We start from the raw sequence: 57,172 nt of genomic DNA on the forward strand, positions 1-57,172 counted from the left end.
GCTGCTGCCTGCGCCGCAGCGAGCCGGGCGAGCGGATCGCCCTCGTCTCCTACGCCCCGCTGCGGCGCTGGGCCGCGGAAACGGGCGCCGAGCCCGGGCCGTACGACGAGCAGGGCCCGGTGTTCATCCACGCGGAGGAGTGCGCGGGGCCCGCGGCCGGCTCCGGGTACCCCTTCGCGGACGCCCACCGCGTGCTGCGCCGCTACTCGGCCGAGGGTCACATCCTGGGCGGCGAGCTGGTCGACGCCCTCGACGACGAGACCGTCCGTAGGGCCTTCGCCGACCCGTCCGTGGTCCTCGTCCACGTCAGGGCGGTGGAGTACGGGTGCTTCTTCTATGAGGTACGCAGGGCGTAGCACCCTGGGGGATGGGACGGGTAGGGGCGGCGGGGGCGTAGAACTCCCGCCGTACCGCCCCACCCCCCGGCGTCAGCTGTTCAGCTCGGCCGCCACCAGCTCCGCGATCTGTACCGCGTTCAGCGCGGCGCCCTTGCGGAGGTTGTCGTTGGAGATGAACAGCGCGAGCCCGTGCTCGACCGTCTCGTCGGCGCGGATACGGCCGACGTAGGACGGGTCCTGCCCGGCCGCCTGGAGGGGCGTCGGGATGTCGGTCAGGGCGACACCCGGGGCGCCGCCGAGCAGCTCCGTGGCGCGCTCGACCGAGATGGGCCGGGCGAAACGGGCGTTGACCTGGAGGGAGTGCCCCGAGAAGACCGGGACACGGACGCAGGTGCCGGAGACCTTCAGCTCGGGGATCTCCAGGATCTTGCGGGACTCGCTGCGGAGCTTCTGCTCCTCGTCGGTCTCGTGCAGGCCGTCGTCGACGATCGAACCGGCGAGGGGGAGCACGTTGAAGGCGATGGGCCGCTGGTAGACCTGCGGCTCGGGGAAGTCGACCGCCGAACCGTCGTGGGTGAGCTTGTCGGCGTCGGCCACGACCTTCAGCGCCTGCCCGTGCAGCTCGGCCACACCGGAGAGCCCGGAACCCGACACCGCCTGGTACGTGGCGACGACCAGCGCTTCGAGGCCCGCCTCCGCGTGCAGCGGCTTCAGCACCGGCATCGCGGCCATCGTCGTGCAGTTCGGGTTGGCGATGATCCCCTTGGGCCGGTCGACGATCGCGTGCGGGTTCACTTCCGAGACGACCAGCGGGACCTGCGGGTCCTTGCGCCACGCGGAGGAGTTGTCGATGACGACCGCACCCTGCGAGGCGACCTTCTCGGCCAGCGCCTTCGAGGTCGCGCCGCCCGCCGAGAACAGCACGATGTCCAGCCCGGAGTAGTCCGCGGTCGCCGCGTCCTCCACCGTCACGCCGTCCAGGACCGTCCCCGCCGAACGGGCCGAGGCGAACAGACGCAGCTCGGTGACCGGAAAGTTCCGCTCCACGAGGATCCTGCGCATGACCGTGCCGACCTGACCGGTGGCTCCGACGATTCCGACCTTCACGGCGACTCCCTTTGCGTGCGTTCTACGTGGTCCAGCGCTTCCATGATGCGTCTCACCCGTGCCCGCCTGTCCAATCCTTTCGCCGCCCGGCCCGAGGAGTGGGACGCGACACCGGACCGCCCCCGGTTCGATCCTGCGGCGACGGCTCCGCGCGCTGCGAGAAATCCGCCCCGCACCGGCCCCGGACCGCAAGCCGTCCCGCCCGCCGGTGTGATCCACGCCTCCGCCCGCCGCCGCGGAAAACTCCTCCTCGCCCGGCCGAACGTTTCCGCCCGCTCCCGCGTCGTAGAGGAAACGCGGTGAGGGGGTGGCTTGTGCTGCGCAGAAAGGCCCGCCGGGTCCAGGAGGACGATCCTCTGGACGCGGCCCAGGAACGCCGGGTACGGGCGGTGCTCGCGCTCGGCGGGGTGCCGCAGGCGGATCTGCCGGACGGCGTCCAGCAGGTACGGCTGCGGTTGCTGGAGCGGGCGGCGAAGGGCGACGAGGCGCCGCGCGACGTCTCGGCGTGGGCGGCGGTCGTCGCCTCCAACCTCGCCATGGACTGGCACCGCGCCAAACGCCGCCAGGAGCGGGTGGGGGAGCGGCTGGCGTCCCTGCGCCAGCTGGAGCACCCCTCCGGCGAGGACACGAGTGTCCTGTCCATGGCGGTGGCACAGGGCCTGGACGAACTGCCCGACCAGCACCGCCAGGTCCTCGTCCTGCGCTTCTTCGCCGACCTGCCCGTGCGCGGGATCGCCGAGGAACTCGGCATCCCGGAAGGCACGGTCAAGAGCCGGCTGCACACCGCGGTCCGCGCCCTGCGCGACCGCCTGCACGAGGACGAGGTGGTGTGACATGACCGCCGAACGACATGAGAACGAGTACGACGGCGACGCGTACGACGGCATGGACGCACTGATGGCCGCGATCACGGACGAGCCCCTGCCGGAAGCGGCCCGCGCGGACGCCGGGTTCATGGCCGAGCACGCGCTCGCGACGGCCGAAGTGGCGCTGCTGAGAGAGCAGTTGGGGCTCATCGGGGAGGCGTTGTCGGCGCCCCCGGCACCCTCGGTACCGGAACCGGTGATCAGCGCCCGCCCGGTCCGCCGCCGCCGTCCCGCCCTGCGCGTCCTCGCCTACGGCACCCTCGCTACGGCGGCCGTCGCCACGACGATCACCGGGCTCGCCTGGCTGGTCGCGCACAACGGGGTCTCGGGCGACGCGGCGAGCAGCAGCGCGGACCGGGGGGCGAAGACCGGCTCCGGCCCGGCGCAGGACAAGGCACCGGAGGCCTCGGGCGCGCTGTCCGACCCGGAGCTGTACGTGGCCTGCTCCCGTCTCCTCGTCGAGGGGACGGTGACCGAGGTGCGGCCGAGCTCCGACCCCCGGAAACGGATCACGCTCGCCGTCACCCGCTCCTACCGGCCCGCCCACGGCCCGTCCGACGTCACGGTCGTCCTGGCCGCGGGGGCGCAACCGGCGCCGCGCCAGGGGCAGCACGTGCTGGTCGGGGTCCCGAAGGGCTCGGACACGGCGACGCTCTGGGCCGTCGGCGACGACGCGGTCGCCGCGGACGGTGCCACGATCGTCGAGGCGCTGGCCGGACCCGGCACCACCACCTGCCCGACCGGCTGACAACGAGAAGGGCGGGCGCCCACATGGACGCCCGCCCCTCACGCCGTACCGATGGCTACGACGTGACCTTCTCGATCTTCACGCTGCCCAGGCCCGCGACCGTGCCGCGCGCGTTGACCAGCTGGACCTGGCCGAAGAACTCGCGTCCCTCGGGAGCCGGGGCCAGGGCGGTGACACTGCCCGAGACGGTCGCCGAGGCGCCCGTGGCGAGCTTCACCGGCGTCGAACCGTCGACGGTGACCGTGCCGAGCGCCGGGGAGAAGAAGACGTCCCGGTAGTCGTACGCGGTCGAGCCGGACGGCACCGAGTAGCCCGCGACCTCGACCGTGTACGTGCCGGCGGCCGGGTTGGCGATGGAGACGGCCTCCTCCGAGTCACCGTCGGCGGAGGTGCCGACGACCGTCCCGGCGGCGTTCTTCACCGTCAGGTCCAGGTCCGCCGCCGGGTCCGACACGTTGCCGATCGCGACGTCCAGGGACGTGGCACCGGCGGGCACGTCGACCGTGGTGGTCTGGGTGACGCCCTCGGTGATGGTGGGCCGCGCGGTCAGCGAGGAGCCGAGCGGGCCGCCCTTCAACGTGCCGGTGAGAGCCGCGTAGTTGTTCGTCACCTTCCAGGAGGCGGTGGCCGGGACGCCGACCTTCGCCTCGGGCACGGTCACGGTCTCCGGGTCGAAGGCCGCGCCGAGGACGGTGGCGTTCAGCTTGTACGGGTTGTCGAGCAGCGGCGAGGTACGGCGCGCTTCGACCTCGATCTCCCAGACCCCGGCCTGCGGGTCGGCGTACGACCGCACGTCGGGCTTGCAGCCGTTGCCGTCCAGGTAGTTGTTGTAGCAGTACGGGGTGCCGGTGTCCTCGACCGGGACGCCGTACGGGTGGATCGAGATGAACCGCGTCTGGCTCTTGTCCTTCAGCCCGCTGATCGCGACCTCAAGGGCCTTGGCGCCCGCGGGGACGGTCACGAAGTACGACTGGGTGCTGTTGCGCTGCACCGAACTCGCGGTGGAGTAGGTGTAGTTGACGGGCGAGGCGACCACGACCGTCGTGAGGATCTGCTTGTCGAGGCCCTCGGTCCTCGGGTCGTCGACCTCCAGGATCGCGCTCTTGATGCCCGAACTCCTGGGCGCCGCCTGCACCTTGACCGTGACCGGCCGGTTCAGCGGGAGCTTGACCTCGTCCGGGCCGACGATCCGGAAGGTGTCACCGGCGTTGTTCCCGAAGTGCAGCTCGTGCCGAACCGCCTTGTCCGCACCGGTGGTTCGCGTGATGGTGATGTCGTACGTCTTCTTCGCGCCGGCCTTGAGGCCGCCCTCGCGGTCGTACAGTCCCGTGCCGAAGCCCGGGGTCTTCAGCGCGTAGTCGATCGCGGTGTCGACGGGAGCCTTCACCGTGTACTCGTGGGAGGTCGCGCCGTCCTTGATGGACTTCCACGCGTCCACGATGTCGATGAGGCCCGCGCCCTCCTCGTAGGCCTGAACACCCTTGATGTGATCGGCGGTTGAGGTGAGCGCCGTGCGCAGGGTCGCCGGGGTGAGGGCGATGTGCTTCTGCTTCGCGGCGCTCAGCAGCAGGGCGGAAGCGCCCGCTGCCTGCGGGGAGGCCATCGAGGTGCCCTGGAGCATCGAGTAGCCGGCCGGCAGCGTGTAACCCGCCTCGGGGACCGGGGCACCCGGCAGCCAGGTCTGGGTCGAGTTGATCGCGGCGCCGGGCGCGACGAGCGTCGGCGTGAAGCCGCCGTCCTCACGCGGACCGCGCGAGGAGAACGGCAGCAACTGGTACTTCTTCTCCACCTGGGAGCCGTAGTTGGCCGCCCAGGTCTGCTTCGAGATCGCGGCGCCGACCGAGATCACCTTGTCGGCCAGGCCGGGGTCGCCGATCGTGTTGGCGCCCGGACCGGAGTTGCCGGCCGAGATCACGAGCTGCACGCCGTAGGTGTCGATGAGCCGCGTGTACAGCTCGGCGCGCGCGTTGTTGCCGTCGTTCAGCGCGGGCAGGCCGCCGATCGACATGTTGACGATGTCGACACCGCGGTTGGCGACGAGGTCGATCATGCCCTCGGTGAGCGCCACGTTGGTGCAGCCGCCGGTCCAGGTGCAGGCGCGCGAGGAGACGAGCTTCGCGCCCGGCGCCTCGCCGTTCATCCTGCCGCCGAACAGGCCGTTCGCCGCGGTGATACCGGCGACGTGCGTGCCGTGCTCGGACTCGATGACACCGATGTTGACGAAGTCGGCCGTCTTGCCGACCCAGGACCCGCCGTACGGGTCCATCGGGACGTCCTTGCTGATCTGCACGACGAACGGCTGCCGCTCGACGACGTCCGTCGCCGGGTTGTCGGTCCCGAAGTAGCCGATCTGGTAACCGTCCTTGTACGGCTTCATCGGGGTGTCGTCGCTGAAGTTCTGGTTGTTGTTCAGGTCGACCGTCACCGTGCCGGCCGCCGGGTCGTACAGGACACCCCAGGCGTCGGTGGTGTCACCGTCACGGTTCGCGTCACCCGCCGCGTCACCGCCGGTGGTGTACGACTCCTTGAACGTGCTGATCTCGTACGACCCCGTCGGCGCCGTCCAACTCGTGCCGCCGTAGGTGAAGTTGGGGCCGGAGACGGCCGTCACCATCGGGCGCCAGGTCTGGTCGCCGTCGACGATCGGGTCGGTCGAGGTGACCCAGTCGACGATCTTGCGCTCGCCGGTGGTGGTCTTCTGCAGCGCCGGGTGGCCGAGGTCGACGCCGGAGTCGAGGATGCCGATGGTGATGCCGCGGCCGTCCGCCTTCGGGTTCTTCTTCACGAAGTCGACGGCGCCCGTCTCGAAGGACGGGTTGTACGGGTTCACGGCGGGGGTGTTCTTGTTCGGCGCCGAGTAAGTGGTCGTCGCCGTGGCCTTGTTGGCGCTCTTGGCGCCCTTCGCGGTGTCCGCGCTCGGCGTCGGGTCGTCGAGCGCGATCTCCTGGCGGAGGTCGATGGCGTGCACCGAGGACAGCTTCGCGGCGGCGGCGATCGCCGAGTCCGCCCTGCCCGTCGGGACGGTGGCGCGGACGTAGCCGAGCTTGTCGTAGGTGCGGCCCACGGAGCCGCCCTTGACCGCGTCCAGCTGCTGGGCGACCTGCTCGGTCGCGCCCGGCGCGGTGGCGATCATCATCGTGACGTTCTTGTCGCCGTCGGCCTTGGCCGTGGCGAGCAGGTCGGCGTCGTCCGAACCGAGTTTGGCGGCGGCGGACTTGACCGTGCTGTCCGCGGGTGTGGTGGCGGACGGCGAGTCGGCGGAGAAGGCCATGGGTATCGGCCCGGCCGCGGAGAGCGCGGCGACGAGACCGGCGGCCACGGATATTCGGGCCACGCGTCTCTGGTGGGAGAGGGTCATCGGCATCCCTTGTAGGTGAAGAATCCAGTGCCGGACGAGGGCACAGCTTTACCCAAGGGACGGTTGTTTGGGAAGTGTTGACCGAAACGCTATGAACGTATGGGGAAAACCCCCTATTCGCTCCGGGGGCTCGAACGTGCGTAGTGGCGGGACGCCTTCGCGCGGTTGCCGCAGGCCGCCATCGAGCACCAGCGGCGGGTGCCGTTCCGCGACGTGTCGAAGAAGCGCAGGACGCACGCCTCGTGGGCGCAGCGGCGGATGCGGTCCGGGGCGGTGGAGAGCAGCTCCAGATAACTGCGGGCGGCCAGCCAGCCGGGCCCCCACCTGGGGTCCTCGAACTCGGGCACCTCGCCGGGCCCGTCGGCGGTGAGGGTGGCCCGGATGCGTCCCATGCCGAGCACGGCGTCGAGGTCGTCCGTGCGGCCGTCGTCCAGGGCCTGCCTCAGCGCGGTGCGCGTGATGTTGACGTGCGTCAGGGTGACCGTGTCGGCCGCGAACCGTTCGTCGAGCCCGTTCGACCCGAGCCACACGGCGAGCCCGCCCGGGACCGTGAGCAGATCCTGTAGGACTCCGTCCCGCATCCACCACGTGTTGAGCAGGTCGAGCGCGAGCGGCTCGCCGATGAGCGGCCGGGGGTCCTCGGCGAGGGGCGTCGGCTTCGACTTGGGCTTCGGCATATCGGGTGCCTCTCTTCCGATCTAACCGGTCAAGAGTACGTGACCGGTTGACGCTCTCAACTCTAACCGTTAACGTCACTTACAACGGTTAGATTTTGGGAGGGCTTCGCATGACCCTGCACCTCGGCCACATCGGCCTGAACGTCACCGACCTCGACCGCTCGCTCGCCTTCTACCGAGACGTCCTCGGCTTCGCGGTCCTCGCCGAGGGCAAGGAGGACGACCGCCGGTACGCGTTCCTGGGCGACGGCGAAGGCGACGGCCGCCCCGTCCTCACCCTCTGGCAGCAGGCGCGGGGGCCGTACGGCGGCGACCGCGCCGGCCTGCACCACCTGGCGTTCGCGGCCGACTCGATCGAGCGCGTCCGGCGGTACGAGGAGGCGCTCAAGGCCTACGGTGCCGAGTTCGCGTACGAGGGCGTGGTCGCCCACGGCGAGGGCGCGGCCTCCGGCGGCATCTTCTTCCACGACCCGGACGGCACCCGCCTGGAGATCTCGGTGCCGACCGGCGCCGAAGACGCCCCGGCCCCGAGCGCAGACGCCCCGACCTGCGGTTTCTTCTAGCCATGGAGGCCATGGAGACCTATCACACGGGCTCCCGCACCGTGCAGGACCGGGTGGGGGTGCGCGAGTTCGCCGACCACGTCGGCCAGATCATCGGCCAGGGCATCAAACCGGTGGCCGCCGCCTTCCTCGAAATCCAGCCCCTCCTGATCCTGGGCGCGGCGGACCCGGCGACGGGCAAGGTATGGGCCTCCCCGCTCACCGGCACCCCCGGCTTCGTACGGGCGACGGGCCCCCACCAGATCTCGATCACCGGCGCCACCCGCCCCACGGACCCCCTCACCCCGGCCCTGGCCGGCGCGCACGACCTCCCGGTCGGCACGATCGCCCTGGACCCCCGCACCCGCCGCCGTATGCGCGTGGACGGCCGACTCCGGCGCACGGCAACGGGGTTGGCGATCGAGGCGGAGCGAGTGTTCGCCAACTGCCCCAAATACATCCAGCGGAGAGAGTCCTACGAGACGATCGCCGACCGCGAACCCGCCCCGCCCCTGCGCGGCACCGAACTGACCACCACCCAGGCCGAGTTCATCACGGCGGCCGACACCTTCTTCCTCGCCACCGTCCACGAACACGGCGCCGACGCCAGCCACCGGGGCGGCAACCCCGGCTTCGTGCAACCGACTTCACCCCGCGAACTGACCTGGCCGGACTACGCGGGCAACGCCATGTTCCTGAGCCTCGGCAACCTCCTCACCGACCCGCGCGCGGGCCTCCTCTTCCTGGACTGGAACACGGGCACCACCCTCCAACTCACCGGTGAGGCAAGGCCTGAGTTCGACGCGGACGGCGAGCGCAGGGTGCGTTTCGCCGTCACCGAGGTCGTCGAGACCGCCGCCGCACTCCCTCTGCGCTGGTCCGCCCCCGAGTACTCCCCTGCCAATCCAACCCCGGCGCGTCAAGCCCCCTAGGGGCGCGGGAACCGCGCGACCAGCCCCAACGGCGCCGCGGCCAGACAACACCACATGTGCGGCACTTCCCACAGGACCGGCTACCACGTCGAGGTCACCGGACTGCTCGGCGTGGACACCACCCACCACGTCCTCCCGTGGAGCCACCGCCGCAAGGTGGACCACCACGGCGTCCGGCTCGTCCACGAGGCCAGGATCGTCGGCGGCGAGCTGCGCAACGAGATCGGCGGGTCCACCGACATGGCGGCCCGGCATCCGCTGGACGACGTCCCCGGCCTGCCCCGGGTCCGGTTGATCGACGTGGCGCTGCGGCTGGGGCGGGAGCGGCCGGCAGCCGGACGGGTGGAACGGGTCCCGGAATAGCTTCAGTACCCCGGCAGATGAACACGGAGTAGCCGCTTCCCGGCGGCTCGACGAGCGTTCGCGAACGCACAGGGGGCGCCAAGATCCACGTACGGTGATCGGCGCTACGCGTTGCCGTCTCGTTTACGCGCAGGTCATCCCCGATGCCAAGCATCCAGTACGAGCGGGAAGTTCGCGACCGCGATCGAAAACCGATCGCCGCGACCGCCCGCGACCACTGCCGACGCAGTTCGTACTCGGGGAGATCGCGCCATGTCGCGCACACGCTCTGTCGCCAGCTCCGCGCTGGGGGTCAACCGCCGTACCGTCCTCGCCGCCACCGCGGCCGTGTCCGTCTCCGCAGGCGTCGGATACGCCCTACGGCCCACCGACAGCCAGGCCGCCACAGTCACCGCCGATGCGGCGAACGCCGCCGCCGAGGCACCCGTCGCGCACTCCCGCGTGGCACCCGCCGCACCCCTCGCCCCCTACACCAAGGGCACCACCCTCGCCACGGTCGCCGCCCCGCGCACCCACTCCGGCTACCGCCGGCTCGGCGACGGCGCCGGCTGGAAGCGCGTCGTGCGCGGCGACCTCGCCAACGCCAAGTCCGGGCGCGCGGGCCGCCGTACGGCACTCGCGTCGTTCGTACAGTTCACGGACCTGCACCTGATGGACACCCAGCACCCGCTGCGCCTGGAGTACCTGCGCTCGACCGACAAGCACGCCTGGCGCCCGCACGAGGCGCTGACCGTGCAGGGCGGGATCTCGCTGGTCGAGCGGGTCAACGCGCTGCGCGGCGCCCCGGTGACCGGCTCCCCGCTGCACTTCGTGATGACCACCGGCGACAACACGGACAACAACGCGAAGTCCGAGCTGGAATGGTTCATGAAGATCATGAGCGGCGGCCGGTTCACCCCCAACACCGGTGACCCGCGCCACTACGAGGGTGTCCAGAACAGCGGCCTCAAGCTGTACTGGCAGCCCGAGTCCACCGTGCGCGACGGCGACAAGCAGGTCGGCTTCCCGCACCTCAAGGGCTTCCTGGCCGCCGCGATCCGCGAGGTCCGCAGCCCCGGTCTCAACCTGCCCTGGTACTCGACGGTCGGCAACCACGACGCGCTCCCGCTCGGCTGCTTCGGCTCGCACGCGGACCCGTACCTCACCGAACTCGCCATCGGCGGCAAGAAGTTGATGACCGCGACGGCGGCCGAGGCGAAGAAGCTGCAGAACTCGATCCGGGACGCCAAGGACCCCAAGGGCACGGGTTACCGCGACTTCCTCAAGGCGCACGCCCGCTCCGCGCGCTCGATCACGCCGGACGAGAAGCGCGCCCCGTACACCTCCGCCGAGTACCTCAAGGCCCACCTGGACCCGGCCTACCAGGGCCTCGGCCCGGTCGGTCACGGCTACTCCTCGGCGAACGTCGACGCGGGCACCCAGTACTACGCGTTCCGCATCGCCGACGACGTGATCGGCATCAGCCTCGACACCACGGACGCGGGCGGCCACTACGAAGGGTCCATCGGGGCAACGCAGTTGAGGTGGCTGGACAAGACACTCCGCGACAACAAGGACTCGTACGCGGTGATCTTCAGCCACCACACCAGCCAGACGATGGACAACACCCGCCCCGACCCGGCGCACCCCACCGAGCGCCGCTACGAGGGCTCGGCCGTCATCGCCCTCCTCGGCAGCCACCCGAACGTGCTGGCCTGGGTCAACGGCCACATCCACCGCAACGTCATCACCCCGCACTCGGCGCCCGACGGCCGCAGCTTCTGGGAGATCTCCACCGCCTCGCACGTCGACTATCCCCAACTCGCCCGCGTCATCGAGCTGGTGGACAACAAGGACGGCACGCTCTCCCTCTTCACCACGCTCATCGAGTCCGCGGCCCCGCACCGCACCGACTTCTCCGACCTCACCCAGACCGGCCTCGCGGCTCTGTACCGCGAACTGTCGTACAACGCACCGGGTTCCAGCACGGTGCTGGGCGGCGACGCGAAGGACCGCAACACGGAGCTGCTCCTCAAGAAGGGCGGATCCTGAAGAAGGGCTGAAACTCGCTCAACTGGCGTAGACCCGGGCAACCTTCGCACCGGATGACCGTGTCCCTCCCCTCGACCGAGCCGAACCGGGCTCAACAGAGGGGGAAGACATGGCAGTTCGTGCGGTAGTGATGGGTGCGACGCTGGTGGCGTTGTCGGTGGCGCTGGCGGGTCCCGCGACGGCGGCGCCCGCCGGAGGGGACCACACGGCGACGCGGGAGGCTCTCCGGGCGGCCGTGGAGGACGGCGTCCCCGGCGTGACGGCCACTGTGCGGGACGGCGGCACCACCTGGTCGACGACGGCCGGCGTGGGCAACCTCCGTACCGGCAAGCCGCGTTCGGCCGACGACCGCTACCGGGTGGGCAGCATCACCAAGACGTTCGTGTCGACGGTGCTGCTCCAACTGGAGGCGGAGGGACGCCTGTCGCTGGACGACAAGGTGGCGACATGGCTGCCGGGCGTGGTCGAGGGCAACGGCAACGACGGCGGCAAGGTCACCGTCCGCCAGCTCATGAACCACACCAGCGGCATCTTCAACTACACGGCGGACGACGACTTCGGCAACGCGTACTTCACCAAGGACGGCTTCTTCCAGCACCGTTACGACACGAAGACCCCGGCCGACCTGGTGGCGATCGCGATGTCCCACCAGCCGGACTTCGCGCCGGGCACGTCGTGGAACTACTCCAACACGAACTACGTCCTGGCCGGGATGGTGATCCAGAAGGTCACGGGCCACTCGTACGAGACGGAGGTCCGCGACCGCATCATCAACCCCTTGAAACTGAGGGCGACTTCACTCCCCGGCACGCGGGTCACGCTCCCGCGGCCCAGCAGCCACGCCTACAGCAAGCTGGCGGACGCGACGACGGGCCCGACGTACGACGTCACACGGTTGAACCCGACCATCGCCTCCTCGGCGGGCTCGATGATCTCCGACTCGGCCGACCTGGACCGCTTCTACGGTGCCCTGCTGGGCGGAAAGCTCCTCCCGCCGAAGCAGCTGAAGGAGATGAAGACGACGGTGGCGACGGGCGACGACAGCGACGGCACGCGCTACGGCCTGGGCCTCACCGACATCACCCTGCCCTGCGGTGTCCATGTCTGGGGCCACGACGGCGGCATCCACGGTTCGTCGTCGGCGGCGGTGACGACGGTGGACGGCCGCCATTCCCTGGCGTTCAACTTCAACGGGGACTGGTCGGGGGACGCGGGGGCGGTGGTGGTGGGGGAGTTCTGCGGTAAGTGAGGTCTGATCGCAGTCGCGTGGGTCGGTCTCGCGGGCGGGTGCGGGAGGCGGTCGGCGCTCCGGAAGGGTGGGGCGCGGAAGTGTGACAGTTGGGGGGGGAAGTGTCATATTTCTGTGGGGTGGGTGTGGCTGGGGGTCAGTCGCGTGATCCCGGCGCACGGAGGTGGGAGAGGAAGGGGGCCCATGCCGTCACGGGGAGGAGCAGCGCCGGACCAGCGGGCTTCTTGGAGTCGCGGACCGCTATCCCGGTGGAGGTGAGGTGGGCGGCTTCGACGCAGTTCTGGCCCGGGTCGCTGTAGGAAGACTTGAACCAGGCGGACTCAGGAGCGATCTCGGGGTTCATGGTTCTACAGCTCTCGTTCCAGTCGGCGGAGGAACTCCGGGGTGTCCTCGGGTGGCAGTGCTGATGCTGTCATGGCGTCGAAGCGGCGTGTGAAGCGGTCGACTTCACGTGGCTTGTCCGAGGTGGAGACGGAACCCCAGGCGCTGTCGGTCTGTACGCGAGGCGGCAGGTTGTTGCCGAAGTCGAGGATCGCGAAGTCGTTCGTCGAGCGGTAACTCCGGCGGAACGGCAGGACCTGGATGGTGATGTGGTCCCAGCCCGACAACTCCTCGATCCGGTCGTACTGTTCGCGCATCACCTCGGCACCCCCGACCGGATACCGTAGCGCCGCTTCGCCGAGGATGACGTGCAGTTTGACGGGGATTTCGCGTGTGAGTACCTCCTGCCGCCGCATCCGGAGCGCCACGCTGTTGCGGATGAACTCCGAGGTGTATTCCTCAATCGGCTTGTGTAGCTCGTGAGTTGCCCGTGCGTAAGCCTCGGTCTGGAGCAGGCCGTAGACGACGGTCGGGTGGTAGGCCTTCATGGAGCGGGCTTCCGGCTCCAGTCCGACGAACCCGGGAAGACCCGCAGGCAACAACCCCCGGTACTGAGTCAGCCAATCCTGCTGATTTGAATCCCGGTTGAGGCCGATCAACGACTCGACGACCTCCTCGTCGCTCACCCCGTATTTGGTGAGCAGCTTGCGCAGGTCGCCTACGTTCCGGAAGTTGAGGGAGCCGGTCTCGATGCGTTGCAGGGACGCCTCCGAGATGCGTAGCCCCTGCACCGCCTGTTTGCGGGTGAGCCCCGTTCCGTGATCGCCCGCGTCGCAGTTCTCGCGTAACTGCCGTAGCTGAAGCCCCAGTTCGAGCCGCTGTGCCGTGCGCCCGCGCTTTGCCGCCATGTGTGTCGCCTTCGTGCCGTAGTACCTGTCACCTGTAGTTCTGCGCCGAGTGTGGCATCGCGTGCTGCCTTCACGCAGGCACTTGTGCAGATCCCGGCATAGTCCACTTTCAGCACCGCTGAATATTCAGTGCGTTTTCGATTGCGGCCGTGGGAGAGGGGCGAACACGCTGGGTTCACGTCCCCCTACGTGAAGGGCCCCACATGCACCCCACCCTCCTCACCCCCGACTGGTCGATGAGCTACCCCATGACCCCGCGGAGCGTCCGCCTCGCCCGCACCCACACCCGCCGCCGCCTCACCCTCTGGAACTGGCCCGGCGACATCGACGACGCCGTCCTCGTCACCTCCGAGCTCGTTGCCAACGCCGTACGACACGGCAAGGTCGTCGGACACGAGGTCTGGCTACGAGTCGCCGTAGACGAAGGGAACGCCGGTCTGACGATCGACGTGTCGGACCCGACCCCGGCGTTCCCCGTGGTCAGGCAGGCCCCCGGAGACGAGGACGGGCGCGGACTCCTCGTCGTCTCCGCCCTCTCCGAATCCCTCGATTGGTTTCTGCGGGGAGACATCGGCAAGACAGTTCGCGTCCAGCTCGCCGTAGGCCCCCGTACCAATTGACCCCCGGATAACCAACCGGACCCAGACACGAGACGCCCAGTTCATTCGGACGAAATGTCCGTGCCGCCTCATAACGGCTAACCCGCTGTTCACGGGGATGGCTCGATTCATATGCAAGGCGGGTGGTCGTGTGCGCGCTAGACACGAGCTGCACGTGCTGTCGGTCTACGAGGGGTTCTTCTCCGGAGGAGCCCGCATCGTCCACAGCGACGTCGTACTGGGGCTGGTGGAGGGCGGCCAGCACCATACGGTGCTCAGCATCCACGGAGAAGTACACCGAGAAGCAACCCGGCAGGCCATGGAGAACGACGCCTGCTACCAGCAACTGACCGCGGCCGGCGTCGGCGTCTCCACCCTCGGCCGCAGCTTCGGCGGCGACCGGGACCCGGACGGGACCGTCACCGGAGGATTCACCGGACCCGAGCTGGCCGACGCGGCCCGCGCCCTCGCGGACGCCGACGTCGTCCTGTCGCTCAAGGAACAGCCGCTCTCCCTGCTCAACCAGGCGGGTCTGCCCCGCCGCCCCGTCGTCGTGTGCCTGCACCGTTCGGACCCCGAACACCAGGGCGCCGCCCTCGACGAACTGAAGGCCGCCATCGCCGACGGCAAGGTCGTCGCCGCCGTCTGCTGCGCGGAGTCCACCCGCGACGCCTACCAGGCCGCCGGCATCCCGCCCGAGGTCCTCCACGTCATCCCCAACGGCGTCGACCTGTTCCGCTTCCGGCCCGACCCCGCCCGGCGGCTGGCCCTCCGGGCCTCCCTCGGGATTCCGGACGCCGCACCCGTCGTCGTGTTCGCCGCCCGCTACGCCACCATGAAGAACATCCCGCTCTTCCTCCGCGCCGCCCACGAGTGGCTACGGCGCGAACCCGCCGGCCACGTCCTCATGTGCGGCACGGGCATGACCGCCGACAACCAGCCCGCCCTCTCCGCAGACATCGACGACGCCTTCGGGGCGGACCGGGCGCGACTCGCCGACCGGCTCCATCTCCTCGGCGTACGGCGGGACATGGAGACCGTCTACGCCGGTTCGGACGTCGTCGCGCTGACGTCGTCCTTCGGCGAGGCCGCGCCCCTCTGCCTCATCGAGGGCATGATGTGCGGGGCCGTACCCGTCTCCACCGACGTCGGCGACAGCGCCTCCATCGTCGCCGGGCACGGCATCATGACACCCCCCGACCCGGACGCCATCGCGTCGGCCTGGACCGAGGCGGTCACCGGCCGCGCGGAGTTCGCCAGGGCCCACGCCCGCAGCCGCGAACGCTTCAGCCGTACGCGCATGATCGCCTCCTACGCCGCCCTCATCGACGGCCTCCACGCGGGCCACACGACGACGAGCACCGCCCCGCCACCGTTGCCCGAGCCCCTGTAAGCACGTGTGAGGAGGGGCCACCCAACCCGGTGGCCCCTCCTCTCCCCTCCTGATCCCGCCCCGGTCCGTCACTACCGGGGCAGCACCACGACATACGCGGCCGGATCGCGGTCCGCCGACGCCATGAGCGCCGTACGGACCACCGCCGCCTGTTGCTCCATCGCGTCCCGGAGCTTCTTCGGGGTGATGTGGACGACCGTGATGCCCAGCCGCTCCAGATGTTCGCGCTTGCGGGCGTACTCCGACCACAGGGCGTCCTCGTCCTGACGCGGGGCGCGGGTGTCGAGTTCTACGGCGACCGCCTGTTCCGGCCAGTACGCGTCCAGGCCGCCCAGGTGCGGGCCGCCGGGCAGCCGCAGGTCGACGTTCCAGACCGGGTCGGGGAGGCCGTGCTCGCTCACCATCCGGTAGAGGCGGTCCTCGGCGATTGCCCTGCCCTCCGCCAGGAGGGAGTCCACCGCGTCCACCACGTGCGGGCGGCTCAGCAGCTTGGCGTTGTTCAACTCCCTTACCACCGCGGCCGGTTCGCAGTGGCCGCCGCGTACCGCCTCGGTGAGCAGCCCGCGTACCGCGTTCGCGTCCGACAGTTCGGCCACCGCGTCCGCGAGGGCCCGCGGTACCGGGGCGACCGGGACGCCCTTCACCTGCTGCGGGGTGGGGAGCGCCGCCGTGCGGACGATCCGCGCGCAGCCGGTCGAGCGGAGTCGCCGCATCCGGGGGACCAGGACGTCGATCTGCTTGAGGGAGCGCAGTTCCGGGGCCGACGTGAAGCCGTGCAGGGTCAGCGCCGCCAGGCCCGTGAGCATCGTCTCCGTGTACGTCGGGCGGTGCGGGCCCTCCGCGCCGGGCTGGACCGGGACCCCCGCCGTCCGCTCCCGTGCCGTGTACATCAGCACCGCGTGCAGCCGCTCCTCGCCGGTGGGCGGGCCGGAGTGCAACAGGACGACACCGGGGAGGAGTTGCTGCCACGGCCCGTCGGGACGGCACCGCTCGTTCACCTCGGCGGCCGGGACGCCGTGCGCCCGGAGCTGAACCGTCGTCAGCACGCGGCGGTGCACCTCGGTGAGGTGGCTGAGGGGGCGGGGGGAGAGCGGGGTGTCGTGGTTCATGCAACGGGGTTTCCCGCGCCGGATCCGCTCCCTAACCGCTGTTACACGCTCGTCGACAAATCCGGACAACGCGGCACTAAAGGACAGGCGTTCGGATGCCGAGTAGGCGCCGAAAACCCCTGGTCCGGATGGGGTGGACCAGGGGTTACGGGGTGGATTACCTGTATTCAGTAACGGTGACGGAGAGGCCAATCACAGGCCAACGATCAGCCCCTCGGCCCCCAGCCCCTCGGCCCCCAGCCCCTCAGCCCCCAGCCCCTCAGCCCCTCAACTCCTCGGCCCCTCAGCCTTCAGCACCCCGCCCCTCGTTGTCCGCCGCCTGCGCCCGCAGCGCCCGCGCCAGATCGTCCCGCGACTCCAGCACCAGCCGCCGCAGCGCCGGCGCCGCCCCCTCGTGGGACGTCAGCCACGCGTCCGTCGCGTCCAGCGTCGCCTGCGCGTCCTCGGCCGCCGGGTACGCCGGGAACAGCCCCCGCACCACGTCCACGCCGATCTGGATCGACCGCTCCGACCACACCCGCTCGATCGCCGCGAAGTACTTCTCCGTGTACGGCGCGAGCAACTCCCGCTGCGACGGCTGCGCGAACCCCGCGATGGTCGCCTCGACGAGCGCGTTGGACAGCGCGTCCGACTCCACGACCTGCGCCCACGCCTGCGCCTTCACGGCCGCCGAGGGGCGGGCGGCGAGACAGCGGACCTGGTGGCGCTTGCCGGACGCGGTGTCGTCCCGGGCCAGTTCGGCGGCCACGACGGCCTCGTCGGCGGCGCCGTGCGCGGTCAGCGGCTCCAGGAACGCCCAGCGCAGCTCCTGGTCGACAGCCAGCCCCTCGATCTTCTCCGTACCCTCCAACAGGGCGTGCAGCAGGGCGAGTTCCTCCGGCGCCGACGCCACCGAAGCGAAGAACCGCGCCCACGCCAGCTGCCGCTCGCTGCCCGGCTCGGCGTCCCGCAGATCCCGCAGCGCGATGTGCGCCAGGATCTCCGCGCCGGTCCCGCGCCACCACGGCGGCGAGTAGTTGACCAGCGCCGAGTTCGCCCACGCGTGCAGCATCTGCAGGACACCGATGTCGGTCTCCCGCCGCCCGAACCGCGCCACCAGGTCGATGAAGTCCGGCGCGAGCAGCAACGCGTCCCGCGTCATGTTCCACAGCGCCGACCAGCACAGCGCCCGCGCCATCGGGTCGGTGAGCGCGCCGAGTCGCTCGCGCAGGGTCGCCAGCGACACGGCGTCGAAGCGGGTCTTGGCGTACGTGAGGTCCTCGTCGTTGACGAGCACCAGTTCCGGCGCGTCCGCACCGGCCAGCTCCACCACGACCGTCCGCGGCCCGTCGACGTCCACCTCGGCCCGCTCGTACCGCACGAGCCGGCCGTCCTCCATCCGGTAGAGGCCCACCACGACCCGGTGCGGGCGGAGTTCGGGGTGCGACTCCGCCGCCTCCTGAATCACCGTCAGCTCGGCGATACGGCCGCCCTCCACGTCCAACACCACTTGCGGAGTGAGGGAGTTGACCCCGGCCGTCTGGAGCCACGACCGAGACCAGGACGCCATGTCCCGCCCGCTCGTCTCCTCCAGCACCGACAACAGGTCACCGAGGCGCGTGTTGCCGTACGCGTTCCGCTTGAAGTAGCGCCGCGCGCCCTCAAGGAACGCGTCCTGGCCGACGTACGCCACCAACTGCTTCAGTACGGAAGCCCCCTTGGCGTACGTGATGCCGTCGAAGTTGAGCTTCGCGTCCTGGAGGTCGCGGATGTCGGCGGTGATCGGGTGTGTGGACGGGAGTTGGTCCGCGCGGTACGCCCACGCCTTGCGGCGGTTGGCGAAGCTGATCCAGGCATCGGTGAAGCGGGTCGCGCCGACGTTCGCGAACACGCCCATGAAGTCGGCGAACGACTCCTTCAGCCACAGGTCGTCCCACCACTCCATGGTGACGAGGTCGCCGAACCACATGTGCGCCATCTCGTGCAGGATCGTGTTCGCCCGCCCCGAGTACGACGCCTGCGTGACCTTCCCCCGGAAGATGTACTCCTCGCGGAAGGTGACGAGCCCCGGGTTCTCCATCGCGCCGAGGTTGTACTCCGGCACGAACGCCTGGTCGTACTTCCCGAAGGGGTACGGGTAGTCGAAGTGCTCGTGGAAGAAGTCCAGGCCCTGCTTGGTGATCAGGAAGACGTCGTCGGCGTCGAAGTACGGCGCCAGACCCTTGCGGCACATCGCGCCGAGCGGGATCTCCAGCGTCGTACCGTCGTCGAAGGTGCGGGAGTAGGAGTCCGTCACGTAGTGGTACGGGCCCGCCGCGAACGCCGTGATGTACGTCGAGATCGGCTTCGTCTCCGCGAACTTCCATACACCGTCCGCCAGTTCGCCGACGCCGTTGCTCCACACCGTCCAGCCCTCGGGGGCCCGCACCTCGGCGCGGAACGGCGCCTTGAGGTCCGGCTGCTCGAAGGTGGCGAAGACGCGGCGCGAGTCGGCCGGCTCGTACTGGGTGTAGAGGTAGACCTCGCCGTCCTCGGGGTCGACGAAGCGGTGCATGCCCTCGCCGGTACGGGAGTACGCGCACCGCGCGTCGACGATCAGCTCGTTCTCGGCGGCCAGGTCCTCCAGCTGGACGCGCGTGCCGTCGAAGACCGCGCCCGGGTCGAGGTCCTTGCCGTTGAGCGAGATGGCGGTGACGGCCGGCGCGATCAGGTCCGCGAAACTCGCCGCGCCCGGCTCGGCGCAGCGGAACCGGATCGTGGTCACCGACCGGAAGGTCCGCGGCCCCTCCGCGGCGCCCTCGCCCCCGGCGGAGTCACCCACCGCCGAACGCAGGTCGAGGGACACGTCGTACCCGTCGACGGACAGCAGGGCGGCCCGCTCACGGGCCTCGTCGCGGGTCAGATTCTCACCGGGCACGGAGGCACTCCCTCGGATGGTGTTCGATCAACGGTGTTCGCTATGCGGTCAGGGCCGATCCTGCCATGTGCCCCTGACGGCGGGTACCCGGGAATGAGGTGGCGAGGGGCGGTGTTGCGGTGGGGAAACGGCCGTATTCCGAGGAGCGTCATGTCTGAGACCGCCAAGACCCCCGTGGACTTCTGGTTCGACCCCCTGTGCCCCTGGGCCTGGATGACCTCCCGGTGGGTGCTGGAAGTGGAGAAGGTCCGGGACATCGAGGTCCGCTGGCACATCATGAGCCTGGCGGTGCTCAACGAGCCCCGGCTCGACGAGCTGCCCGAGGAGTACCGCGAGCTGCTCGCCACCAAGGCGTGGAAGCCGATCCGCGTGGTCACCGCCGCCTGGCAGAAGCACGGCCCGGACATCCTGGGCCCGCTCTACACCGCGCTCGGCACCCGCATCCACAACAACGGCGAGGGCCCGACCATCGAGGCCGTCGCCGGCGCGCTCGCGGACGTCGGCCTGCCCGCCGACCTGATCGACTACGCGGACCAGGAGGACTTCGAGTTCGACGCCGAGCTGCGCGCCTCCCACAAGGAGGGCATCGACAAGGTCGGCCAGGACGTCGGCACCCCCGTCATCGCCGTCCCCGGCCCCGACGGCGAGCAGATCGCCTTCTTCGGCCCGGTCGTCACCCCCGCCCCCAAGGGGGAGGAGGCGGCCCGCCTCTGGGACGGCACGGTCGCGGTGGCCTCGGTCCCCGGTTTCTACGAGCTGAAGCGCACCCGCACCAAGGGCCCGGACTTCAGCAACCTGGTCTAGGCACGGCGGCGCTCACTCCGGGGCGGTGGCCTTCTCCTCACGGAACTTCTCGGGGAGATCGCCGCCGCGTCGCGTGCTGAACCACGGCTGGTACCACACACAGCCCTTGACGTCGCAGCGCCACAGATCGTGCACGAAGTGCCGGGGCCCCTTCTCCTCACGGACGGTGGCCTTCTCGGCGGCGACCATCCTCCGGAAGTCCTGCATCCCACGACAGTTCGGGCACCATTTTCGACGTACCGCCATGAACTCCTCCTCGCCACGCACGGCCAGGCCGGTAGTACACCGCGAATCGCGGGCGCCCGCCCCCGAAATCACCGGCTCCGGTGCCGCGCTGCCGCCAGCCGCGCCAGATGGTCCTCGAACCCCTTGGCGTAGAACGCGGCCCGCCCCGCGTCCGGCTCCACGATCTCCGTCGGCCGCGTCCACACCCCCGCGTCCAGCGGAACCCCGTACCGCTCGGCCGCCGCGAGCACCGCACCCCGCGCCCCCACCTCACCCTCCACGACCCGCAACGGCCGCCCCAGCACATCCGCGAGCAGCCGCATCCAGGCCGGGCTGCGCGTACCCCCACCGCACACGGCCAGCGACCCCGTCAGCCCCGCCGCCTCCAGACAGTGCCGGGCCGCGTAACCGATGCCCTCGCAGGTCGCCCGGATCAGGTCGGCGGGCGTCGACTCCAGGGAGACACCGGTGAGTTCGGCGCGGAGACGGGGCTCGACGAAGGGCGCGCGCTCACCGGACGGCGCGAAGTACGGCAGCACCCGCACCCCGTTCGCGCCCGGCGGGGTCGCCGCGAGCAGCCCGTCGACCTCCTCGTGCCGGACGCCGGTCGTCGACAGCACCCAGTCCAGGGCCGCCGTACCGACCATCGCCGGCATGGCCCGCAACCAGTGCCCCGGCCGGTCGAGGGAGATGTACAGCCCGGCCGGTTCACCGCTCAGGTCCAGCTCCGTGGTCGCGACCAGACCGGCGAGACACGTCCCCACGATGAGCAGCCCGTCACCCGGTTCCGTCACCCCCGCACCGAGCGCACACGCGGGCAGGTCGTACGGCCCGTTGGCGATCCGGGTCCCCGCCGGCAGCCCCTCGCCGCGCGTCTCGGCCGTCGCGACCGGATCGCTGACCGGCGCCAGCAGCCGCCGTCGCCGCGTCAGCCCGAGAAGCTCGACGACACCGTTGTCGTACGACCGCGTCCGGGGGTCGAGGAACGGCATCGACGCGTCCGAGACATCGGTGGTCGCCCGCACCCCCGTCAGCCGCTGGAACACCATGTCCTTGCAGTACAGGGCGGTGGCGGCAGCGTCCAGCGAGGCGGGCTCGTGCGCCGCGAGCCACGCCAGCAGCGGCCCCGGACACCCGGGGAACATCGCGCTCCCGGTCCGCCGGAACACCGTCTCGAAGGTCCCGTCCGCCAGCCACTGATCGAGCAGTTCGTGCGCCCGCCCGTCCATCCAGGACGCCGCCGCCCGCACCGGCCGCCCCTCCGCGTCCACCAGCCACACCCCGTCGCCCTGCCCGGTCAGCCCGGCGAGCTCGAACGGTCCGTCCACGTCCGACGTGAGTTCGTCGAGCACGGCGACGACCGCGCCGTAGACCTCGTCCATGTCCTGCTCGACGAACCCGCCGCGCATCGACAGGCCCACCGGCCGGGCCGCTACGGCGAGTTGGTGCCCGGAGCCGTCGAAGGCGGCGGCCTTCACCGTGGATGTGCCGACATCGATTCCGACGTACATAACGCCTCCTTCTTTTTTGGCTCGGTCGCCTTCGGGGCGCCCAAGCCGGTGTCGAGAGCACGACCGTGCTCAGCGCTCCGCGCCTCCGCGCGCTCGTACTCTCGACACCGGCGCGCCCCTACGGCTCCCTCGCGGCCGACGCGTGGGGACAGTGAATGTTGGTGGGCCCTCACCCCAGTTCGTGCGCGAGCGGCTCCCGACGCGCCCACCGTCCCACCTCCGCCGCCGCGATCCGCGCCGCCTTCTCGGCCACGGCCCGGGACGCGCCCCCGAGATGCGGGGTCAGGGTGACCCGGTCGGCGAAGCCGAACAGCCGTGCCCCGGCGGGCAACGGCTCGCGCGCGTAGGTGTCCAGTGCGGCAGCCGACACCTGCCCGCGCTCCAACGCGTCGCACAGCGCCTCCTCGTCCAGCAACGGACCCCGCGCCACATTCACCACCACCGCGCCGGGCCGCAGCAGCGCCAGCTCGCGGGCACCGATCAGACCACGCGTCTCCGGGGTCAACCGGGCGTGCAGCGTGATGACTTGGGAACGCCGGAGGAGCTCGTCCAGCCCGCTGACCCGGAGTCCGTGGATCTCGCCGTGCACATACGGGTCGTACACCATCACGCGCGCCCCGAAGGCACAGAGCACCCGCGCCACCCGGCTGCCGACGGCCCCGTACCCGACGAGCCCGACCGGCAGATCCTCCAGCTCCAACCCGCTCTGCTCGTAGGTGTAGTAGGCGGCCCCTGCTTCCCAACTCCCCTGCCCGGAGAGGAGTTCATGGGCCTGCGGGATGCGCCGCAGGGCGGCCAGCATCATCCCGATGGTGAACTCGGCGGTCGCGGCGGCGTTGCGCCCCGGCGCGAAGCACACCCGTACGTCGTGGGTCTTCGCCGCGTCCAGGTTGACGTTGACGGGACCGCCCCGGCACACGACGACCAGCCGCAGATCCGGGCAGGCCGCGAGCACGCGCTCGGTGACCGGGCCCATCTGGGTGACGAGCACCTGGCCGCCGCTGCTCCGCAGGGCGTCGATCACCTCGTCCTCGGCATCGCCGGCCTCCTCCACCTCACCGACGGGCCCGAAGGGCTCCAGGGGCCAGCCGAGCGTCAACTCGCGCACGGCGAAGGGGTGTTCGCGCAGTTCCTCGGCGACGGCCGACGTGATCAGCGAAGGCAGTACGAAATGGTCACCGGCGGCGACGACACGCAGGGTCTCGGTCATCGTGGGGCTCCCTCCCTCTCCGCCACGATGAACGGGGAACGACGAATGCGTAACCCCTGTGGGAGGTCCGGATGATGTTCGACTGCGAAGCCGAGGCGTGGCTGGGGATCGACCTGGGCACGCAGAGCGTCCGCGCGCTGCTGGTCACGGCCGACGGCACGGTCCTCGGCGCGGGCACCGCCCCGCTGACCAACCACCGGGACGGCGTACGGCACGAACAGGACCCGGGGGAGTGGTGGGAGGCGGTGTGCACGGCGTCCCGGGCCGCGATGTCGCAGGGATCCTCACGGGTACGGGCGATCGGCGGCCTCGCGGTGTGCGGCACCTCCGGGACCGTCCTGTTGACGGACGCCCAAGGCCGCCCGCTCACACAGGGGTTGATGTACGACGACGGGCGCGCGGTGGAGGAGGCGGCGCGGGTCGGGAGGCAGACGAGCTGGGCACTGCCGAAGGCGTTGTGGCTGTTGGACGCGTACGGGTGGAAGGAGGGGAGGGGGCAGGCGGCCCGGGTGACGCACCAACCCGACGTGATCACCGCGCGGTTGACGGGAGAGGTGGTCCCGACCGACTCCAGCCACGCCCTCAAGACGGGCTACGACGCGGAGCGCGAGGCGTGGCCGCCCCAACTGGCCCACTTGGGCGCGGTGTTGCCGGAGGTCGTCCGCCCCGGCACCCGGCTGGGCGAGGTCTGCCGGGCCGCCGCGGAAGCGACCGGCATCCCTGCGGGCACCCCGGTCGTCGCGGGGATGACGGACGGCTGTGCGGCCCAGATCGCGTCGGGGGCGTTGCGCTCCGGCGCCTGGAACTCGGTGCTCGGCACCACCCTGGTTCTCAAGGGAGCATCCGCGAACCCCGTCCGGGACGACGCCGGGGTGGTCTACAACCACCGGTCACCGGACGGCAGTTGGCTGCCGGGCGGGGCGTCGAGTGTGGGCGCGGGGGCGCTGCCGGTGGGGCCGGACCCGTCGGAGATGGACATCCGGGCGGCCGAGTACGAACCGTCGGACGCCCTGACGTATCCCCTGGCCTCGCCCGGAGAACGCTTCCCGTTCCTGGCCCCGGAGGCCACCGCCTTCACACTCGGCACCCCGGCGTCCGAGGCGGACCGATGGGCGGCGGTACTGCAGGGCGTGGCGTTCACGGAGCGCCTGTGCCTCGACTACCTGCACCACCTGGGCGCGCTGATGGACGGCCCCCTCACCTTCACGGGCGGCGCGGCCCGCAGCGCGTACTGGAACCAGCTCCGAGTCGACATCCTCGGCCGCCCGGCCCGAGTGCCGGAACAGATCGAACCCGCCCTGGGAATGGCGGTGTTGGCGGCGTACGGAACGGGGACGGGTGGCATCGCTCTGCCGGATGTGGCCGACCGGATGGTCCGCATCCGAACGGTCCTCGAACCCCGCGCGTCCCACACGGCCCGCTTCACCGAGCCGTACGCTCGCCTGGTGGACGAACTGGAGACCCGAGGCTGGCTGCCGACCCCGCTCGCGACCCACACCCGCACCCGCCTGAACCAGGACACGATCGACTCATGAGCGCCACCACCCTCCTCCTCGCCCGCCACGGCCAGACCACCTGGCACGCCGAGAACCGCTACGCCGGCATCAGCGACGTCGCCCTGACGGACACGGGGGTCGCGCAGGCGGAAGCCCTGGGCCGCTGGGCCGCAGCCCACCCGGTCGACGCGATCTGGACGTCCCCCCTCTCCCGAGCGGTCCGCACGGCGGCCCCCGCCGCCCGCGCCCTGAACCTCACCCCCCACACCGAACCCGCCCTGCGCGAATGTGACTTCGGCGTGGTGGAGGGCCGTACCCTCGCGGAGTTCGCGGCGGAGAACCCCGGGGCGGCGGAGGCCTTCCGGTCCGACCCGGTGGCGAATCCCTTCCCGGAGGCCGAGGATCCGCCGGCCGCCGCCGAACGAGGCACCGCCGCCCTGCGCCGCATCGCGGTCGCCCACCCCGACCAACGCGTCCTGATCGTGGCCCACAACACCCTGCTCCGCCTGGTGCTGTGCCGGTTGCTAGGGATTCCGCTCGGCGAGTACCGGCGGGTGTTCCCGCAGCTGCGCAACGCGGCGGTGTCCGAGATCCGGATGGCGCCGGGTGGGACGGCGTTCCTCTCGCTTAACGTGCCTGTGTGATCGACGGCCGAAAAAGGGTGGATCCGACGGCGTGCGTCCGCGCAGGACATCGAGGACTTCGAGAACGGGCAGGCGCTGCTTGTCGCGGGGTTCACGAAGAGCATCGGCGGGGCAGCCATGTCCTCGGTCGGCAAGGGCAGGCAGATCGCACGCCTCAGATCGGGACAACTGCGCCTGGCCGTGGGGGAGGAACCGGTCTGGACAGACCGGCGGGGAGAGCGGACCGCGAGCCTGAGACCGCCGTTCTCCCTCAAGCCCACCGGTGTGAAGCTGCCGCTGGGACCGAAGTTCGAGCGCTACGAACTCGTCACCGCCGACGGCACGTTCGACCTGGCGCTCCCCGAGAAGGACCGGGAACCGGTGAGGCACGCCTTCGAGGCGAAGTGAGGTGAGGAGGACCCCCGCGAGTCACGTCCTCGCGGGGGTCCTCCTGTTCATCCGCCCGCCCGCGTGAAAGGTGAGAAGACGATCACGAGGCAGGACGCTTCATGGGGTCATACCGGCAGGATCGTCTGCCGGGACCTCGCCGCCTCGTAACGCCTCGCCACGTCCTGCCAGTTGACGACCGCCCACATCGCGTCGATGAAGTCGACCTTCTGGTTCCGGTACTGGAGGTAGAAGGCGTGCTCCCAGGCGTCGAAGACGAGGAGGGGGGTCGAGCCCTGGCCGACGTTGCCCTGGTGGTCGTAGACCTGCTCGACGATCAGACGGCCGCTCAACGGCTCGTGGGCGAGGACGCCCCAGCCCGAACCCTGCGTCGTCGCGGCGGCCTTGGTGAGCTGGGCCTTGAAGCCGGCGAAGGAGCCGAAGGAGTCGGTGATGGCGTCGGCGAGGCCGCCGACGCCATCCGCGGCCAGCGGTTCGCCGCCGCCGTCGCCCGTCATGTTGTGCCAGTAGATGCTGTGCAGGATGTGGCCGGAGAGGTGGAACGCCAGGTTCTTCTCCAGGCCGTTGACCGACCCCCACCGCTCCTTGTCGCGCGCCTCCGCCAACTGCTCCAGCGAGTCGTTGGCTCCCTTGACGTACGCCGCGTGGTGCTTGTCGTGGTGCAGCTCGATGATCTCGGGGCTGATCACGGGCGCGAGCGCGGAGTAGTCGTAGGGCAGGTCGGGCAGCGTGTAGACGGGCATGGCGGATCGATCCCCTTCGAGCCTTGTTGCACATAGGTTGCAACTACAACCTAGCAGCGAGAAGGCTCTGTGTGGCTACTCCGCCACCGACGTGTAGTGCGACGCGTCCCCCTCGATCGAGTAGCTCTCCTTGCCCTCGATGCCGACCGGGATGTCGCCGGCGACGGTGACGCGGTTGAGGCGGCGGGGCTGGTCGTCGTAGTTGTCGATGGCGTAGTGCTGGGTGATGCGGTTGTCGAAGAGGACGAGCTGGTCGGGGGACCAGCGCCAGCGCAGGATGTTCTCCGGGCGGGTGACGTACGCCTGGAGGAGATCCAGGATCTTGCGGGACTCGCCCGCGGACAGGCCGACGATCCGCTGCGCGAAACCCCCGATGAACAGGCCGCGTTCGCCGGTCAGCGGGTGGACGCGGACGACCGGGTGGACCGTACGGAACGTGATCGACGTGAACTGGGCGCGCTGGGCCGCCTTCTCGTCGTCGATCTCCTCCTCCGGTACGGCGTAGTCGTAGTCGTTGGTGTGCTCCGCCCAGAGGGTGTCCGCCAGGACGCGCAGCGGCTGGGGGAGGTCGCGGTAGGCCGCCGCCGAACTGGCGATCAGGGTCTCGCCGCCGTACGGCGGGATCGTGATGCTGCGCAGGGTGCTGGCCTGGGGCGGGTTGAGGACGAAGGTGACGTCCGTGTGCCAGTGGTTGGCGCGACCGCGCTCGCTGTCGACGGGCAGGACGTTCGGGGCGCCGTCGACCGCGGGCACGGTGGGGTGCGCGGTGGTGAGGTCGCCGAAGTGGCGGGCGAAGGCCTCCTGGCCCTCGTCGTCGAGGTGGACGTCGTCGAAGACCAGGGCCTTGTGGACGTTGAGGGCCTCGCGGAGAGCGGTTGTCTGTTCTTCGTTCAGCGGCTTGTTGATGTCCACGCCCGACACGCGGGCGCCGATGTTCGCGGTGACCTTCTGGATCTCGATGGACATGTGAAGTCCTTTCAGACGAGCGCGGGTCGGGCGTACTGGTTGGTGGGGCGGGGGAGGCCGTAGCGCTCCCGGAGGGTCGTGCGTGGGCCGTACTCCGTGCGGAGGAGGCCGCGGGTGCGGAGGAGCGGGACGACGTGGTCGACGAAGGCGTCGAGGCCGGACGGCAGCACCGCGGGCATGATGTTGAAGCCGTCGGCCGCGCCCTGCGTGAACCACGACTCGATCGCGTCGGCGACCTGCTCCGGGGTACCGGCGAAGGTGAGATGCCCGCGCCCGCCACCGAGTCGGCCGATGAGTTGCCGTACGGTCAGCCGGTCGCGGCGGGCCAGTTCGACGACGAGTGTGTAGCGGCTCTTCGCGCCCTCGATGGAGTCCTCGGGAGGCAGATCGGCGGGGAGTGGGGCGTCCAACTCCAGCGTGTCTGGGGGTAGTTGGAGGAGTCGCTCCAAGCGGTCCACGCCGTGCGTGTACACGATGTGGTCCTCCAGCAGCCGCTCGCTGGCCCGCGCCTCGGCCTCCGTCGAACCGAGCACCGGGACGATGCCGGGCAGCACCTTGATGTGCTCGGGGTCCCGGCCGGCCGCCGCCGTACGGGACTTGAGGTCCTTGTAGAAGGCCTGCGCATCGGCCAGGGTCTGCTGCGCCGTGAACACCGCCTCCGCGTACCGCGCCGCGAACGCCTTGCCGTCCTCGCTCGAACCCGCCTGTACGAGCAGGGGATAACCCTGGGGTGAGCGGGGGACGTTGAGAGCACCCGCGACACTGAAGTGCGTCCCCTGGTGACGCGGCGGGTGGATCTTCGCGTCGTCGCCCCACACGCCGGCCGCCTTGTCGGCGACGATCGCGTCGTCCTCCCAGCTGTCCCAGAGCTTCAGCGCCACATCGAGGAACTCGGCTGCCCGCGCGTACCGTTCGGCGTGCGCGGGCTCGTGCTCCAGACCGAAGTTCCGGGCGGCCTCGGCACCGGCGGTGGTGACGATGTTCCAACCCGCCCTGCCGCCGCTGATGATGTCGAGCGAGGCGAACCTACGGGCCAGGTTGTAGGGGGAGTTGTACGACGTGGACGCCGTGGCGATCAGGCCGATGTGCTCGGTGGCCGTCGCCAGCGCGGTGAGGAGAGTGAGGGGTTCCAGTGCTCCGGCGGGGCGTTGGGCGAGGTTGCTCCACAACTGCGGGCCGTCTGCCAGGAAGAGGGAGTCGAAGGTGCCGCGCTCCGCGATCCGGGCGAGGTGCGTGTAGTGCTCCAGCTCGACGTGGGCGTAGGGGTTGCTCTCCGGGAGACGCCAGGAGGCCTCGTGGTGACCGGTGTTCATGAGGAAGGCGTTGAGGTGGAGTTGGCGGGGCATGGGAGGTCCTTCAGGTGAGGGTTCAGGGTGGGTGAATCAGCCCGTTGGGGGTCCCCCTCTGGGGGAGTTTGAGGACGAGGCCCCTTCAGGGCCGATGGGGGTCTGGGGGCGCGGCCCCCAGCGGGCGGCACGAGCAGCCGACGTTCACCAACCAGCGGACGTTCACCAACCAGCCGACGCTCACCGGGAATCCGACGTCACACCGAGCGCCGCCAGCAACCGCTCCCGGTACTCCGCACGCGGCACCTCGGGGTCGACCACCAGGTCCAGCCCGATCCGCCCCTCCTCCAGCACCAGCACCCGATCCACAAGCACGATCGCCTCATCCACGTCATGGGTGACCAGCAGCACCGAGGGCCGATGCCGCTCCCACAGCTCCCGGAGCAGCACATGCATCCGGATGCGGGTCAGCGCGTCCAGTGCCCCGAACGGCTCGTCCGCCAGCAGGAGTTCAGGCTCACGGACGAGCGAACGGGCCAGTGCCGCCCGCTGCGCCTCACCCCCGGACAGCTCGTTCGGCCAGGCCCGCTCCCGCCCGGCGAGCCCCACCTCGGCCAGGGCTTCGCGCCCCTTCGCGGCGGCTTCCTTGCCCTCCGTGCCCAGCAGCACGTTGTCGAGAACGCGCCGCCACGGCAGCAGGCGGGAGTCCTGGAAAACCACCGACACCCGCTCAGGGGCGGTGAGTTGACCACTCCCGACGACCTCGTGGTCGAGCCCCGCGATGGCCCGCAGCAACGTGCTCTTGCCGGAACCGCTGTGCCCGAGCAGCGCGGTGAACTGCCCGGCGGGCAGATCCAGATCGATGTGGTCGAGGACCGTACGCCCGTCGAACGACCTTGTAAGAGAGCGGAGTTGGACCGCGGGAACCGTAGGGACGGCGGTCGCGGTGGTCAGCTGCTGAGTGTGCGGCGCCATGACAGCACCCTCCGTTCGACGAGACGGACCGCGCTGTCGGAGACCAGGCCGAACACGCCGTAGATCAGCAGGCCGACGAGGATGACGTCCGACTGGCCGTAGTTCTGGGCCTGGAACATCATGTAACCGAGGCCGCTGGTGGCGTTGATCTGCTCCAGGACCACCAGGCTCAGCCAGGAACCGGTCACCCCGAGGCGCAGGCCCACGAAGAAGCCGGGCAGGGCGCCGGGGATGACGATCTGGCGGACGAACTGGAGCCTCGACAGCCCCTGGACCTCGGCCAGTTCGACATAGCGGTGGTCGATGCCGGACAGCGCGGCGTGCAGGTTGAGGTAGATCGGGATGTAGACGACGATCGCGATGATGGCGATCTTGAAGGTCTCGCCGATGCCCAGCCAGAGGATGAACAGCGGGATGAGGCCGAGGGTGGGGATGGCCCGGTTGAGCTGCACGGTCCCGTCGATCAGCGCCTCGCCGATCCGGCTCAGCCCGGCCGCCAGCGCGAGGACGACACCGGCGGTGAGGCCGAGCGCGAAGCCGTAGGCGGCGCGTTCCAGCGAGGTCAGCATGTCCGTGGGGAGCGTGCCGGACGTCCACAGCCGGCCGGCGGTCTTCAACACCGTCCAGGGCGCGGGGATCGCGGCCGGGTCCAACTGCCCGGCGGCGGAGGCGACGGCCCACAGGGCGAGGAAGAGCACGGGTCCGACGGCCCGGGAGGCGGGCAGTCGTTTGCCGGGGGCGAGCCCGCGCCGTCGCCTCCGCCGTACGGCCGCGCTCCCCTCGACTGCGGTCTCCGGTACGGAGGTTGCGACGGACGCGTCCGTCGTCGGGGACGTGGAGGTCGTCACGGCCGTCACCTCCGGTACTCCGCCGCCACGGCCTTCGCCGCGATCCCCTCGAAGCGCCGGTCGAAGAGCGAGTCCACCGTGAACTCCTTCACGAAGCCGCCCTCCGCGAGCAGATCGGCGGTCTCCTGCTCCCACTTCACGGCCTCGTCCCAACTCGGCGAGAACAACGGCTTGTTGGCGAGCGCGGTGACCGACTTGGCCTGCGCGAGGGTCAGGTTCTGCGTCTTGACGTAGAACTCCTCGTTCCAGGCGTCCGGATGCTCGTACTGCCAGACCTGGCCCTGTGCCCACTGCGGGATGTAGGCGGCGATCGCGGCCGCCTTCGCCGGGTCCGCCAGCACGGCGGACGGCGCCCACAACAGATTGAGCAGGTCTACGACATCGGTGGTGATCGCGCGGGCGCCCTTCGCCTCGTACTGCTTGAGGTACGCCGGTGCCTGGCTGTTGGCGAGCGGGGCGACGTCGACCTGGCCCGACTGGAGGGCCGTGAAGAACTGGTTGCTGGTGAGCGGGACCAGTCTCACCTCGTCGTACTTCAGCCCGGCTTCCTTCAACGCCCGCAGCAGTACGACGCCTTGGGCCTGCCCCTGCGAGAACGCCAGCTTCTTGCCCTTGAAGTCGGCGACCGTGTGGATGTCGCTGCCGGGCTTGGTGGCGAAGAGGTAGTTGGGCTTGCGGGTGACGTCGATCGCGACGATCTTCGCGTCGTAGCCCTGGTAGTGCGCCTGGATCGGCGGGATGCCCGCGTTGTTGGCGAGGTCCAGGGACTTGGCGCGGAACGCGTTGATGACATCGGGACCGGCCCCGATGTTCACCCAACTCGACACGGTGAAGGGCAACTTGGGCAGTTTCGCCAGCTTGAACTGGAGCTGCTGGGTGCTCAGGTACGAGGAGATCCTCAGGCTCGTGCCGGACGGGACCTTCTCGGCGAGCGGGGCGGACAGTCCGGCCCCCGACTTGGCGGCCGCGGCACTGCTCGTGGCACAGCCGCTGAGGCCGGCGATGCCTGCGGCGGCACCGAGCACGGAGGTGAGGAAGAGCCGCCGGTCGACGCCGGGCGCACGGGAATGAGGCATGGGAGGACTCCCTGATCAAAAGTCGCGGGAACGCGGGAACGCACGCGGAATTCACGGACGGAGAAAGACGGACCAGTCCGGAGAAGGAAATTCAGGCAGCATGAGACCGGCGCCCGGGGCGCGTCAACGGGTCAGCAACAAGAAGTGCGACAACTCATCTGCAGGCTCATGACCAGGATGTTCCCGGTCATGCGAGCCCCCTGTCAACATTCCGAGTTTCTGAATTAAATACGCCCCGGTGAAAGACTCGGTCACACGCTCAAGGGATCCCGGTACAGCACGTCGAGCATCACCGAACCGCCCGCCACCGCCAGCACGGAATCCGGAAAGCTCGTCGGTACGACGGCCGACGCCCGCGCGTCCCCGACCTCCTCGCGCAGTGCGCGCAGGCAGTCCTCCCGCCGTATGACACCCAGCTCGGTGACGACCACCGTCTCGGGGTTGAGGATGTCGAGCAGCAGCCCGACCGCCCGCCCCACCATCCGCGCCCGCTGCGTCAACAGCCGTACGGCGACGGGGTCTCCGCGCTCGGCCGCGGTCACGACGTGGGTCGGGTTCACCCCGTCGACGATCCCCGCCTCCCGGGCCCGCCTGCACAACGTCCGTTCGCTCAGCTCGACCTGGAGGCAGCCGACACGTCCGCAGCCGCACGGCTCCGTGCCGCCGCGCAACGGCAGATGGGCGATCGCCCCGGCCTGCGAGCGCGGCCCGTGGTGCACCTCGTCGTTGGTCGCGAAGGCCGCGTCGACCACGTTGCCGACGAAGAGATGCAGCACGCTACGGCTGCCGCGGACCCGCCCGAAGAGCCGCTCGCCGTTCACCAACGCCCGTGCGTGGCCGTCCACATGGACCGGCAGCCCGGTGCGGGCGCCGAGCAGTTCGCGTACCGGCACGTCCCGCCAGCCCAGCAGCGGATGGTCGACGATGGTCCCGGAGTCCCGGTCGACCCAGCCGCCGGCGGCGACCCCGACACCCAGCGGGGTGGCCCCGGCCGCCTCCGTCAGCAGCGTGTCCAGCCCTTCGGCGGCCCGCGCCAGCACCCGGGCCGGATCGGCGAGGGAGCTGTCGTGCCCGATCCGCCGCTCGGCCACCACGCGCCCGCGCAGATCGAGCAGGGCGACCGTCGTGTAGGGCACCGCCACATGGACTCCGCCCACAACGAACCGTGACGCGTCCAGGTCGACGGGCACATGGGGCCGGCCCACACCCTTCGAGCGTTGAGGTGTGGCGGACTCCCGTATGAGCCCGAGTTCGGTGAAGCGGGCGCAGTAGTCGGTGACCGATGCCGGGGACAGTCCGGTCAGCCGGGAGATGGTGGAGCGGGCCACCGGGCCGTGTTCCAGCACCGAGCGCAGGATGACGCTCGCGTTGGTGCGCCGCCGGTCGCTGTCGGCGGCGCGCGGAACGGGGGAGTTGGGGGAGTGGAAGGCGAGAAGGGGTGCCGCGGTACGGGGCATGGGGATCTTCCTCGGGAACGGGTCCGACAGTGCGCCGTCTCGGATGGGAGGCGCACCGGATCCGCTCCGCCCGCCTCAGGGGCGGTAACAGGTCGCCGCGGCCTGGCGTCGCAGGTCGACGTAGCGACGCGACGCGAAGTTCCGGGCCTGGGCAACCATGCGGTCGAAGCTAGCAAAACGGCCCACGGCTGCCCAGACGGTGACCGGTGTGCGAGACGGCACGGCGGCCGGTGCGCGAGCTGGCGACGGTGCCGGTGTGCGAGACGGCACGAGGTCCGCGTGACCGGCGTCACGCCCGAGCGCGTGTAACGGGCATCCTTTGTCCGGAGCCCACCAAGTCCCCGTCGAACCCTTTGTCGAACGCTGACGGTGATCGGACCGAGGGCCCCGGGATAGCGTCACAAAGTCCCCCCGTACCCCCGTCAACCTGCGGAGTCCCCCTTGAGTACCGCCGTCGCCACCGCCCGCCCGGGCCAGGTCCTCGCCGACCTGCTGCCCGCCTCCCGCGTCCGGGACATCGCCCTCGTGCTCGGCGGCGCCGCGCTCACCGGCCTCGCCGCCCAGCTCGCCGTGCCCGTGCCGGGCTCCTCGGTCCCGGTCACCGGCCAGACCTTCGCCGCGCTGCTCGTCGGCACGTCCCTCGGCGCCCGCCGCGGCTTCCTCTCCCTCGCCCTGTACGCGCTGCTCGGCCTCGCCGGCGTGCCGTGGTTCGCCGAGGGCACCTCCGGCGGCGGCGCCTCCTTCGGCTACATCGTCGGCATGCTCCTCGCCTCCGCCGCCGTCGGCGCCCTGGCCCGCCGCGGCGCCGACCGCTCGGTGCTCCGCATGGCCGGCACGATGCTGCTCGGCGAGGCGATCATCTACGCGATCGGCGTCCCGTACCTGGCGCTGAGCCTCGACCTCTCGACGAGCGCCGCGCTCGCCGCCGGCCTCACCCCGTTCCTCATCGGCGACGCCCTGAAGGCGGCCCTCGCGATGGGTGCGACGCCGACCGCCTGGAAGTTCGTCAACAAGCAGAGCTGACAAGGCGGTTCCCGCGGAAGAGGTTCGCCGGGTCGTAGTGCGACTTGAGTTCGGCGAGCCTCTTCCGCGTCTCCGCGTCGTACAGCCCCGCGCTCCGATCACCGGCCCCGAACGCGAAGGTGACCGTCCGCCCGAGCGTCACGGGCGCGAGCAGCGCGAAGGCCGGGTCGAGCTGCGCACGGGCGGACGCCCGCTCCCCGACCGCCACCATCCGTACCAGGAACCGCCCTTCGCGATACGGCACCGAGTTCGGCGCGGGCCTCGCCAGCGCCCCGCCGAGATGATTGACCTGGACGACACACATCGAGGCCGCGTCCGGGCCGGCGAGCGACAGCACCTCGCCCACCAGCGCCACATCCAGCTCGCTCACCACCGCGCTGTCCCCGTAGTACGCGTGCGGTTCGGGCGGGTCACTGTGGATCGTGTGACTCTCGGCGTACGGCATCTCCCGCAACGAGTCCGCGAGCACCGGCCCGAACTCCCGCAGCGGCGCGACCAGTTGGTCCCCGTCGTCTGCGGTGCCCGTATAGGCGACGCGCACGGAGAGCACGTACCGCCCGCGCAGATGCGGCGGCAGCGCCGGGATGTCCGGATACGGTACGGCGGCGAAGGACGAGGTCAGCTCGTCCGGTACGGTCCGCGTCCACTCCTCGTACGCCCGCAGCAGGGCCGTGGGATCGACCTCCCGCCCGTCGAAGGCGAGCGAACCGCCGTAGAGCGTCCGCACGGGGACGAGGTCGATCTCCAACTCCGTGACGACACCGAAGGCATGACCGGCGCCGAGCAGTGCCCAGTACAGGTCGGGCTCCGACTCCCTTGTCACCCGCCGGAGTCGACCGCCGGCGGTGACGACGTCGAGGGAACGGACGTGATCGGCCGCGTACCCGAACTCCCGCGCCAGGATGCCCAGTCCACCGCTCAGCGTGTACGACACGGCACCCACGCTCGGCGCGGATCCGTTGAGCGGAGCGAGACCGTGGGGTTCGGCTGCGGCCACGACCTGCCCCCAGCGCACGCCCGCCTGGACCCGGACGGTACGTGCCTCGGGGTCGACCCGGACCCCGTCCATCCGCCTCGTCGTGATCAGCACCCCGCCCTCGGAGCCACCCGGCAGCCCGTGCCCGGTGGCGTGGACACCGACCGGCAGGTTCTCGACGGCCGCGTGCCGTACGGCGGCGATCACGTCGTCGGCCGAGCGAGCGCCGTGGATCACGGCGGGGCGCTGGGTGAACCCGGTCTGGAAACCGGCGAGTTCCTCCTCGTAGCCGGGGTCGGTGGGGCGGAGGGTGAGCGGCTGTGTGTGGTCCATGAGGTCATGCTCACCGCATTACCTGACATGTGCCGTCAGGCTTTCCGGTGCGGGTGAGAAGGGGGAGGGCCGAGTGCTCCCGCTACCCGGCCCTCCCCCCTGCCCTAGCTTTCCAACGGGCGCTGCCCCGGCCGCCGTTGGGACCAGTACAGGCCCGCCGCGCCCGCCGCGATCAGTGCCGCGCCGGCCGCGCCCAGGGGCAGGACGTCATCGCCGACGCCCGTCTTGGGCAGCGTGTCGCCGCCCGGTGCCACCGGTTTGTTGTCGGTGCCGAGCAGCAACGGGGTGGCCGGGGCGTTCGGCGACGGGTTCGTCGTACCGAACGGGACCGGGCCCTGCTGCCAGAAGGTCTTCTTGCCGTCGGCGGACATCACCGGCAGACAGATCTTCCCGGCCTTGCTCAGGTCGTACGTCGCGTCGACGGCGTACGACTTCGACTTGCCCGCGGCGAGCGCGCCGACGGAGCACTTGAATCCGCTGTTCGAACCGGGCGGCAGATCCTTTTCTCCGATCGCCGAACAGCCCTGCACATTGGTGACCTTGAGGCCGTCGAAACCGACGACCAGGAGATGGAGATCGCCGCTCTCCTTGGTCCCCTCATTCTTCACCGTGGCGGTGATCGCCGTCTTTTTCGAACTGTTGTCGACCGAGATCTTCTCCGGCAGGAGCGTGGTCAGTTCCACTCCCGCCGGAGCCGCGTCCATCGCCTTTCCGCCCTTGCCGCTCCCCGGTCCCTGGTCATCCGCCGAGGCGGTGAAGGAAAGGATCATCACCGCCGAGAAAGATGCCGTGAGCAGCGATCCCGTGACGGCCGTGGCAATGGCCGTCGCACGACGAGAACTCATGTTCGTCCCCCTTGTGTTCCCCTGATATCCCCCTGCGACCGTGCCTGAATTCGCAGTACTTGAAGAGGTACCACAAGATTTCTCCGCACTATGCTGGTACGGCATGAAGTGTGACCATTGTGGGGGTGCGGCGGATTGCCGAGGAATATGGGAAATTCGGGGAACATGGGGAGCGGCGGTACTCCGGGACTATTGGTGACCGGACGCTATCGGCTGGTCGAGAGTATCGGTCAGGGGGGAATGGGGCGGGTGTGGCGAGCCGCCGACGAAATGCTCGACCGGCAGGTCGCGGTCAAGGAAATGCGCATCGACGGCCTCGACGCGGAGGACACCCGCACCCGCCGCGAGCGCACCCTGCGCGAGGCCAGGGCGACGGCCCGCATCGACCACCCGAACGTGGTGCGCGTCTACGACGTCGTCGACGAGGGCGAACGCCTGTGGATCGTCATGGAGTTGGTCGCCGGGCGCTCCCTGGAACGCATCCTGACGGACGACGGCGCGCTCGGCCCGCGCGAGGTCGCCCGCATCGGACTGGGCCTGGTGGCCGCCCTGCGCCAGGTGCACGCGGGAGGCGTCCTGCACCGCGACATCAAACCCGGCAACGTGCTCGTCGAGAGCCGCGGTCGACGCGTCGTGCTCACCGACTTCGGCATCGCCGCGATCCAGGACGCCACGGCGCTGACCGTGGTCGGCATGCTGGTGGGCTCGCCCGACTACATGGCACCCGAGCGGATCTCCGGCCATCCCCAGGGACCGCCCTCGGACATCTGGTCCCTCGGCGCGACCCTCTGCGCGGCGCTCGGCGGCCGTTCACCGTTCTCCCGCGACACGACACTGGCCACTTTGCACGCGGTTCTGTACGAGGAGCCCGAACTCCCGTCGGCCGCCGGCCCGTTGCGCGACATCCTCGCGGAGCTGCTGCGGAAGCAGCCTGAGGCCCGGCCGGGGGTGGGGGAGCTGGAGCGGGCGTTGGTGCGGGTGGCGTCTCCGTCGGAGGTCGAGGAACCCGGTTCGGTGGAAGGGGAGTCGACGGAGGAGCCAGGTGCCTATCAGGAGTCACCCACCCCGGCCTTCCTGGCACCGTCACTCGTCCGCGCGGCACGCGATCCCCGGATCTACGACCCAGACTTTGACCGTCACCCCGTCGAGGACGCGATACCGACGCAGCGTCCCGCCGTAGAGGAACCGGCTTCCGCTGTCGAAGCCGCCTCCGAGCTGAGCTCCGAGGCCTCGTCCAACAACTCCCGGCGAGCTGCGCCACGCAGGACGGGCGTCTCCCTTGTCCGCGCCGAACAAGCCGAGCCCGCCGAACAAGCCGGGCGCAGCGAGGACGCTCAACTCGCCGAACGAGCCGCCGCGTTGACCGAGCGGAAGCCCGTGCCCCTCCCGGCCCACCCGCCGGCCCCGCGTCCGGCACCACCACACCCCGGCCTTGGCCCCGACCCCGTTCCCGGCAACCACCCGGCCCGCTCGCCCCGCCCGGCTCCCCAGCGACTCGACCTGGGTCCCCACCCCGCCCGGCTGCCCCGTTCCGAGGCCTCGTCGCGCAGCCGCCGCCGTATCGGACTGACCGCCGCTGCCGCAGTGGTGGCCGCAGGTGCGGTCCTCGGGACGATCCTCGCGAACTCCAGCGGCCCGTCCGGTACTTCGTCTACTTCATCTACTTCGTCTACGCCGGCGACGTCGACCGAACCGTCCACATCCAGGGCCACCTCCCCGTCCCCCACGGTCGAGGGCACCTCCCGCCCTCCGACCCTGCCCCCGGGCACGCACCGCGAGGCGGGCGGGTTCGCGTGGGCGACGCCCAAAGGGTGGCGGCGGGATCTGAAGACGGGGGCCGAGGTGCACTACACATCCCCTGACGGCACCCAGGAGCTCGTCGGCAAGTCGTCGCTCGCGCGCGGTGACCTGATGGAGACCTGGGAGGCCTCGGAGCGGAGCGCCCATCAGGGGAAGAGCTACCGGAAGATCCGCCTCGACAGGACGACGTTCCGCGGTTATCCGGCGGTGAGTTGGGAGTACACGTTCACGCTCAAGGGCGTCCCGTGGCACGCCCGGCTGCTCGGTTTCGACGAGGACGGGAAGTCGTACCAGATCAACACCTGGTACCAGCCGGGCGTGGAGACCCAGGCCCTGAAGACCTACGACAAGGTCAAGAACAGCTTCGTCGTGTTGTGAACGGCTTCGGCGAACTCCCTCAACCCACAGACACCTTGTCCGCGTCGGTATCCGTCTCGGCGGTCGCGACCGCCTCTCCGCCCCGCACCCGCTCCTTGATCACCGACACCGCCACGACCGCCAACGCGACCAGCAGGGACAGCAGAACGGTCGTACGGCCGCTGCTCTCGCCCTCCGTGTCGGTGAGCATGTAGCCGAGGACGAAGACGATCAGGGCGATCGTCGCCCAGGTCAGATACGGGTACAGCCACATCCGCACGACGAGCTTCTCCGGCGACTCGCGCTCGATGATCCGGCGCATGCGCAGCTGGGACGCGCAGATGACCAGCCACACGAACAGGGCCACCGCGCCTGAGGAGTTGACCAGGAAGAGGAAGACGGTGTCGGGGAAGGCGTAGTTGAAGAACACGGCGACGAACCCGAAGACGACGGAGGCGATGATCGCCGCCATCGGCACACCGCGGGACGTGGTCCGGGCGAACGCCTTCGGCGCGTCACCGCGGCCGCCGAGCGAGAAGGCCATGCGGGAGGCCGTGTAGAGACCGGAGTTGAGGCAGGACAGCACCGAGGTCAGCACGATGAAGTTCATGATCTGGCCGGCGTGCGCGATACCGAGGGAGTCGAGGGCGGCGACGTAGGAGCCCTGCGCCTTGATCGACGGGTCGTTCCACGGGAGCAGGCAGATGACGATGAAGATCGAGCCGAGGTAGAAGACGCCGATGCGCCAGATGATGCTGTTGGTCGACTTGGTGACCGCGCGCTGCGGGTCCTCGGACTCACCGGCGGCCAGCGTGGCGATCTCGCTGCCCATGAAGGAGAAGACGACCAGGAGCACGCCGGTCAGGATCGCGCCGGGCCCGTTCGGCAGGAAGCCGCCGTGGTCGGTGAGATTGCCGAGGCCCGCCTTGTCGGTGTGGGCGCCGGGCAGCACGCCGAAGATCGCCAGCGCGCCGACGACGATGAACGCGCCGATCGCCACGACCTTGATCCCGGCGAACCAGAACTCGAACTCGCCGTAGGAACCGACCGACACGAGGTTCGTGGCGGTCAGTACCACCATCACGATGAGCGCCCAGCCCCACTGCGGTACGGCCGGTATCCACCCTTCGAGGATCTTGGCGCCGGCGGTCGCCTCGACGGCGAGCACGACGACCCAGAAGAACCAGTACAGCCAGCCGATGGAGAAACCGGCCCAGCGGCCGAGCGCGCGGTCGGCGTGCGCCGAGAACGAGCCGGAGGTGGGGTTCGCGGCCGACATCTCGCCGAGCATGCGCATCACCAGCACCACGAGCGTGCCGACGAGCGCGTAGGAGAGCAGGATGCCGGGGCCCGCGGTCGCGATGCCCGAGCTGGAGCCGACGAACAGGCCGGCGCCGATGACACCGCCGATCGCGATCATCGAGAGATGTCGGTTCTTGAGTCCTGCCTGGAGGCCGGAACCATCAGTCATGGGGGCAGTCATGGGGGGAATTCCTTTACGCCGGTTGGGATGCCGGTGGGGGTGCTCGTACGAGCGGCGTACAAGTCGGTCCAGTGAATCGGAGGCCAAGGAATTCCTGAACCTTTGAATCCAGATCGTTACTTGAGGTTTCCTTGAGGTTGCGAGGTGTTGCCTGTATTTAACGAGGTCGGGCCCCGGAGCTGCTTCCCGGAAACAGCCGTGTCACACTCGACGCATGCGCGTGTATCTCGGCTCCGACCATGCGGGCTTCGAACTCAAGAACCACCTCGTCGAGTGGCTCAAGGAGGCGGGCCACGAGCCCGTCGACTGCGGGCCGCACATCTTCGACGCCCAGGACGACTACCCGCCCTTCTGCCTCCGCGCCGCCGAGCGCACCGCCGCCGACCCCGAGGCCCTCGGCATCGTCATCGGCGGCTCCGGCAACGGCGAGCAGATCGCGGCGAACAAGGTCAAGGGCGTGCGGGCGGCCCTCGCCTGGAGCGAGGAGACGGCGTCGCTCGGCCGTCAGCACAACAACGCGAACGTCGTGGCTGTCGGCGCGCGGATGCACACGGAGGAGGAGGCGACGAAGTTCGTCGAGACCTTCGTCGGTACGCCGTTCTCCGAGGACCCGCGGCACATGCGGCGGATCGACATGCTGACGAAGTACGAGGCGACGGGGGAGCTGCCGGAGATTCCGGCGCACCATCCGCAGCAGTAGGCACGCTTTTCAAGGCCCACCCGTCAACTGACCGAGACGGGTGGGCAGGTGGGAAAGGGAGTCCGTCAGGTGCCAGAGGGGCACACGATCCACCGGCTCGCACTGGACTACGGCGGTCACTTCACCGGCCGAGCCGTACAAGTCACCAGTCCCCAGGGCAAGTTCAGCGACGCCGCAGCACTATTGACCGGTACGGAACTCACCCGCACGGAAGCCCACGGCAAGCACCTGTTCCTGGGTTTCCGGGACGAGGAGTGGATCCACATCCACCTCGGCCTGTTCGGCAAGGTGAGCTTCGGCGGAACCCCCGCACCCCCGCCCACGGACACCGTCCGCCTGCGCCTCGCGAACGACACGTCGTACGTCGATCTCCGCGGCCCCACCACCTGCGCCCTGATCACGGACACCGAGAAGCGGGCGATACACGACCGCCTCGGCCCCGACCCCCTGCGCCCGCCCGAGGACACCGACCCGAGCTCGGCGTACCGGCGCGTCTCCCGCAGCCGTACGACGATCGCGGCCCTGCTGATGGACCAGAAGGTCATCGCGGGCGTCGGCAACGTCTACCGCGCCGAGGTCCTCTTCCGGCACGGCATCGACCCGTACCGCGCGGGCAAGGACCTCACGCCCGCCGAGTGGGACGCGATCTGGACCGACCTCGTCGCGCTGATGCGCGAGGGCGTCCGCACCAACCGCATCGACACCGTCCGCCCCGAACACACCCCCGAGGCGATGGGCCGCCCGCCGCGCGTCGACGACCACGGCGGCGAGGTCTACGTCTACCGCAGGGCGAACCGCCCCTGCCACATCTGTGGCGGCGAGATCCGCACCGCCGACCTCGCCGCCCGCAACCTGTTCTGGTGCCCCGACTGCCAGCAGTCGTAGGGGCGTCCAGTAGTACGGCTAGAACCCGTGCGGCAGCCAGGGCGCGACCGTCGACCCGAACGCCAAGGACGCCTCGGCCAGCGCCCCGGCCCGCAGCTCCCGCACCCGCCCGGCCCCCGCGAGGGACGCGAGGGACACCCCGCCGAGATACGCGGACCCCAACTCCCTTACGGACAGCGCGAGATCGGCCGGTTCCTCGGTGCGCTTGCAGGAAGCGGCGCCCTTCGCGTCGCCGGTGAGCCGCCAACGCCCCTCGTTCCAGGGGCAGAAGGCGTCCGCGACCTCGAACACGACGTCCACGGGCGCCTGGTAGGTGCGCGCCTCCAGCGCGGCCCCCAGCTCCACCAGCCGTACGTGCAACGAGTCCCGCTGCCGGATCGAGCACCGCCGGATGTCGGAGACGAGATGCTGCCAGGCGTCGTCGACGGGCCGGCTGTGGATCGCCACCTTCCCCGTCAGGTCGATCTCGCAGAGGAACCGCCACAGCGTCGCGTACGACGCCGGGTCCAGCGCCGCCATGTCCCGCAGCCGTACGGTCCCCTTGGGGCCCTGGATGTCCCACTCGGGCTTGACGAAGTACCGCGTGTAGCCGACGACTTCACCGTCCCGCTCCGCGACCACGCACCGCAGCGGCGAGGCCCCCTCGCGCTCGCTCTCCGGGTCCAGCAGCGGCAGCTCCTCCCACCCGGGCCGCCGCGCCAACATCCCCGGCCGCCCGGCCACCAGCCGCGCGTACACCGCCTCGCACTGGTCCCGTACGGCGGCGGGCTCGGCGTAGCGCAGGCGTACGTCGTCCGTGCCCGGCGGCACCGAGAGCCGGACGCGGTCGGTGTCGATCTCGGCGGTCGTGGTCATCGTCGCGATGCCGTACCCGAAGCGGCCGTAGATCTCCGGCTCGGAGGCCGTCAGGACGGCCAGCGGTTCGCCCCAGGACCGTACGTCGTCCAGCTGCCGGCGCATCATCGACCTCAGGATGCCCCGCCGCCGGTGCGTGGCGGCGACACTGACCATCGTGACGCCGGCCGCGGGCACGGAGGCGCCGCCGGGCACGGTGAGCCGGAAGCTGAAGGCGCCCGCCGTCCCCACGCACGTGTCCCCGTCCCAGACGCCGAGGGAGCGGTCGAACTCGGTGAGCCGCTGCCACAGCTCACGTTCCTCGGGCGACTCCGGGATGCCGCCGAAGGCGTTGACAAGGTTGTCGTACCAGGTGTTCCACTCGTCCTGGCGCAGTACCCGCAGCTCGGTCGGCCCGGCCGGTGTGTTTCTCGCAACTGTCCCCATGGACCATGCCTACCAGCGCATTGCGGGACGAGCCAGGGAATTTCCGCCGGGCGCCTCCACGAGGGCCTCCGGTGAAGTTCACTGTGAAGTTGAACCTCGCAGGGGGGACAAGTGGGACCTCCCGTGCCAAGCGGCTGGTCGGATGGATAGGGTCCCGAACTAATGGCAGCAGGACGAGAGCGGCGCGCGGAGGCCGACACGTTCACGGCCCGGTTGAAGAAGCTGGTTCACCGGGTCCGCACCGGCCTGCGCAGAAGTGCCGTGGACTACTTCCGCGGGGACGGTTCGGACTGGGTCGCGCTGGCCGGGCTGCTGATCACGATCCCGGTGATCGTGGCCATGACCCTCGCCAACGCGGTGTGGTTCTCGGCCGCCGCGCTGGTCCTTCCGATCGTCGCGGGCGGCCTGCTGCTGCGCCCCGCGAGCCTGCTCGGCCTGTACGCGGCGGCGGCCACCGGTCTGATCGTGGAGTCGGTGAAGCTCGGCCCGTACACCGAGGGCCCGGCGCGGGTGACCCCGGGCGTGGTGCTCGTGGTGGCCGCGTGCGGTTTCTTCGGGCTGCTGATCGCGCAGTTCCGCAGCCGGGTGGGCGTGCCCTGGCGGCGCGGCGGCACCATGCTCTTCGACCTGCGCGAGCGGATCCGGGTGCAGAGCAAGCTGCCCCAACTCCCGCAGGGCTGGCACCGGGAGATGGCGCTGCGGCCGGCGGGCGGCCAGTCGTTCTCCGGGGACTTCGTGGTCGCGGCCCGCACGAACGGTGGTCGGACCATGGAGGTGGTCCTCACGGACGTCTCCGGCAAGGGCATGGACGCGGGCTCCCGCGCCCTGCTCCTCTCCGGCGCCTTCGGCGGCCTGCTCGGCTCCCTGCCCCCGCACGCGTTCCTGCCCGCCGCCAACGGCTATCTCCTCCGCCAGGACTGGGACGAGGGCTTCGCGACCTCGATCCACCTCGTCCTGGACCTCGACTCCGGCGACTACGAACTCTTCTCCGCCGGCCACCCGCCGGGCCTCCAGCTCAGCGCGGGCAGCGGTCGCTGGGAGGAGAAGGCGGCGGAAGGGCCGTTGTTGGGTGTGTACGACGGCGCGCAGTTCGACCCTGTGAAGGGATCGCTGCGGCCCGGGGACGTGTTGATGCTGTTCACGGACGGCCTGGTGGAGACCTCCGAACGCGACATCGTCGAGGGCATAGACCGCCTCACCGGCGAGGCCGACCGCTATGTCGCCGGCGGCTTCCACGGCGCGGCCTGGCACCTGATCGAGGCGGTCGCGAAGGACGTCAACGACGACCGGGCTCTGCTGCTGGTGTGCCGGGAGGGGCCGACGGCGCAGGCGGCGCGCTGACGTCACCGGCGGGCGAGGCGGTTCCTCCCCGAACTCGGGTGAGGAAAGTTCGACATCGGTGCGCAGGCGCAGGCGCAGGCGCTGTCGACGTTGATGCGTGACTCGCGCGGATCGAGCCAGGATCTGGGGACGCTGGTCGGGTTCGGCGGCTGGGACGCCATGGGGCAGGCGTGGAAGGGCCTGGCGCAGTTGGCGACCGGGTTGACGCTGTCGATGATGCCGGGTGCCCAGCTCGCTTTCTGGGCGTCGCCGGACAAGGCCCTGCCGTCGTGGTTCCGTGAGTCGCGCAACACGATGAAGCAGACGGGGAAGGCGCTGCCGGCGTGGGACGAGTGGGGCAGGAATCCCGCACGTGCGGCGGGTGCGGTCACCTTCAACGTCCGCACCACCGTCTTCACCGGTGGCGAGGGGGCGGCCGTGGCCGGCGCGGGCAAGGCGGGCGCGGTGGCCAAGGCGGTCTCCCTGGCCGGTAAGGCCGGCAAGATCATCGACCCGATGACGTACGTCATGAAGGGCGCCGGCGCCGGCCTGACCAAGGTCGGCGACATCGCCAAGAACCTGAAGGGCATCGGCAAGATCGACATCCCGACCCTTCCCGACGGCTCCGTACACCTTCCCGACGGCCGGGTTCTGGAGCCGAACGGAAACCTCCTCGACCACGCCGGCAACGTCGAGACGACCCCGATCCCGAAGGGAGCGGCCCCCGGGCTCCCGTCCCACTGGACCCTCCCCGCCTCGGAGCCGGCGTCCGTGGGCGTCTCCCACGCGGCGGACAACGGCGTACACCGGGCCCTCCCGCACACGACGGACAGCGTTCCCGGCGGGATGCCGTCGGCTGCCAACGACGGTGTCCACGGCGGGATTCCCCACTCCGTGAGCAACGCGGTTCTGCGGAGGTTTCGGCGCCGTTCCCGGCAACTCGGTGGCCTTGGGTACGCCGCCCGCCCGTCCGTGTTCTATGTTGCACGGGCGAAGTCACGGGGACGAGGGGGATGCTGGATGCCGTACGACGCACCGTCCGACGGGTCGTCCGCACAGGTCATGACGCTCGCCGAGGTCGAGTCCATCGCCCGTGCCGCGCACGCCGCCCAGCGGGACAAGGCCGGTCGGCCCTACGTCGAGCACCTGGAGGCCGTCGCCGAAGGCGTACGTGCCCGTGGTGGTGGTTGCGAACTCATCGCCGCAGCCTGGCTGCACGACGCGGTCGAGGACGGTGTGCTGAGTGAGGAGTGGCTGGCGGCGGCAGCGCTCACCCAGCGCACCAAGGACGTCGTGCAGGCCCTGAGCAAGCGGCCGGGCGAGGACCCGCGGGTGTACGCGGAGCGGATCCTGGCCACCGAGGGCGCACGGCTGGTCAAGGAGGCCGACCTCGCGCACAACGCCGACCCGCGCCGGCTGGCCGCACTCGACGAGCCCACCGCACGGCGTCTGACGCGGAAGTACGCCGCCATGCGGCAGTACCTCGGCCTCACCGCCGAGACCCCTGGCATCCCCGAAAACCCCACGACCTCCGACGACTGACGACCGCACAGAGAACACAGGCACAGGACCAACTCGATGGCACGGGACTACGACAGCCAACTGCTGGAGTCGGTGGCGGTGCGCCGGATGCGTCGGATGGTCCTTCCTGCAGGCCACCCTGGCCAAGCAGAAGCAGAAGCAGAAGCAGAAGCAGCAACAGCGGCAGCGGCAGCAGTACGGCGGCCCCTCCGCGCAGCCGTCCTCGGCATCCTCGGCCACAACTTCGCGATGAATGGGTTCCGGTAGGTGGTGAGCACAGCAACGACGTCCCGGACACAACTGAGCCGGGTCACGCTGGTCGGTGAGCGCCGGCGCGTCGACATCGCTCTGCCGTCGGACACCCCGATCGGGCAACTGCTGCCCGACATCCTGCAGTTGCTCGACGACCGGGCCGGCGCGCGGCCCATGACCCGGGCAGCTGATCACCTCCGACGGCTCGGTGCTGCCGCACGAGGCCACACTGTCGTCGTCCGAGGTGCCCGACGGCGCCGTGCTCCAGCTGGTGCGCGCCCATGCCGCGCCGCCCGCACCCGTCGTGCACGACGTCACCGACCAGGTCGCCGACGACCTCGATCTGCGGGCCTGGCGTTGGCGGCCCGCCGCACGCCGGGCCAGTTCCGGGGTGGCCACGGTCGTGTTCGCCGTGGCCGCGGCCCTGCTGGCCCGGCGCGAGTTCCCGCTTGAGTCCGTCACCATCGCGCTCGCGGCCGTCACGGTCGTGTTCCTGGTCGCCGGCGCGCTCGTCTCGAAGTTCGGCGACGGCAACCGCGGGCTCGCCACGGCACCGCTGCTCGCCTCCGGGGGGCTCGGACTGCTCGCCGCCTGGACCGCCGCCGACACCTACAGCTGGTCCGGCCCGGTCCGGCCGGCCGGAGTCGTCGCGGCGCTGGTGCTCACCCTTGTGCTGCTCGCCCACTTCTCCCCGCTCGGCCGTGGCGCGCTCCTCGGGGCCGGCGCCACCGCCTTCATCACCCTGGTGTGGGAGGCGGTCGCCGCCGTGCAGGACCGGCCGGACCGGCCGGACCGGCTCGGTGCGGTGATGGCCGTGTTCTCCGTCGTGCTGCTCGGCTCGGCGTGCTGCCGCGGCTGGCGCTGATGGCCTCGGCGCTGACGGGACTCGACGACCGGCGCTCCGCGTGGACCGAGGCTCGTGCCACCACCGGCGTCAAGGAGGCCGAGGAACTCGCCGGTACCTTCGCGGCCCGCGTCGCCACCCTGGCCGGCGGCACCGCCTGGCCGCCGCAGGCGGCCCGGTCCCTGGCGGTGGTCGACAACCGACGGGGTGCGCGCGGTGCCGGTTCCGGCCGCGGCGCAGCCCGCCGTGGACGTGCTCACCGACAGGTCGCCGTGGTGATCCAGGACCGCCCGGTGGTCGCGATGACCGCCTGGCTCTCGGACGCCTTCCGGGCCGTCGCCAACGCCGGACCGGGCCTGCAGATCGCCACCCCCGCCGGCACGCGCCTGTCCCCGGCGGTCCGCGGCAACCTGTCGGGCTGGCCCTCGCGCTGGGTGGTGCAGGACGGGAAGGACGGCTACTACGACGGACTGTCCGGAGCCGTACTGCGCTGGGACAACGGCCTGTTCGTGACGGCAGGGTCCCCGGACGCGACGCCGGAGGACCCCCGTACCTCCGTGGCCGAGTCGTTCACCCCCCGAGGTCGCCGACGACGGCGAACGCCGACTGGCCGTGTCCTTCCGGGCCGTGCACCCGGCGGACGAGCGGCTCGTGCTCGGCGGCGCGCTGGAAGCCGTATGGCGTGAGCTCACCGGTGAGCCGCCGGCCGGCTGGGGTACCGAGGAGCCCGCCAACCTGCCCTGGTCGCCAGGCCAGTTGACGGACCTGGCCCACGAGCGGGCGCCCGAGCCGACCTGGCTGGTGGTCGTCGGCGGTCCGGAGCGCCCGGACCTCGCGACGGTGCGGATCAGCCGTACCGAGGGCGGTGTGGAGGAGGACGTCACGCTGGCGTTCGGTTACGGCCCGGGTGAACGGGTGCCGACGGATGCCGAGGTGACCCGGGCGGCGGAGGTCCTCGCCACCCGGCACGATCTGCAGTCGATGTTGGTCCAGGTCCGCCGGGCCCGCCGCGGCCTGTCCGTACCGCCGCGCTTCGAGGGGCCCGGCGTCCCGTACGCCTTCGTCCTCGGTGCCGAGGAGGTGCGTGAGCTGCCCGGCGACCGGGCCGGGCGCACCCCGCTGCCCCTGCCGCCACGCGAGTTGGGCCCGAAGAGACGCCCGGCGTTGTACTACCCCTTCCGGGGCGACCCCTCGGACCTCGCGGGATGGGCGGACTCCGAGCGACTGATGAGGCATCTCAAGGGCGCCTGAGACATCCCGGGTGCTCAGCTCACCAGCGTCCTCTGTCGCTGACGGGCGACTTCGGCCGCGTCCCGCTCGAACGCCCACTCCATGTCCGGCTCGATCGCGAAGCGGAACACCCGGCGTACGGGCGGGGTGCACAGCAGGGTGACGGCGGTGAGCGCGAGGGCGGTCACCAGGGCGACGCCGTACGGGCGGTGCAGCCAGGTGTGGTCGTACAGGCCCGCGTAGCCGGCGCCCTTGATCAGGAAGCCGTGCAGCAGATAGCCGTAGAGGGTGCCCGCGCCGAGGGCCGTGAACCAGGTCTTCCGGCTCGGCACCCAGGAGTAGAAGGCGGCGGTCAGCAGCAGCGAGCAGCCGAACATCGCGAGCATCATCACGGGCCCGGCCCACCAGGGCGCGCCGAACTCCTGCGCGGAGTCGTGGTGGTAGAGCCAGCTCGCGTTCATCCGCGGCACCGCCCAGTAGCCGAAGACCAGCGCGCTCACGAACACCGGCACCGCCAGCATCCGCGCCTCGCGCCGCCGCACCAGCCGGAAGTGCTCGGGCCTCAGGACCAGGCCGAGCACGAAGTACGGCAGGAACTGCGCCGTCCGCTGCAGATCGAAGTCGTCGGTCATGGCCGGGGTGCAGGAGGCGAGCATGGCGATGCCGAGGGCGACCGGCAGCGGGTGCCGGACCAGTTTCCAGACCGGGGTGGTCAGCCGCCAGATGAACAACGAGCAGAGGAACCAGGTGAGATACAGCGGGTCGAGGAGGGTGATCTGCTGGTGCGGGTCGTCGTTGGCGTAGCGGCTGAAGAGCGAGTACGCGATCTCGAAGACGATGTACGGCAGCGCGACACCGGTGAGGAGCCGCTTCAGCCGGGCGGGGCTCATGTCGAAACTGCGGGAGAAATAGCCGGAGATGACGATGAACGCCGGCATGTGGAAGCTGTACACGACCATGTACAGGCCCTGGAGCGCTCTGCTGTCGCCCTTCAGGGGCTCCCAGGAGTGCCCGATGGCGACCAGCAGGATCGCCAGGTACTTCGCGTTGTCGAAGAACGCGTCGCGCGGTTTGGTCTGTTCGTTCTTTTCGTTCTGTTTGCTCTGTTCGTTCTGGCCCGGGGGCGCGTCAACGTGGAACATCTGAGGCACCCTAGCGTTGCCTGTGGAAATCGGTGAAACCATCGGACGCGCGTCCGGAATCTGTTCGCGATGTCACGATTCATCCCGATCAAAAGGCGCAAAAGGGCACACGGAGAAGGCCCGTTCATGTGCGCATGCCAATAATGCGAACGAACTGCGAACGCGACCCTGCCGAACCTTTGCGACCAACGATGCGTCACCCGCCGCATACGTGGGCCGCGTTGGTGGCACGATGGTTCTGGCGGGGTGCGCGGGTTGCGTCCCCGGGCCGGGAGAGCGGACCGACCGAGGGTGTGATCAGTTGTGGCCATTTCACTGTCTGTGGTGCTGCTGTTGGCGATCATCCTGGTGGTGTTGATCCGAGGGGGATCGATCAAGGCCGGCCCAGCCGTGGTCGCGATCCTCTTCGGCTTCTTCCTCGCCTCGACCGGGATGGCCCCGTCCATCAACCGGTTCATAAACTCACTGGCGGAGACGATCAACTCGATCAGCTTCTGAGCCGCCGGCAGGGGCGGGACTCCGGGAACGACTCAGGGCCAGGTCGGAGAGTGGTTCTCCGACCTGGCCCTGAGTCGTATGGAGCGGGCGACGGGAATCGAACCCGCGTAGCTAGTTTGGAAGACTAGTGCTCTACCATTGAGCTACGCCCGCACACGACGCGCCGCAGGTCAGACGACCGCGGCACAGAAGGCATCGTAGCGGGTCGGGTGCCCTGAGCGCACACCGCATTCCCCATGTCCCGTCCGGCACCCCGGCGCTCGTGAAATGCGGCGGCCCGACCGCCTGCGGGCATGTACCCTACGTGTCGCACCAGACGGGGTGTGGCGCAGCTTGGTAGCGCGTCCGCTTTGGGAGCGGAAGGCCGTGGGTTCAAATCCCGCCACCCCGACCACATACCGGACCTCCGGGACCGGTATCACACCAGTACCTCGCGGGATCGCCTTTTGGGGGGTCTCGTCGCTGCGGCTACTATGCAAGCTGCGCGCCCGTGTGTCTCTCACACTCTGAAGTCCTCCGGGCGACCAGAAACCGCCGGACCTGTCTGGGTCCGCACCCCAAGAAGTCAGCCCCCAAGGAGACCGAACCGTGAAGAGCGCCGTGGAGACCCTGAACCCGACCCGGGTTCGGCTCAGCATCGAGGTGCCCTTCGAGGAGCTCAAGGACAGCCTCGACGCGGCGTACAAGAAGATCAACCAGCAGGTCACGGTGAAGGGCTTCCGGAAGGGCAAGATCCCGGCGCGCGTCATCGACCAGCGGTTCGGCCGCGGTGCGGTCCTGGAGGAGGCGGTCAACGACGCGCTTCCGAAGTTCTACACCGAGGCGGTCAACGAGGCGGAGCTCAACCCGCTCGGCCAGCCCGAGGTCGACATCACGGAGCTGAAGGACGGCGAGACGCTGAACTTCACCGCCGAGGTCGACATCCGCCCGACCATCGAGATCCCGGACTACTCGGGCATCGAGGTCGAGGTCGACGCCGTGGCGGTCAGCGAAGAGGACATCGACGAGTCGGTCGAGCAGCTGCGCGAGCGCTTCGCCGCGACCTCCCCGGTCGAGCGCGCCGCCGTCGACGGTGACGTCGTCACCCTCGACCTGGAGGCCAAGGTCGACGGCGAGGTCCTGGAGGACGGTGTCGCCGAGGGCGTCTCCTACACCATCGGTTCCGGCGAGCTGCTCGAAGGCATCGACGAGGCCGTGACCGGCCTGGAGGCCGGTGGCGAGGCCACCTTCGCCTCCGAGCTCAAGGGCGGCTCCGCGGCCGGCCAGGAGGCCCAGGTCACCGTCAAGGTCACCCAGGTCGCCGCCCGCGAACTGCCCGCGCTGGACGACGAGTTCGCCCAGCTCGCCTCCGAGTTCGACACTCTGGAGGAGCTGCGCGCGGACAGCCGCAAGCGCCTGGAGAACATGAAGCAGTACGACCAGGCCACGCAGGCCCAGGAGCGCGTCCTGGAGAAGCTGCTGGAGCTCGTCGAGGTGCCCGTCCCCGAGAAGCTCCTTGAGGACGAGATCAACACCCGCAAGCACAACCTGGAGCACCACCAGCTCGGCCAGATGGGCCTCGACCTCGACAAGTACCTGGAGATCCAGGGCAAGACGGCCGAGGAGTTCGACACCGAGACCAAGGAAGCCGCGGTCAAGGGCATCAAGACGCAGTTCGTCCTCGACGAGCTCGTCAACAAGGAGAAGCTGAACGTCAACCAGGAGGAGCTCACCGAGCACCTCATGCGTCGCGCGGCCTCCTCCAACATGTCCCCCGACCAGTTCGCCCAGGCCGTCGTCGAAGGCGGCCAGGTCCCCCTCCTCGTCGGCGAGGTGGCCCGCGGCAAGGCCCTGGCCGTCGTCGTAGAGGCCGCCACGGTCAAGGACACCAACGGCGAGATCGTCGACCTGGACGACGAGGACGACGAGACGGCCACCGAGACGGCCGAGGCCGTCGAGGAGCCGACCGAGGCGTAAGCAGCGAACGAGGGGCCCCGGGGTTTGCATCAAGCCCCGGGGCCCTTTGCCATACCGCCCACTGGGGCGCCCTGAAGGGGCGCGGGGAACGGCGCGCTCAGCCCCCACCGACCCGCAGCCCCGCTACAAACCGCACCCACCCCACCGCGAGGGATTCCGCTCAGGCCAGCGCAGCGCTGTGTGCTGACAGCGAACAGTTCCCTTTGCGGGATTCTCCGAAGGGACCCGCGCGTTAGGGTCCATGAATACGAGGGCAGGGGAGTCCCCATTGCCCCCGGCAGTACACGGTGAGACGGCCCGGCGCCGTCGTAAAGACGAGCAGGTGGATACGTGACGAATCTGATGCCTACAGCCGCCGGCGAGCCCTCTATCGGTGGCCTCGGCGACCAGGTCTACAACCGGCTGCTCGGTGAGCGGATCATCTTTCTCGGCCAGGCGGTCGACGACGACATCGCCAACAAGATCACCGCGCAGCTCCTCCTCCTTGCCGCTGACCCCGACAAGGACATCTACCTCTACATCAACAGCCCCGGCGGCTCGATCACGGCCGGCATGGCGATCTACGACACCATGCAGTTCATCAAGAACGACGTGGTGACCATCGCCATGGGCCTCGCCGCCTCCATGGGCCAGTTCCTTCTCAGCGCGGGTACCCCGGGCAAGCGCTTCGCGCTGCCGAACGCCGAGATCCTGATCCACCAGCCCTCCGCCGGCCTGGCCGGTTCGGCCTCCGACATCAAGATCCACGCGGAGCGGCTGCTGCACACCAAGCGGCGCATGGCCGAGCTCACGTCCCAGCACACGGGCCAGAGCATCGAGCAGGTCACCCGCGACTCGGACCGCGACCGTTGGTTCGACGCGAACGAGGCCAAGGACTACGGCCTCATCGACGACGTGATTCCCACGGCCGCCGGTATGCCGGGCGGCGGCGGCACCGGGGCCTGATGCCCCAGCACAGCCCCCAGCCGACCGTCACAGCCCCTAGGAGAGAGACAGTGAACGACTTCCCCGGCAACGGCCTGTACGAGCACGCACGCGCCGAATACACGGGTCCCGCCGCCGAGTCCCGTTACGTGATCCCGCGCTTCGTGGAGCGCACCTCGCAGGGCGTGCGTGAGTACGACCCGTACGCGAAGCTCTTCGAGGAGCGCGTGATCTTCCTCGGTGTCCAGATCGACGACGCGTCGGCCAACGACGTCATGGCACAGCTGCTGTGCCTGGAGTCGATGGACCCGGACCGCGACATCTCGATCTACATCAACAGCCCCGGTGGCTCTTTCACGGCGCTGACCGCGATCTACGACACGATGCAGTTCGTGAAGCCGGACGTCCAGACGGTCTGCATGGGCCAGGCCGCGTCCGCCGCCGCCGTCCTGCTGGCCGCCGGTACGCCGGGCAAGCGCATGGCGCTGCCGAACGCGCGCGTGCTGATCCACCAGCCGTACAGCGAGACGGGTCGGGGCCAGGTCTCCGACCTCGAAATCGCGGCGAACGAGATCCTCCGGATGCGTGCGCAGCTGGAGGACCTGCTGGCCAAGCACTCGAAGACGCCGATCGAGAAGATCCGCGAGGACATCGAGCGCGACAAGATCCTCACGGCCGAGGACGCCCTGTCGTACGGCCTGATCGACCAGATCATCTCCACCCGGAAGATGAACAACGCCGACGTCCGCTGACCCGGACCTGTATCGTCCACCACCCCTTGGCACGTCCACGTGGAAGTGAACCGTGCCAAGGGGGGCCCGAACGGGGGGCCCGGCAAGGTACCGTCGGACATAAGGCAGCACCAGGAGTCGCTGGACCTAGGCGTCTCCCAGGCGAAGGGGAAGCACACCGTGGCACGCATCGGTGACGGCGGCGATCTGCTCAAGTGCTCGTTCTGCGGCAAGAGCCAGAAGCAGGTCAAGAAGCTCATCGCAGGGCCCGGTGTGTACATCTGCGACGAGTGCATCGACCTCTGCAACGAGATCATCGAGGAAGAACTGGCGGAGACGAGCGAGGTGCGCTGGGAGGAACTCCCCAAGCCCCGTGAGATCTACGAGTTCCTTGAGGGGTACGTCGTAGGCCAGGAGTCGGCCAAGAAGGCTCTCTCGGTCGCGGTGTACAACCACTACAAGCGCGTCCAGGCCGGTGAGCACGGCGGCGGTCAGAACCGCGAGGACGCCATCGAGTTGGCGAAGTCCAACATCCTCCTGCTCGGCCCCACGGGCTCGGGCAAGACCCTCCTCGCACAGACCCTGGCCCGCATGCTGAACGTGCCGTTCGCGATCGCCGACGCGACCGCGCTCACGGAGGCGGGCTACGTCGGCGAGGACGTCGAGAACATTCTGCTGAAGCTCATCCAGGCCGCTGACTACGACGTCAAGAAGGCCGAGACGGGCATCATCTACATCGACGAGATCGACAAGGTCGCGCGGAAGAGCGAGAACCCCTCGATCACCCGCGACGTGTCCGGCGAGGGCGTCCAGCAGGCCCTGTTGAAGATCCTGGAGGGCACGACGGCCTCGGTCCCGCCGCAGGGCGGCCGTAAACACCCCCACCAGGAGTTCATCCAGATCGACACGACGAACGTCCTGTTCATCGTGGGCGGCGCCTTCTCGGGCCTGGAGAAGCTCATCGAGTCCAGGGCCGGCGCCAAGGGCATCGGCTTCGGCGCGACGATCCGCTCGAAGCGGGAGCTGCAGGCCAAGGACCAGTTCGAGGACGTCATGCCCGAGGACCTGGTGAAGTTCGGCATGATCCCCGAGTTCATCGGGCGCCTCCCCGTCATCACCTCGGTCCACAACCTGGACCGCGAGGCCCTGCTCCAGATCCTCATCGAGCCGCGCAACGCGCTCGTCAAGCAGTACGAGCGCCTCTTCGAACTCGACGGCGTGGAGCTGGACTTCGAGCGCGAGGCCCTCGAAGCCATCGCCGACCAGGCCATCCTCCGCCAGACCGGCGCCCGCGGCCTGCGCGCCATCATGGAGGAAGTCCTCCAGGGCGTCATGTACGAGGTCCCGTCCCGCAAGGACGTGGCCCGGGTCGTCATCACTGCGGACGTCGTCCTGTCGAACGTCAACCCGACCCTGATCCCGCGCGACGCGCGGGGCCGAGGCCCGGGCGAGCAGAAGACGGCGTAGCCGCTTTCTCCCCTACGACACGAAGGGCGCCCGGTCAGTCGACTGACCGGGCGCCCTTCGTGGTTGAGGCCTCCGGGGCTAGCTCTTCACCCGAACTTCCTTGCGGAGCTTGGTGGTCATGGAGACGGCGGTGTCCTTCGACACATCGGCCGTGTTGTCACCGGGGGACACCATCGCGATGGTGCTGTAGTCGGCCCAGGCGCAGAACCAGTCGGTCTGCGTCTTCTTGGTCACCTGGTTGGTGCCCTTGGCCGCCTGGCACTTCATGACCGCGCCGTTGACGTCGACCGACTCGGGGTCCCCGACCAGCTTGCTGCCGCCCGACGAACTGCTGGAGGAGCCGCTCTGGTTGACGTCCTTCTGGATGTCCGCGAAGAACGCGTCCAGGGACTTCTGCGGATCGGCGATCTTGCCATAGGCACCGATGAGCGAGATGCCCTTGGCCGTGAGCAGCTCCGCCGCGCTGGGCGCGGTGGAGGGATCGCTCGGGTTGTAGCCGCTCAGGTCGGCCGTCGTGTAGGCGCCGAAGACGGCGGTGCCGTTCTTGACGCCGCTCTTCTCCAGGTCCTTGACGGTCGACGAGCCGCTGTCGCTGGTGTCGCCGTCCTTGGTCGCCCGGTTGTAGTCGCCGAGCACCTTCGCCGGCGTCGTCAGCTTGTGCGGACCGTCGTCCGCGAGACCGGACGACCCGGTGTAGCCGAGCACGAAGTACACGCCCACGCCGATGGCGGCGACGACCGCCACCGCGCCGATGATGAGCCCGGTCTTCTTCTTCCCGCCGGGCGGCGGCTGCGGAACGCCGTACGGGGGCTGCCCGTAAGGCGGTTGGCCATACGGCGCCTGCTGGCCGTACGGCGGCTGCGGCTGGCCGTAGGGGCCCTGCGGCGGGACGCCCTGCGGGGGCTGGGGCTGCGTCGGGTAGCCGTAGCCCGGCTGGGCGGGGGGAGCCTGCTGGGGGTAGCCGTAGCCGGGCTGGGGGGCGCCCTGCGGCGCCTGCTGGGGAGGCTGGCCATAGGGACCCGGCTGACCGTACGGACCGGGCTGCTGGGGCTGCCCGTCGTACGGGCCCGGCTGGTTGTAGCTCATTTCTGGGTTCCCCTCCAGATGCTTATGTGATCCCGACATCCTGGCCCAGTCACAGGAAGCGCAGAGCATCGGGGGGCGCACCGTTACAGAACAAACGCGTTTCGGGACACCCCCGCGACACCCCTAAACTGGGCCCGTGACCGAGAACGCTCAGCAGCAGCCACCAGCGCCCGACTCCGAACTGCCGACCCAGTACGCGCCGGCCGATGTAGAGGGGCCGCTGTACGAGCGCTGGGTGGAGCGGGGTTACTTCGAGGCGGACGCGAAGAGCGAGAAGCCGCCGTACACGATCGTCATCCCGCCGCCGAACGTCACGGGCAGCCTGCACCTCGGGCACGCCTTCGAGCACACGCTCATCGACGCCCTCACGCGCCGCAAGCGCATGCAGGGCTACGAGACGCTGTGGCAGCCCGGCATGGACCACGCCGGTATCGCCACGCAGAACGTCGTCGAGCGCGAGCTGGGCAAGGAGGGCAAGTCCCGCCACGACCTGGGCCGGGAGGCCTTCGTCGAGCGCGTCTGGCAGTGGAAGGGCGAGTCCGGCGGCCAGATCTCCGGCCAGATGCGCCGCCTCGGCGACGGCGTCGCGTGGTCGCGCGAGCGCTTCACCATGGACGAGGGTCTCTCCCAGTCCGTCCAGACCATCTTCAAGCGGCTCTACGACGACGAGTTGATCTACCGCGCCGAGCGCATCATCAACTGGTGCCCGCGCTGTCTCACCGCGATCTCCGACATCGAGGTCGAGTACCAGGACGACGACGGCGAGCTCGTCTCCATGAAGTACGGCGACGGGGACGAGACCATCGTCGTCGCCACGACCCGCGCCGAGACCATGCTCGGTGACACGGCCGTCGCCGTTCACCCCGGCGACGAGCGCTACAAGCACCTCGTCGGCAAGCTCATCAAGCTGCCGCTGACCGACCGTTCCATCCCGGTCGTCGCGGACGAGCACGTCGACCCCGAGTTCGGCACGGGTGCCGTCAAGGTCACCCCCGCCCACGACCCGAACGACTTCGAGATCGGCCAGCGGCACGACCTCCCGGCCATCACGGTCATGGACGAGCACGCCGTCATCACCGTCCCCGGCCCCTTCCAGGGCCAGGACCGCCTCGAAGCCCGCTCCGCGATCGTCGCCGCCCTGCGCGCCGAGGGCCGGATCGTCGCCGAGAAGCGGCCGTACGTCCACTCGGTCGGCCACTGCTCGCGCTGCAAGACGACCATCGAGCCGCGGCTGTCCATGCAGTGGTGGGTCAAGGTCGCCCCGCTCGCGAAGGCGGCGGGCGACGCGGTCCGTGACGGCCGGGTCAAGATCCACCCGCAGGAGATGGAGAAGCGCTACTTCGACTGGGTCGACAACCTCCACGACTGGTGCATCTCACGGCAGTTGTGGTGGGGCCACCGCATCCCGGTCTGGTACGGCCCGGAGGGCGAGGTCGTCTGCGTCGGCCCCGAC

At 70.0% G+C, this 57,172-nt stretch carries 49 protein-coding genes, 2 tRNA genes and 2 pseudogenes (2 of these 53 running past the window's edge); 29 read left to right on the forward strand and 24 right to left on the reverse strand.

Annotated elements, in window-relative coordinates:
- Positions 1-356: the 3' portion of a DUF1203 domain-containing protein gene (locus OG226_RS32185; RefSeq protein WP_329350864.1), read on the forward strand. 118 nt of this gene lie to the left of the window's left edge; the window shows 356 of its 474 coding nt (coding positions 119-474); the start codon falls outside the window, past its left edge; its stop codon occupies positions 354-356.
- A gap of 72 nt (positions 357-428) precedes the next feature.
- Here the strand turns inward: OG226_RS32185 and OG226_RS32190 are convergent, their stop codons facing one another.
- Positions 429-1,445, reverse strand: a complete 1,017-nt coding sequence (locus OG226_RS32190; RefSeq protein ID WP_329350865.1) for an aspartate-semialdehyde dehydrogenase — start codon at positions 1,443-1,445, stop codon at positions 429-431.
- A gap of 314 nt (positions 1,446-1,759) precedes the next feature.
- Here OG226_RS32190 and OG226_RS32195 point away from each other — a divergent pair, with 314 nt between their 5' ends.
- Positions 1,760-2,278, forward strand: a complete 519-nt coding sequence (locus OG226_RS32195; protein WP_328686490.1) for a sigma-70 family RNA polymerase sigma factor — start codon at positions 1,760-1,762, stop codon at positions 2,276-2,278.
- 1 nt (position 2,279) lies between these two features.
- Positions 2,280-3,059, forward strand: a complete 780-nt coding sequence (locus tag OG226_RS32200; protein WP_329350866.1) for a hypothetical protein — start codon at positions 2,280-2,282, stop codon at positions 3,057-3,059.
- Between the two features lie 55 nt (positions 3,060-3,114).
- Here the strand turns inward: OG226_RS32200 and OG226_RS32205 are convergent, their stop codons facing one another.
- Both OG226_RS32205 and OG226_RS32210 read right to left on the reverse strand, forming a co-directional pair.
- Entirely contained in the window at positions 3,115-6,417 is a 3,303-nt protein-coding gene (locus tag OG226_RS32205) for a S8 family serine peptidase (protein ID WP_328683318.1), read from the reverse strand.
- 113 nt (positions 6,418-6,530) lie between these two features.
- Entirely contained in the window at positions 6,531-7,094 is a 564-nt protein-coding gene (locus tag OG226_RS32210) for a CGNR zinc finger domain-containing protein (RefSeq protein ID WP_328683319.1), read from the reverse strand.
- A 110-nt stretch (positions 7,095-7,204) separates the two neighbouring features.
- Here OG226_RS32210 and OG226_RS32215 point away from each other — a divergent pair, with 110 nt between their 5' ends.
- The 5 genes from OG226_RS32215 to OG226_RS32235 all read left to right on the forward strand — a co-directional run bounded on the left by OG226_RS32215 (position 7,205) and on the right by OG226_RS32235 (position 12,211).
- Positions 7,205-7,657, forward strand: coding sequence for a VOC family protein (locus OG226_RS32215; RefSeq protein ID WP_329350867.1), 453 nt, complete (start codon positions 7,205-7,207; stop codon positions 7,655-7,657).
- Positions 7,658-7,668: 11 nt separating this feature from the next.
- The gene (locus OG226_RS32220; protein WP_329350868.1) at positions 7,669-8,568 is read left to right on the forward strand and encodes a pyridoxamine 5'-phosphate oxidase family protein; all 900 of its coding nucleotides are present in this window, start codon (positions 7,669-7,671) and stop codon (positions 8,566-8,568) included.
- A gap of 54 nt (positions 8,569-8,622) precedes the next feature.
- Positions 8,623-8,931: a hypothetical protein gene (locus tag OG226_RS32225; protein ID WP_443066925.1), complete on the forward strand. Its 309-nt coding sequence runs from the start codon at positions 8,623-8,625 to the stop codon at positions 8,929-8,931.
- A gap of 252 nt (positions 8,932-9,183) precedes the next feature.
- The gene (locus OG226_RS32230) at positions 9,184-10,962 is read left to right on the forward strand and encodes a TIGR03767 family metallophosphoesterase (RefSeq protein ID WP_329350869.1); all 1,779 of its coding nucleotides are present in this window, start codon (positions 9,184-9,186) and stop codon (positions 10,960-10,962) included.
- Between the two features lie 109 nt (positions 10,963-11,071).
- Entirely contained in the window at positions 11,072-12,211 is a 1,140-nt protein-coding gene (locus OG226_RS32235; protein WP_328683323.1) for a serine hydrolase domain-containing protein, read from the forward strand.
- 136 nt (positions 12,212-12,347) lie between these two features.
- On the opposite strand, the gene OG226_RS32240 is transcribed toward OG226_RS32235, so the two are convergent.
- Both OG226_RS32240 and OG226_RS32245 read right to left on the reverse strand, forming a co-directional pair.
- Entirely contained in the window at positions 12,348-12,554 is a 207-nt protein-coding gene (locus OG226_RS32240) for a DUF397 domain-containing protein (RefSeq protein ID WP_328683324.1), read from the reverse strand.
- A 4-nt stretch (positions 12,555-12,558) separates the two neighbouring features.
- Positions 12,559-13,440, reverse strand: a complete 882-nt coding sequence (locus OG226_RS32245; RefSeq protein ID WP_328683325.1) for a helix-turn-helix domain-containing protein — start codon at positions 13,438-13,440, stop codon at positions 12,559-12,561.
- Positions 13,441-13,643: 203 nt separating this feature from the next.
- On the opposite strand from OG226_RS32245, the gene OG226_RS32250 reads away from it, so the two are divergent.
- Together OG226_RS32250 and OG226_RS32255 are read left to right on the forward strand one after the other, a co-directional pair.
- A complete protein-coding gene (locus tag OG226_RS32250) occupies positions 13,644-14,060 on the forward strand; it encodes an ATP-binding protein (protein ID WP_328683326.1) in 417 nt (138 codons plus the stop codon).
- A 154-nt stretch (positions 14,061-14,214) separates the two neighbouring features.
- Positions 14,215-15,432 (forward strand): glycosyltransferase, encoded by a 1,218-nt coding sequence (locus tag OG226_RS32255; RefSeq protein ID WP_329353571.1) that lies wholly within the window; start codon positions 14,215-14,217, stop codon positions 15,430-15,432.
- A 71-nt stretch (positions 15,433-15,503) separates the two neighbouring features.
- Here the strand turns inward: OG226_RS32255 and OG226_RS32260 are convergent, their stop codons facing one another.
- Together OG226_RS32260 and pepN are read right to left on the reverse strand one after the other, a co-directional pair.
- Positions 15,504-16,541: a hypothetical protein gene (locus OG226_RS32260; RefSeq protein ID WP_328683327.1), complete on the reverse strand. Its 1,038-nt coding sequence runs from the start codon at positions 16,539-16,541 to the stop codon at positions 15,504-15,506.
- A 283-nt stretch (positions 16,542-16,824) separates the two neighbouring features.
- Positions 16,825-19,437 carry an aminopeptidase N gene (pepN, locus tag OG226_RS32265; protein WP_328683328.1) on the reverse strand — a complete coding sequence of 871 codons (2,613 nt, stop codon included), beginning with the start codon at positions 19,435-19,437 and terminating at the stop codon, positions 16,825-16,827.
- A 150-nt stretch (positions 19,438-19,587) separates the two neighbouring features.
- On the opposite strand from pepN, the gene OG226_RS32270 reads away from it, so the two are divergent.
- The gene (locus OG226_RS32270; RefSeq protein ID WP_328683329.1) at positions 19,588-20,241 is read left to right on the forward strand and encodes a mycothiol-dependent nitroreductase Rv2466c family protein; all 654 of its coding nucleotides are present in this window, start codon (positions 19,588-19,590) and stop codon (positions 20,239-20,241) included.
- A 12-nt stretch (positions 20,242-20,253) separates the two neighbouring features.
- Here the strand turns inward: OG226_RS32270 and OG226_RS32275 are convergent, their stop codons facing one another.
- From OG226_RS32275 to OG226_RS32285, 3 genes are all read right to left on the reverse strand, one after another.
- Positions 20,254-20,448: a hypothetical protein gene (locus OG226_RS32275; RefSeq protein WP_328683330.1), complete on the reverse strand. Its 195-nt coding sequence runs from the start codon at positions 20,446-20,448 to the stop codon at positions 20,254-20,256.
- Positions 20,449-20,555: 107 nt separating this feature from the next.
- Positions 20,556-21,977, reverse strand: a complete 1,422-nt coding sequence (locus OG226_RS32280; protein ID WP_329350870.1) for an FGGY-family carbohydrate kinase — start codon at positions 21,975-21,977, stop codon at positions 20,556-20,558.
- A gap of 169 nt (positions 21,978-22,146) precedes the next feature.
- Complete coding sequence (locus OG226_RS32285) at positions 22,147-23,187, reverse strand: 2-hydroxyacid dehydrogenase (RefSeq protein WP_329350871.1); 1,041 nt, start codon at positions 23,185-23,187, stop codon at positions 22,147-22,149.
- 74 nt (positions 23,188-23,261) lie between these two features.
- Between OG226_RS32285 and OG226_RS32290 the strand changes: the two genes are divergently transcribed.
- From OG226_RS32290 to OG226_RS32300, 3 genes are all read left to right on the forward strand, one after another.
- On the forward strand, positions 23,262-24,722 hold the full coding sequence (locus OG226_RS32290; RefSeq protein WP_443067013.1) for an FGGY-family carbohydrate kinase: 1,461 nt from the start codon (positions 23,262-23,264) through the stop codon (positions 24,720-24,722).
- Positions 24,719-25,327, forward strand: coding sequence for a histidine phosphatase family protein (locus OG226_RS32295; RefSeq protein WP_329350873.1), 609 nt, complete (start codon positions 24,719-24,721; stop codon positions 25,325-25,327). Before OG226_RS32290 ends, OG226_RS32295 begins: the two co-directional genes overlap by 4 nt.
- Before the next feature lie 117 nt (positions 25,328-25,444).
- Complete coding sequence (locus OG226_RS32300; RefSeq protein ID WP_329350874.1) at positions 25,445-25,714, forward strand: hypothetical protein; 270 nt, start codon at positions 25,445-25,447, stop codon at positions 25,712-25,714.
- 107 nt (positions 25,715-25,821) lie between these two features.
- Here the strand turns inward: OG226_RS32300 and OG226_RS32305 are convergent, their stop codons facing one another.
- The 7 genes from OG226_RS32305 to OG226_RS32335 all read right to left on the reverse strand — a co-directional run bounded on the left by OG226_RS32305 (position 25,822) and on the right by OG226_RS32335 (position 33,065).
- Complete coding sequence (locus tag OG226_RS32305; RefSeq protein WP_329350875.1) at positions 25,822-26,457, reverse strand: superoxide dismutase; 636 nt, start codon at positions 26,455-26,457, stop codon at positions 25,822-25,824.
- A gap of 75 nt (positions 26,458-26,532) precedes the next feature.
- Entirely contained in the window at positions 26,533-27,423 is an 891-nt protein-coding gene (locus OG226_RS32310; RefSeq protein WP_329350876.1) for a TauD/TfdA dioxygenase family protein, read from the reverse strand.
- 11 nt (positions 27,424-27,434) lie between these two features.
- Complete coding sequence (locus OG226_RS32315) at positions 27,435-28,769, reverse strand: LLM class flavin-dependent oxidoreductase (RefSeq protein WP_329350877.1); 1,335 nt, start codon at positions 28,767-28,769, stop codon at positions 27,435-27,437.
- Positions 28,770-28,949: 180 nt separating this feature from the next.
- Entirely contained in the window at positions 28,950-29,684 is a 735-nt protein-coding gene (locus OG226_RS32320) for an ABC transporter ATP-binding protein (RefSeq protein WP_329350878.1), read from the reverse strand.
- Positions 29,660-30,541, reverse strand: a complete 882-nt coding sequence (locus OG226_RS32325) for an ABC transporter permease (protein ID WP_443044818.1) — start codon at positions 30,539-30,541, stop codon at positions 29,660-29,662. The genes OG226_RS32320 and OG226_RS32325 overlap by 25 nt, the downstream gene beginning before the upstream one ends.
- Positions 30,538-31,608, reverse strand: a complete 1,071-nt coding sequence (locus OG226_RS32330) for an ABC transporter substrate-binding protein (RefSeq protein WP_329350879.1) — start codon at positions 31,606-31,608, stop codon at positions 30,538-30,540. Before OG226_RS32330 ends, OG226_RS32325 begins: the two co-directional genes overlap by 4 nt.
- Before the next feature lie 251 nt (positions 31,609-31,859).
- Positions 31,860-33,065 (reverse strand): ROK family transcriptional regulator, encoded by a 1,206-nt coding sequence (locus OG226_RS32335; protein ID WP_329350880.1) that lies wholly within the window; start codon positions 33,063-33,065, stop codon positions 31,860-31,862.
- A 441-nt stretch (positions 33,066-33,506) separates the two neighbouring features.
- Here OG226_RS32335 and OG226_RS32340 point away from each other — a divergent pair, with 441 nt between their 5' ends.
- Positions 33,507-34,088, forward strand: coding sequence for a biotin transporter BioY (locus tag OG226_RS32340; protein WP_329350881.1), 582 nt, complete (start codon positions 33,507-33,509; stop codon positions 34,086-34,088).
- Here OG226_RS32340 and OG226_RS32345 read toward each other — a convergent pair.
- Together OG226_RS32345 and OG226_RS32350 are read right to left on the reverse strand one after the other, a co-directional pair.
- On the reverse strand, positions 34,072-35,397 hold the full coding sequence (locus OG226_RS32345) for an FAD-binding oxidoreductase (RefSeq protein ID WP_329350882.1): 1,326 nt from the start codon (positions 35,395-35,397) through the stop codon (positions 34,072-34,074). The genes OG226_RS32340 and OG226_RS32345 overlap by 17 nt on opposite strands.
- Positions 35,398-35,501: 104 nt before the next feature.
- Positions 35,502-36,242: an LPXTG cell wall anchor domain-containing protein gene (locus tag OG226_RS32350; RefSeq protein ID WP_329350883.1), complete on the reverse strand. Its 741-nt coding sequence runs from the start codon at positions 36,240-36,242 to the stop codon at positions 35,502-35,504.
- 249 nt (positions 36,243-36,491) lie between these two features.
- On the opposite strand from OG226_RS32350, the gene OG226_RS32355 reads away from it, so the two are divergent.
- Complete coding sequence (locus tag OG226_RS32355; RefSeq protein WP_443067014.1) at positions 36,492-38,420, forward strand: serine/threonine-protein kinase; 1,929 nt, start codon at positions 36,492-36,494, stop codon at positions 38,418-38,420.
- A gap of 19 nt (positions 38,421-38,439) precedes the next feature.
- On the opposite strand, the gene OG226_RS32360 is transcribed toward OG226_RS32355, so the two are convergent.
- Positions 38,440-39,882: an amino acid permease gene (locus OG226_RS32360; protein WP_443066926.1), complete on the reverse strand. Its 1,443-nt coding sequence runs from the start codon at positions 39,880-39,882 to the stop codon at positions 38,440-38,442.
- 214 nt (positions 39,883-40,096) lie between these two features.
- Between OG226_RS32360 and OG226_RS32365 the strand changes: the two genes are divergently transcribed.
- Both OG226_RS32365 and OG226_RS32370 read left to right on the forward strand, forming a co-directional pair.
- The gene (locus OG226_RS32365) at positions 40,097-40,582 is read left to right on the forward strand and encodes a ribose-5-phosphate isomerase (RefSeq protein WP_328683347.1); all 486 of its coding nucleotides are present in this window, start codon (positions 40,097-40,099) and stop codon (positions 40,580-40,582) included.
- 69 nt (positions 40,583-40,651) lie between these two features.
- Positions 40,652-41,467: an Fpg/Nei family DNA glycosylase gene (locus tag OG226_RS32370; RefSeq protein WP_329350885.1), complete on the forward strand. Its 816-nt coding sequence runs from the start codon at positions 40,652-40,654 to the stop codon at positions 41,465-41,467.
- Between the two features lie 18 nt (positions 41,468-41,485).
- Here the strand turns inward: OG226_RS32370 and OG226_RS32375 are convergent, their stop codons facing one another.
- Complete coding sequence (locus tag OG226_RS32375) at positions 41,486-42,748, reverse strand: GNAT family N-acetyltransferase (RefSeq protein ID WP_329350886.1); 1,263 nt, start codon at positions 42,746-42,748, stop codon at positions 41,486-41,488.
- A gap of 162 nt (positions 42,749-42,910) precedes the next feature.
- On the opposite strand from OG226_RS32375, the gene OG226_RS32380 reads away from it, so the two are divergent.
- The 4 genes and pseudogenes from OG226_RS32380 to OG226_RS32405 form a co-directional block, all read left to right on the forward strand.
- Positions 42,911-44,089, forward strand: coding sequence for a PP2C family protein-serine/threonine phosphatase (locus tag OG226_RS32380; protein ID WP_328683350.1), 1,179 nt, complete (start codon positions 42,911-42,913; stop codon positions 44,087-44,089).
- A gap of 999 nt (positions 44,090-45,088) precedes the next feature.
- Positions 45,089-45,610 carry an HD domain-containing protein gene (locus tag OG226_RS32390; protein WP_328686493.1) on the forward strand — a complete coding sequence of 174 codons (522 nt, stop codon included), beginning with the start codon at positions 45,089-45,091 and terminating at the stop codon, positions 45,608-45,610.
- Between the two features lie 246 nt (positions 45,611-45,856).
- Positions 45,857-46,744: pseudogene (locus tag OG226_RS32400) on the forward strand (EsaB/YukD family protein); the annotation flags it as partial.
- A gap of 3 nt (positions 46,745-46,747) precedes the next feature.
- A pseudogene (locus OG226_RS32405) lies at positions 46,748-47,936 on the forward strand (DUF6177 family protein); the annotation flags it as partial.
- A gap of 14 nt (positions 47,937-47,950) precedes the next feature.
- On the opposite strand, the gene OG226_RS32410 reads toward OG226_RS32405, so the two are convergent.
- Entirely contained in the window at positions 47,951-49,057 is a 1,107-nt protein-coding gene (locus OG226_RS32410; protein WP_328683351.1) for an acyltransferase family protein, read from the reverse strand.
- Positions 49,058-49,360: 303 nt separating this feature from the next.
- Here OG226_RS32410 and OG226_RS32415 point away from each other — a divergent pair, with 303 nt between their 5' ends.
- Entirely contained in the window at positions 49,361-49,555 is a 195-nt protein-coding gene (locus OG226_RS32415) for a hypothetical protein (protein ID WP_328683352.1), read from the forward strand.
- Between the two features lie 79 nt (positions 49,556-49,634).
- Here the strand turns inward: OG226_RS32415 and OG226_RS32420 are convergent.
- A tRNA-Gly gene (locus OG226_RS32420) sits at positions 49,635-49,708 on the reverse strand.
- Between the two features lie 164 nt (positions 49,709-49,872).
- On the opposite strand from OG226_RS32420, the gene OG226_RS32425 reads away from it, so the two are divergent.
- The 5 genes from OG226_RS32425 (at position 49,873) to clpX (ending at position 54,633) form a co-directional block, all read left to right on the forward strand.
- Positions 49,873-49,949 (forward strand) — tRNA-Pro (locus tag OG226_RS32425).
- 194 nt (positions 49,950-50,143) lie between these two features.
- Positions 50,144-51,511, forward strand: a complete 1,368-nt coding sequence (gene tig / locus OG226_RS32430) for a trigger factor (protein ID WP_328683353.1) — start codon at positions 50,144-50,146, stop codon at positions 51,509-51,511.
- 342 nt (positions 51,512-51,853) lie between these two features.
- Positions 51,854-52,456, forward strand: a complete 603-nt coding sequence (locus OG226_RS32435) for an ATP-dependent Clp protease proteolytic subunit (RefSeq protein ID WP_327407260.1) — start codon at positions 51,854-51,856, stop codon at positions 52,454-52,456.
- Between the two features lie 50 nt (positions 52,457-52,506).
- Positions 52,507-53,187: an ATP-dependent Clp protease proteolytic subunit gene (locus tag OG226_RS32440; RefSeq protein ID WP_328683354.1), complete on the forward strand. Its 681-nt coding sequence runs from the start codon at positions 52,507-52,509 to the stop codon at positions 53,185-53,187.
- A 159-nt stretch (positions 53,188-53,346) separates the two neighbouring features.
- Positions 53,347-54,633 (forward strand): ATP-dependent Clp protease ATP-binding subunit ClpX, encoded by a 1,287-nt coding sequence (gene clpX, locus OG226_RS32445; protein ID WP_328683355.1) that lies wholly within the window; start codon positions 53,347-53,349, stop codon positions 54,631-54,633.
- Positions 54,634-54,711: 78 nt separating this feature from the next.
- Here the strand turns inward: clpX and OG226_RS32450 are convergent, their stop codons facing one another.
- Positions 54,712-55,719, reverse strand: coding sequence for a hypothetical protein (locus OG226_RS32450; RefSeq protein ID WP_328683356.1), 1,008 nt, complete (start codon positions 55,717-55,719; stop codon positions 54,712-54,714).
- Between the two features lie 136 nt (positions 55,720-55,855).
- On the opposite strand from OG226_RS32450, the gene OG226_RS32455 reads away from it, so the two are divergent.
- On the forward strand, positions 55,856-57,172 hold the 5' portion of the coding sequence (locus tag OG226_RS32455) for a valine--tRNA ligase (RefSeq protein ID WP_329350887.1). 1,308 nt of this gene lie beyond the right edge of the window; the window shows 1,317 of its 2,625 coding nt (coding positions 1-1,317); it begins with the start codon at positions 55,856-55,858; its stop codon lies beyond the right edge, outside the window.

Origin of the sequence: Streptomyces sp. NBC_01261, assembly GCF_036226385.1 — a bacterium.
Taxonomy (GTDB): domain Bacteria; phylum Actinomycetota; class Actinomycetes; order Streptomycetales; family Streptomycetaceae; genus Streptomyces.

Excerpts from the sequence above, each read along its gene's own strand:
- OG226_RS32200 (WP_329350866.1), top strand. The coding sequence starts at position 2,280 with ATGACCGCCGAACGACATGAGAACGAGTACGACGGCGACGCGTACGAC.
- OG226_RS32205 (WP_328683318.1), bottom strand. The coding sequence starts at position 6,417 with ATGACCCTCTCCCACCAGAGACGCGTGGCCCGAATATCCGTGGCCGCC.
- OG226_RS32210 (WP_328683319.1), bottom strand. The coding sequence starts at position 7,094 with ATGCCGAAGCCCAAGTCGAAGCCGACGCCCCTCGCCGAGGACCCCCGG.
- OG226_RS32215 (WP_329350867.1), top strand. The coding sequence starts at position 7,205 with ATGACCCTGCACCTCGGCCACATCGGCCTGAACGTCACCGACCTCGAC.
- OG226_RS32220 (WP_329350868.1), top strand. The coding sequence starts at position 7,669 with ATGGAGACCTATCACACGGGCTCCCGCACCGTGCAGGACCGGGTGGGG.
- OG226_RS32225 (WP_443066925.1), top strand. The coding sequence starts at position 8,623 with ATGTGCGGCACTTCCCACAGGACCGGCTACCACGTCGAGGTCACCGGA.
- OG226_RS32230 (WP_329350869.1), top strand. The coding sequence starts at position 9,184 with ATGTCGCGCACACGCTCTGTCGCCAGCTCCGCGCTGGGGGTCAACCGC.
- OG226_RS32235 (WP_328683323.1), top strand. The coding sequence starts at position 11,072 with ATGGCAGTTCGTGCGGTAGTGATGGGTGCGACGCTGGTGGCGTTGTCG.
- OG226_RS32240 (WP_328683324.1), bottom strand. The coding sequence starts at position 12,554 with ATGAACCCCGAGATCGCTCCTGAGTCCGCCTGGTTCAAGTCTTCCTAC.
- OG226_RS32245 (WP_328683325.1), bottom strand. The coding sequence starts at position 13,440 with ATGGCGGCAAAGCGCGGGCGCACGGCACAGCGGCTCGAACTGGGGCTT.
- OG226_RS32250 (WP_328683326.1), top strand. The coding sequence starts at position 13,644 with ATGCACCCCACCCTCCTCACCCCCGACTGGTCGATGAGCTACCCCATG.
- OG226_RS32260 (WP_328683327.1), bottom strand. The coding sequence starts at position 16,541 with ATGAACCACGACACCCCGCTCTCCCCCCGCCCCCTCAGCCACCTCACC.
- OG226_RS32270 (WP_328683329.1), top strand. The coding sequence starts at position 19,588 with ATGTCTGAGACCGCCAAGACCCCCGTGGACTTCTGGTTCGACCCCCTG.
- OG226_RS32275 (WP_328683330.1), bottom strand. The coding sequence starts at position 20,448 with ATGCAGGACTTCCGGAGGATGGTCGCCGCCGAGAAGGCCACCGTCCGT.
- OG226_RS32280 (WP_329350870.1), bottom strand. The coding sequence starts at position 21,977 with ATGTACGTCGGAATCGATGTCGGCACATCCACGGTGAAGGCCGCCGCC.
- OG226_RS32285 (WP_329350871.1), bottom strand. The coding sequence starts at position 23,187 with ATGACCGAGACCCTGCGTGTCGTCGCCGCCGGTGACCATTTCGTACTG.
- OG226_RS32290 (WP_443067013.1), top strand. The coding sequence starts at position 23,262 with ATGTTCGACTGCGAAGCCGAGGCGTGGCTGGGGATCGACCTGGGCACG.
- OG226_RS32295 (WP_329350873.1), top strand. The coding sequence starts at position 24,719 with ATGAGCGCCACCACCCTCCTCCTCGCCCGCCACGGCCAGACCACCTGG.
- OG226_RS32300 (WP_329350874.1), top strand. The coding sequence starts at position 25,445 with ATGTCCTCGGTCGGCAAGGGCAGGCAGATCGCACGCCTCAGATCGGGA.
- OG226_RS32305 (WP_329350875.1), bottom strand. The coding sequence starts at position 26,457 with ATGCCCGTCTACACGCTGCCCGACCTGCCCTACGACTACTCCGCGCTC.
- OG226_RS32310 (WP_329350876.1), bottom strand. The coding sequence starts at position 27,423 with ATGTCCATCGAGATCCAGAAGGTCACCGCGAACATCGGCGCCCGCGTG.
- OG226_RS32315 (WP_329350877.1), bottom strand. The coding sequence starts at position 28,769 with ATGCCCCGCCAACTCCACCTCAACGCCTTCCTCATGAACACCGGTCAC.
- OG226_RS32320 (WP_329350878.1), bottom strand. The coding sequence starts at position 29,684 with ATGGCGCCGCACACTCAGCAGCTGACCACCGCGACCGCCGTCCCTACG.
- OG226_RS32330 (WP_329350879.1), bottom strand. The coding sequence starts at position 31,608 with ATGCCTCATTCCCGTGCGCCCGGCGTCGACCGGCGGCTCTTCCTCACC.
- OG226_RS32335 (WP_329350880.1), bottom strand. The coding sequence starts at position 33,065 with ATGCCCCGTACCGCGGCACCCCTTCTCGCCTTCCACTCCCCCAACTCC.
- OG226_RS32345 (WP_329350882.1), bottom strand. The coding sequence starts at position 35,397 with ATGGACCACACACAGCCGCTCACCCTCCGCCCCACCGACCCCGGCTAC.
- OG226_RS32350 (WP_329350883.1), bottom strand. The coding sequence starts at position 36,242 with ATGAGTTCTCGTCGTGCGACGGCCATTGCCACGGCCGTCACGGGATCG.
- OG226_RS32360 (WP_443066926.1), bottom strand. The coding sequence starts at position 39,882 with ATGACTGCCCCCATGACTGATGGTTCCGGCCTCCAGGCAGGACTCAAG.
- OG226_RS32365 (WP_328683347.1), top strand. The coding sequence starts at position 40,097 with ATGCGCGTGTATCTCGGCTCCGACCATGCGGGCTTCGAACTCAAGAAC.
- OG226_RS32375 (WP_329350886.1), bottom strand. The coding sequence starts at position 42,748 with ATGGGGACAGTTGCGAGAAACACACCGGCCGGGCCGACCGAGCTGCGG.
- OG226_RS32380 (WP_328683350.1), top strand. The coding sequence starts at position 42,911 with ATGGCAGCAGGACGAGAGCGGCGCGCGGAGGCCGACACGTTCACGGCC.
- OG226_RS32390 (WP_328686493.1), top strand. The coding sequence starts at position 45,089 with ATGCCGTACGACGCACCGTCCGACGGGTCGTCCGCACAGGTCATGACG.
- OG226_RS32410 (WP_328683351.1), bottom strand. The coding sequence starts at position 49,057 with ATGTTCCACGTTGACGCGCCCCCGGGCCAGAACGAACAGAGCAAACAG.
- OG226_RS32435 (WP_327407260.1), top strand. The coding sequence starts at position 51,854 with ATGCCTACAGCCGCCGGCGAGCCCTCTATCGGTGGCCTCGGCGACCAG.
- OG226_RS32450 (WP_328683356.1), bottom strand. The coding sequence starts at position 55,719 with ATGAGCTACAACCAGCCGGGCCCGTACGACGGGCAGCCCCAGCAGCCC.